This is a genomic window from Pacificispira sp., from assembly GCF_965228185.1.
In the GTDB taxonomy this organism is placed as follows: Bacteria; Pseudomonadota; Alphaproteobacteria; order UBA8366; family Aestuariispiraceae; genus Pacificispira.
Genome location: NZ_CBDDHE010000002.1, coordinates 687,631 through 742,240 on the forward strand (window position 1 = coordinate 687,631; position 54,610 = coordinate 742,240).

At 64.2% G+C, this 54,610-nt stretch carries 62 protein-coding genes (2 of these 62 running past the window's edge); 30 read left to right on the forward strand and 32 right to left on the reverse strand.

From position 1 onward, the window contains the following. The 9 genes from ACO06O_RS03170 to ACO06O_RS03210 all read left to right on the forward strand — a co-directional run. Positions 1 to 403: the 3' portion of a cyclodeaminase gene (locus tag ACO06O_RS03170; protein WP_421876194.1), read on the forward strand. Its footprint begins 590 nt before the window's first position; 403 of the gene's 993 nt are visible here — the last part of the coding sequence; its start codon lies beyond the left edge, outside the window; its stop codon occupies positions 401 to 403. Positions 404 to 554: 151 nt separating this feature from the next. Continuing rightward, positions 555 to 1,541: a precorrin-2 dehydrogenase/sirohydrochlorin ferrochelatase family protein gene (locus ACO06O_RS03175; RefSeq protein ID WP_421876196.1), complete on the forward strand. Its 987-nt coding sequence runs from the start codon at positions 555 to 557 to the stop codon at positions 1,539 to 1,541. Positions 1,542 to 1,561: 20 nt separating this feature from the next. Then, the gene (locus tag ACO06O_RS03180) at positions 1,562 to 1,882 is read left to right on the forward strand and encodes a DUF2849 domain-containing protein (protein WP_420418153.1); all 321 of its coding nucleotides are present in this window, start codon (positions 1,562 to 1,564) and stop codon (positions 1,880 to 1,882) included. A 3-nt stretch (positions 1,883 to 1,885) separates the two neighbouring features. Then, positions 1,886 to 3,556 carry a nitrite/sulfite reductase gene (locus tag ACO06O_RS03185; protein WP_421876198.1) on the forward strand — a complete coding sequence of 557 codons (1,671 nt, stop codon included), beginning with the start codon at positions 1,886 to 1,888 and terminating at the stop codon, positions 3,554 to 3,556. 19 nt (positions 3,557 to 3,575) lie between these two features. Next, complete coding sequence (locus tag ACO06O_RS03190) at positions 3,576 to 4,085, forward strand: DUF934 domain-containing protein (protein WP_421876200.1); 510 nt, start codon at positions 3,576 to 3,578, stop codon at positions 4,083 to 4,085. Between the two features lie 59 nt (positions 4,086 to 4,144). Next, positions 4,145 to 4,522, forward strand: a complete 378-nt coding sequence (locus tag ACO06O_RS03195; RefSeq protein WP_420418156.1) for a hypothetical protein — start codon at positions 4,145 to 4,147, stop codon at positions 4,520 to 4,522. Positions 4,523 to 4,591: 69 nt separating this feature from the next. Next, entirely contained in the window at positions 4,592 to 5,137 is a 546-nt protein-coding gene (locus ACO06O_RS03200; RefSeq protein WP_421876202.1) for a cupredoxin domain-containing protein, read from the forward strand. A gap of 34 nt (positions 5,138 to 5,171) precedes the next feature. Next, complete coding sequence (locus tag ACO06O_RS03205) at positions 5,172 to 6,884, forward strand: copper resistance system multicopper oxidase (protein ID WP_421876204.1); 1,713 nt, start codon at positions 5,172 to 5,174, stop codon at positions 6,882 to 6,884. 3 nt (positions 6,885 to 6,887) lie between these two features. Next, entirely contained in the window at positions 6,888 to 7,595 is a 708-nt protein-coding gene (locus ACO06O_RS03210) for a copper resistance protein B (RefSeq protein ID WP_421876206.1), read from the forward strand. Between the two features lie 55 nt (positions 7,596 to 7,650). Here ACO06O_RS03210 and ACO06O_RS03215 read toward each other — a convergent pair whose 3' ends face one another. The 7 genes from ACO06O_RS03215 to ACO06O_RS03245 all read right to left on the reverse strand — a co-directional run bounded on the left by ACO06O_RS03215 (position 7,651) and on the right by ACO06O_RS03245 (position 12,069). Next, entirely contained in the window at positions 7,651 to 8,475 is an 825-nt protein-coding gene (locus ACO06O_RS03215) for an SAM-dependent methyltransferase (RefSeq protein WP_421876209.1), read from the reverse strand. 83 nt (positions 8,476 to 8,558) lie between these two features. Beyond that, positions 8,559 to 9,350, reverse strand: a complete 792-nt coding sequence (locus ACO06O_RS03220) for a hypothetical protein (RefSeq protein WP_421876211.1) — start codon at positions 9,348 to 9,350, stop codon at positions 8,559 to 8,561. A gap of 105 nt (positions 9,351 to 9,455) precedes the next feature. After that, positions 9,456 to 9,947, reverse strand: coding sequence for a hypothetical protein (locus ACO06O_RS03225; RefSeq protein WP_421876213.1), 492 nt, complete (start codon positions 9,945 to 9,947; stop codon positions 9,456 to 9,458). Between the two features lie 90 nt (positions 9,948 to 10,037). Next, positions 10,038 to 10,862, reverse strand: a complete 825-nt coding sequence (locus tag ACO06O_RS03230) for an isocitrate lyase/PEP mutase family protein (protein ID WP_421876215.1) — start codon at positions 10,860 to 10,862, stop codon at positions 10,038 to 10,040. Next, positions 10,859 to 11,449: a GNAT family N-acetyltransferase gene (locus ACO06O_RS03235; protein WP_421876217.1), complete on the reverse strand. Its 591-nt coding sequence runs from the start codon at positions 11,447 to 11,449 to the stop codon at positions 10,859 to 10,861. The genes ACO06O_RS03230 and ACO06O_RS03235 overlap by 4 nt, the downstream gene beginning before the upstream one ends. Then, positions 11,442 to 11,894: a hypothetical protein gene (locus ACO06O_RS03240; protein ID WP_421876219.1), complete on the reverse strand. Its 453-nt coding sequence runs from the start codon at positions 11,892 to 11,894 to the stop codon at positions 11,442 to 11,444. Before ACO06O_RS03240 ends, ACO06O_RS03235 begins: the two co-directional genes overlap by 8 nt. Further along, on the reverse strand, positions 11,887 to 12,069 hold the full coding sequence (locus tag ACO06O_RS03245; RefSeq protein ID WP_421876221.1) for a hypothetical protein: 183 nt from the start codon (positions 12,067 to 12,069) through the stop codon (positions 11,887 to 11,889). The genes ACO06O_RS03240 and ACO06O_RS03245 overlap by 8 nt, the downstream gene beginning before the upstream one ends. A 117-nt stretch (positions 12,070 to 12,186) precedes the next feature. Here ACO06O_RS03245 and ACO06O_RS03250 point away from each other — a divergent pair, with 117 nt between their 5' ends. Beyond that, entirely contained in the window at positions 12,187 to 12,867 is a 681-nt protein-coding gene (locus ACO06O_RS03250) for a helix-turn-helix transcriptional regulator (RefSeq protein ID WP_421876223.1), read from the forward strand. A gap of 1,429 nt (positions 12,868 to 14,296) precedes the next feature. Here ACO06O_RS03250 and ACO06O_RS03255 read toward each other — a convergent pair. After that, positions 14,297 to 15,709 (reverse strand): malonyl-CoA decarboxylase, encoded by a 1,413-nt coding sequence (locus tag ACO06O_RS03255; protein ID WP_421876225.1) that lies wholly within the window; start codon positions 15,707 to 15,709, stop codon positions 14,297 to 14,299. Between the two features lie 171 nt (positions 15,710 to 15,880). Here ACO06O_RS03255 and ACO06O_RS03260 point away from each other — a divergent pair, with 171 nt between their 5' ends. The 4 genes from ACO06O_RS03260 to ACO06O_RS03275 all read left to right on the forward strand — a co-directional run bounded on the left by ACO06O_RS03260 (position 15,881) and on the right by ACO06O_RS03275 (position 18,390). Beyond that, on the forward strand, positions 15,881 to 17,050 hold the full coding sequence (locus ACO06O_RS03260; protein WP_421876227.1) for a CaiB/BaiF CoA transferase family protein: 1,170 nt from the start codon (positions 15,881 to 15,883) through the stop codon (positions 17,048 to 17,050). A 2-nt stretch (positions 17,051 to 17,052) separates the two neighbouring features. Next, positions 17,053 to 17,388 (forward strand): DUF1491 family protein, encoded by a 336-nt coding sequence (locus tag ACO06O_RS03265; protein ID WP_421876230.1) that lies wholly within the window; start codon positions 17,053 to 17,055, stop codon positions 17,386 to 17,388. 98 nt (positions 17,389 to 17,486) lie between these two features. Further along, positions 17,487 to 17,978, forward strand: coding sequence for a PAS domain-containing protein (locus tag ACO06O_RS03270; protein ID WP_421876232.1), 492 nt, complete (start codon positions 17,487 to 17,489; stop codon positions 17,976 to 17,978). Between the two features lie 88 nt (positions 17,979 to 18,066). After that, complete coding sequence (locus ACO06O_RS03275; protein WP_421876234.1) at positions 18,067 to 18,390, forward strand: DUF1330 domain-containing protein; 324 nt, start codon at positions 18,067 to 18,069, stop codon at positions 18,388 to 18,390. A gap of 9 nt (positions 18,391 to 18,399) precedes the next feature. On the opposite strand, the gene ACO06O_RS03280 is transcribed toward ACO06O_RS03275, so the two are convergent. Further along, on the reverse strand, positions 18,400 to 19,203 hold the full coding sequence (locus ACO06O_RS03280) for a helix-turn-helix domain-containing protein (RefSeq protein WP_421876236.1): 804 nt from the start codon (positions 19,201 to 19,203) through the stop codon (positions 18,400 to 18,402). A 130-nt stretch (positions 19,204 to 19,333) separates the two neighbouring features. On the opposite strand from ACO06O_RS03280, the gene ACO06O_RS03285 reads away from it, so the two are divergent. Then, positions 19,334 to 19,744 (forward strand): hypothetical protein, encoded by a 411-nt coding sequence (locus ACO06O_RS03285; protein WP_421876238.1) that lies wholly within the window; start codon positions 19,334 to 19,336, stop codon positions 19,742 to 19,744. Positions 19,745 to 19,763: 19 nt separating this feature from the next. Here ACO06O_RS03285 and ACO06O_RS03290 read toward each other — a convergent pair whose 3' ends face one another. The 9 genes from ACO06O_RS03290 to ACO06O_RS03330 all read right to left on the reverse strand — a co-directional run bounded on the left by ACO06O_RS03290 (position 19,764) and on the right by ACO06O_RS03330 (position 27,031). Beyond that, a complete protein-coding gene (locus tag ACO06O_RS03290) occupies positions 19,764 to 20,810 on the reverse strand; it encodes a class I SAM-dependent methyltransferase (RefSeq protein WP_421876240.1) in 1,047 nt (348 codons plus the stop codon). A gap of 26 nt (positions 20,811 to 20,836) precedes the next feature. Beyond that, the gene (asnB, locus tag ACO06O_RS03295) at positions 20,837 to 22,669 is read right to left on the reverse strand and encodes an asparagine synthase (glutamine-hydrolyzing) (RefSeq protein WP_421876242.1); all 1,833 of its coding nucleotides are present in this window, start codon (positions 22,667 to 22,669) and stop codon (positions 20,837 to 20,839) included. A 221-nt stretch (positions 22,670 to 22,890) separates the two neighbouring features. Further along, the gene (locus ACO06O_RS03300; protein WP_421876244.1) at positions 22,891 to 23,208 is read right to left on the reverse strand and encodes a hypothetical protein; all 318 of its coding nucleotides are present in this window, start codon (positions 23,206 to 23,208) and stop codon (positions 22,891 to 22,893) included. Positions 23,209 to 23,244: 36 nt separating this feature from the next. Further along, entirely contained in the window at positions 23,245 to 23,982 is a 738-nt protein-coding gene (locus ACO06O_RS03305) for a capsid assembly protein (RefSeq protein WP_421876246.1), read from the reverse strand. Positions 23,983 to 23,996: 14 nt separating this feature from the next. Further along, on the reverse strand, positions 23,997 to 24,260 hold the full coding sequence (locus ACO06O_RS03310) for a hypothetical protein (protein WP_420418178.1): 264 nt from the start codon (positions 24,258 to 24,260) through the stop codon (positions 23,997 to 23,999). Continuing rightward, the gene (locus ACO06O_RS03315; protein WP_421876249.1) at positions 24,253 to 25,884 is read right to left on the reverse strand and encodes a portal protein; all 1,632 of its coding nucleotides are present in this window, start codon (positions 25,882 to 25,884) and stop codon (positions 24,253 to 24,255) included. The genes ACO06O_RS03310 and ACO06O_RS03315 overlap by 8 nt, the downstream gene beginning before the upstream one ends. 2 nt (positions 25,885 to 25,886) lie before the next feature. Further along, a complete protein-coding gene (locus ACO06O_RS03320; RefSeq protein ID WP_421876251.1) occupies positions 25,887 to 26,096 on the reverse strand; it encodes a hypothetical protein in 210 nt (69 codons plus the stop codon). A 126-nt stretch (positions 26,097 to 26,222) separates the two neighbouring features. Continuing rightward, a complete protein-coding gene (locus tag ACO06O_RS03325; RefSeq protein ID WP_421876253.1) occupies positions 26,223 to 26,615 on the reverse strand; it encodes a hypothetical protein in 393 nt (130 codons plus the stop codon). Continuing rightward, complete coding sequence (locus ACO06O_RS03330) at positions 26,612 to 27,031, reverse strand: hypothetical protein (RefSeq protein ID WP_421876255.1); 420 nt, start codon at positions 27,029 to 27,031, stop codon at positions 26,612 to 26,614. Before ACO06O_RS03330 ends, ACO06O_RS03325 begins: the two co-directional genes overlap by 4 nt. Before the next feature lie 296 nt (positions 27,032 to 27,327). Between ACO06O_RS03330 and ACO06O_RS03335 the strand changes: the two genes are divergently transcribed. Beyond that, a complete protein-coding gene (locus tag ACO06O_RS03335) occupies positions 27,328 to 27,954 on the forward strand; it encodes a helix-turn-helix transcriptional regulator (RefSeq protein WP_420418183.1) in 627 nt (208 codons plus the stop codon). A gap of 54 nt (positions 27,955 to 28,008) precedes the next feature. Further along, a complete protein-coding gene (locus tag ACO06O_RS03340) occupies positions 28,009 to 28,854 on the forward strand; it encodes a branched-chain amino acid aminotransferase (RefSeq protein ID WP_421876257.1) in 846 nt (281 codons plus the stop codon). Positions 28,855 to 28,860: 6 nt separating this feature from the next. On the opposite strand, the gene pyrC is transcribed toward ACO06O_RS03340, so the two are convergent. From pyrC to ACO06O_RS03360, 4 genes are read right to left on the reverse strand one after another with little or no spacing between them, the layout of a single operon-like run. Beyond that, a complete protein-coding gene (pyrC, locus tag ACO06O_RS03345; protein ID WP_421876259.1) occupies positions 28,861 to 29,901 on the reverse strand; it encodes a dihydroorotase in 1,041 nt (346 codons plus the stop codon). Further along, the gene (asnB, locus tag ACO06O_RS03350) at positions 29,898 to 31,667 is read right to left on the reverse strand and encodes an asparagine synthase (glutamine-hydrolyzing) (RefSeq protein WP_421876261.1); all 1,770 of its coding nucleotides are present in this window, start codon (positions 31,665 to 31,667) and stop codon (positions 29,898 to 29,900) included. The genes pyrC and asnB (ACO06O_RS03350) overlap by 4 nt, the downstream gene beginning before the upstream one ends. A 3-nt stretch (positions 31,668 to 31,670) precedes the next feature. After that, on the reverse strand, positions 31,671 to 32,720 hold the full coding sequence (locus tag ACO06O_RS03355) for a glycosyltransferase (RefSeq protein ID WP_421876263.1): 1,050 nt from the start codon (positions 32,718 to 32,720) through the stop codon (positions 31,671 to 31,673). Further along, positions 32,721 to 34,055 (reverse strand): hypothetical protein, encoded by a 1,335-nt coding sequence (locus tag ACO06O_RS03360; RefSeq protein ID WP_421876265.1) that lies wholly within the window; start codon positions 34,053 to 34,055, stop codon positions 32,721 to 32,723. A gap of 148 nt (positions 34,056 to 34,203) precedes the next feature. On the opposite strand from ACO06O_RS03360, the gene ACO06O_RS03365 reads away from it, so the two are divergent. Together ACO06O_RS03365 and ACO06O_RS03370 are read left to right on the forward strand one after the other, a co-directional pair. Further along, entirely contained in the window at positions 34,204 to 34,992 is a 789-nt protein-coding gene (locus ACO06O_RS03365; protein ID WP_421876267.1) for a glycosyltransferase family 2 protein, read from the forward strand. A gap of 33 nt (positions 34,993 to 35,025) precedes the next feature. Continuing rightward, entirely contained in the window at positions 35,026 to 36,324 is a 1,299-nt protein-coding gene (locus tag ACO06O_RS03370; RefSeq protein ID WP_421876269.1) for an Hsp70 family protein, read from the forward strand. A 6-nt stretch (positions 36,325 to 36,330) separates the two neighbouring features. Here the strand turns inward: ACO06O_RS03370 and ACO06O_RS03375 are convergent, their stop codons facing one another. Then, positions 36,331 to 37,290, reverse strand: a complete 960-nt coding sequence (locus tag ACO06O_RS03375; RefSeq protein WP_421876271.1) for a glycosyltransferase family 9 protein — start codon at positions 37,288 to 37,290, stop codon at positions 36,331 to 36,333. A 135-nt stretch (positions 37,291 to 37,425) separates the two neighbouring features. On the opposite strand from ACO06O_RS03375, the gene ACO06O_RS03380 reads away from it, so the two are divergent. Continuing rightward, positions 37,426 to 38,307 carry a YgfZ/GcvT domain-containing protein gene (locus ACO06O_RS03380; protein WP_421876273.1) on the forward strand — a complete coding sequence of 294 codons (882 nt, stop codon included), beginning with the start codon at positions 37,426 to 37,428 and terminating at the stop codon, positions 38,305 to 38,307. A 21-nt stretch (positions 38,308 to 38,328) separates the two neighbouring features. On the opposite strand, the gene mdh is transcribed toward ACO06O_RS03380, so the two are convergent. Both mdh and ACO06O_RS03390 read right to left on the reverse strand, forming a co-directional pair. Then, the gene (mdh, locus tag ACO06O_RS03385) at positions 38,329 to 39,285 is read right to left on the reverse strand and encodes a malate dehydrogenase (protein WP_421876275.1); all 957 of its coding nucleotides are present in this window, start codon (positions 39,283 to 39,285) and stop codon (positions 38,329 to 38,331) included. 190 nt (positions 39,286 to 39,475) lie between these two features. Continuing rightward, on the reverse strand, positions 39,476 to 40,906 hold the full coding sequence (locus ACO06O_RS03390) for a hypothetical protein (RefSeq protein ID WP_421876277.1): 1,431 nt from the start codon (positions 40,904 to 40,906) through the stop codon (positions 39,476 to 39,478). Positions 40,907 to 41,283: 377 nt separating this feature from the next. Here ACO06O_RS03390 and ACO06O_RS03395 point away from each other — a divergent pair, with 377 nt between their 5' ends. The 4 genes from ACO06O_RS03395 to ACO06O_RS03410 all read left to right on the forward strand — a co-directional run bounded on the left by ACO06O_RS03395 (position 41,284) and on the right by ACO06O_RS03410 (position 43,431). After that, entirely contained in the window at positions 41,284 to 41,691 is a 408-nt protein-coding gene (locus ACO06O_RS03395) for a DUF1036 domain-containing protein (protein WP_421876279.1), read from the forward strand. 86 nt (positions 41,692 to 41,777) lie between these two features. After that, complete coding sequence (locus tag ACO06O_RS03400) at positions 41,778 to 42,365, forward strand: YqaA family protein (RefSeq protein WP_421876281.1); 588 nt, start codon at positions 41,778 to 41,780, stop codon at positions 42,363 to 42,365. After that, positions 42,362 to 42,877, forward strand: coding sequence for a disulfide bond formation protein B (locus tag ACO06O_RS03405; RefSeq protein ID WP_420418197.1), 516 nt, complete (start codon positions 42,362 to 42,364; stop codon positions 42,875 to 42,877). Before ACO06O_RS03400 ends, ACO06O_RS03405 begins: the two co-directional genes overlap by 4 nt. Then, positions 42,874 to 43,431: a demethoxyubiquinone hydroxylase family protein gene (locus tag ACO06O_RS03410; RefSeq protein WP_421876283.1), complete on the forward strand. Its 558-nt coding sequence runs from the start codon at positions 42,874 to 42,876 to the stop codon at positions 43,429 to 43,431. The genes ACO06O_RS03405 and ACO06O_RS03410 overlap by 4 nt, the downstream gene beginning before the upstream one ends. On the opposite strand, the gene ACO06O_RS03415 is transcribed toward ACO06O_RS03410, so the two are convergent. From ACO06O_RS03415 to ACO06O_RS03425, 3 genes are all read right to left on the reverse strand, one after another. Further along, positions 43,415 to 44,743 (reverse strand): NAD(P)/FAD-dependent oxidoreductase, encoded by a 1,329-nt coding sequence (locus tag ACO06O_RS03415; protein ID WP_421876285.1) that lies wholly within the window; start codon positions 44,741 to 44,743, stop codon positions 43,415 to 43,417. The genes ACO06O_RS03410 and ACO06O_RS03415 overlap by 17 nt on opposite strands. A 48-nt stretch (positions 44,744 to 44,791) precedes the next feature. Further along, positions 44,792 to 45,352: an HNH endonuclease gene (locus tag ACO06O_RS03420; protein ID WP_420418200.1), complete on the reverse strand. Its 561-nt coding sequence runs from the start codon at positions 45,350 to 45,352 to the stop codon at positions 44,792 to 44,794. A gap of 205 nt (positions 45,353 to 45,557) precedes the next feature. Beyond that, the gene (locus tag ACO06O_RS03425) at positions 45,558 to 46,253 is read right to left on the reverse strand and encodes an alpha/beta hydrolase (protein ID WP_421876287.1); all 696 of its coding nucleotides are present in this window, start codon (positions 46,251 to 46,253) and stop codon (positions 45,558 to 45,560) included. Positions 46,254 to 46,415: 162 nt separating this feature from the next. On the opposite strand from ACO06O_RS03425, the gene ACO06O_RS03430 reads away from it, so the two are divergent. Continuing rightward, complete coding sequence (locus tag ACO06O_RS03430) at positions 46,416 to 47,120, forward strand: class I SAM-dependent methyltransferase (protein WP_421876289.1); 705 nt, start codon at positions 46,416 to 46,418, stop codon at positions 47,118 to 47,120. Between the two features lie 31 nt (positions 47,121 to 47,151). On the opposite strand, the gene ACO06O_RS03435 is transcribed toward ACO06O_RS03430, so the two are convergent. After that, complete coding sequence (locus tag ACO06O_RS03435) at positions 47,152 to 47,766, reverse strand: DNA-3-methyladenine glycosylase family protein (protein ID WP_421876291.1); 615 nt, start codon at positions 47,764 to 47,766, stop codon at positions 47,152 to 47,154. Positions 47,767 to 47,806: 40 nt separating this feature from the next. Between ACO06O_RS03435 and gluQRS the strand changes: the two genes are divergently transcribed. Continuing rightward, complete coding sequence (gene gluQRS, locus ACO06O_RS03440; protein ID WP_421876294.1) at positions 47,807 to 48,661, forward strand: tRNA glutamyl-Q(34) synthetase GluQRS; 855 nt, start codon at positions 47,807 to 47,809, stop codon at positions 48,659 to 48,661. On the opposite strand, the gene ACO06O_RS03445 is transcribed toward gluQRS, so the two are convergent. From ACO06O_RS03445 to ACO06O_RS03455, 3 genes are all read right to left on the reverse strand, one after another. Beyond that, positions 48,633 to 49,499, reverse strand: a complete 867-nt coding sequence (locus ACO06O_RS03445; RefSeq protein ID WP_421876296.1) for a DUF4743 domain-containing protein — start codon at positions 49,497 to 49,499, stop codon at positions 48,633 to 48,635. The genes gluQRS and ACO06O_RS03445 overlap by 29 nt on opposite strands. A 37-nt stretch (positions 49,500 to 49,536) precedes the next feature. Further along, positions 49,537 to 49,863 (reverse strand): hypothetical protein, encoded by a 327-nt coding sequence (locus ACO06O_RS03450; RefSeq protein ID WP_421876298.1) that lies wholly within the window; start codon positions 49,861 to 49,863, stop codon positions 49,537 to 49,539. Between the two features lie 165 nt (positions 49,864 to 50,028). Further along, positions 50,029 to 50,964: an AEC family transporter gene (locus ACO06O_RS03455; RefSeq protein ID WP_421876300.1), complete on the reverse strand. Its 936-nt coding sequence runs from the start codon at positions 50,962 to 50,964 to the stop codon at positions 50,029 to 50,031. 138 nt (positions 50,965 to 51,102) lie between these two features. On the opposite strand from ACO06O_RS03455, the gene ACO06O_RS03460 reads away from it, so the two are divergent. From ACO06O_RS03460 to ACO06O_RS03475, 4 genes are all read left to right on the forward strand, one after another. Continuing rightward, a complete protein-coding gene (locus ACO06O_RS03460; protein WP_421876302.1) occupies positions 51,103 to 51,396 on the forward strand; it encodes a hypothetical protein in 294 nt (97 codons plus the stop codon). A gap of 9 nt (positions 51,397 to 51,405) precedes the next feature. Next, the gene (locus tag ACO06O_RS03465; RefSeq protein WP_421876304.1) at positions 51,406 to 53,049 is read left to right on the forward strand and encodes an acyl-CoA dehydrogenase family protein; all 1,644 of its coding nucleotides are present in this window, start codon (positions 51,406 to 51,408) and stop codon (positions 53,047 to 53,049) included. 10 nt (positions 53,050 to 53,059) lie between these two features. Further along, positions 53,060 to 53,878, forward strand: a complete 819-nt coding sequence (locus ACO06O_RS03470) for an EipB family protein (RefSeq protein WP_421876306.1) — start codon at positions 53,060 to 53,062, stop codon at positions 53,876 to 53,878. Positions 53,879 to 53,966: 88 nt separating this feature from the next. Further along, positions 53,967 to 54,610, forward strand: partial view of a leucyl aminopeptidase family protein gene (locus ACO06O_RS03475; RefSeq protein WP_421876308.1) — the start only. Its footprint extends 733 nt past the window's final position; only the first 644 of its 1,377 coding nucleotides appear in the window; its start codon is at positions 53,967 to 53,969; its stop codon lies beyond the right edge, outside the window.

Genomic DNA, 54,610 nt, shown 5'->3' on the forward strand with positions numbered 1-54,610 from the left:
CGCACAGATCGCCGTCACGACGACGCCCAGCCGGGAACCGCTGATCGATTCCACCATGCTGCATCCGGGCCTGCATATCACCGCCATGGGCTCCGACGCGGAGCACAAGAACGAACTGGCGCCCAGCGTCATCGCGGAAGCCGACCTGTTCGTTTGTGATAAGCACGAGCAATCGGCGCGGCTGGGTGAGTTGCACCACGCCGTCGGCGCCGGGCTGGTGCCCGAGGACATGCCCGTTACCGAACTGGGCCATCTGGTCGCCGGCACTCGCCCGGGCCGCCCATCCGACGAGGCCGTCACGGTCTGCGACCTGACCGGCACCGGCGCCCAGGACACCGCCATCGCGACCTATGCCCTGGCCGTCGCGCTGGAAAACGGCTTCGGCACGCGCATTACCAACTGACCTGCGATCACGCACCCCCGCTTGTGCCGCGGACGATGTGAATTTCGTCCGCCAATTCCGCATGCAAGTGTGGACATATTTATAATTCACACCTATATTACGTCTAAATAGTTTTTCACACATTTCCTTGTGTGAATTAAGCGAATGGAGCGTGAGCGATATCATGGACGTGTTCCCGTCCTTCTGGCGCCTGGAGAACAGAAGCGTGATCGTCGTCGGCGGGGCCGACGCGGCGATCCGTAAGCTGCGTCTGCTCGCCCGCACGCACGCCCGGATCGCCGTCTTCGCCGACAACCCGGCGGATGAGATTTCCACGCTGGAAGACGAAGGCCGGATCACGCTGCACCGCCGCGCCCTGACCGAAACGGACATTGTGGACGACGTGGCCTTTGCCGTTGTCGCAACCGAGCACGACAATATCGCGGAACAGTCGGTAGACCTGCTGCGCGCCGCGCGCATTCCGGTCAATGCCGTCGACCGGACCGAATTGTGCGATTTCCTGATCCCGTCCATCGTCGACCGAAATCCGGTCGTGATCGGTATTGCCACGGGTGGGGCCGCCCCGATCCTGGCGCGCAACGTCCGTGAGACCCTGGAAGCCCTCCTGCCCGCCCGTTTGGGCAATCTGGCGGCTTTTGCCCGGAAGTTCCGCGGCGCGGTTTCCGCGACCCTGTCGGACGGCAAGGCCCGGAAGGCATTCTGGGAAGGCTTCTTCACCGGCCCGGTTGCACAACAGGTCCTGAACGGCGACGAGGCCGGGGCGAATGACGCCATGCTGACGGCCCTGAACCGGCGCGCCAGCAGCCACCGTCCGCAGGGCGCGGTAACCCTGATCGAAGTCGATGCCGACGCGACCGACCTGTTGAGCCTGCGCGCGTTGCGGCACATGCAGCGGGCGGATGTGATCCTGCACCGTGCCGATGCCGCTGCGGCGCTGCTTGAACTGACCCGCCGCGACGCCGATCGTGCCGAATGGACCCGTGCCGGCCATGCCGTCGAAACCGCCGCCCGCCAAGCCGAACAAGGCCTGTCGGTGGTCGTCATCGGCCCCTCCGGCAGCCTGCCTGAAACCCGTCACGAAACCCTGCGCCACGGCGCGGTCCCGGACCGGCGTCCGGCCGCTCTGGCCGCCGTTTGAGCCATCGGAGGAATTCGGCGATGAGCCTGAAAGCCCTGAAAGCAAACCGACTGATTGATGGCGAAGCCGTTTGGCTGACCGAAGCCGGCGGCTGGTCCGACCGCGTTTCCGCCGCCCGCACCGAAGGCGATGCCGAAGGCCATGCCGCGCTGGAACAGATCGGCGTCCAGGCCACGGCCGACTCCATCGTCGTGAATGCCGAACTGATCGATGTCGAAATCCGCGACGGCGCGCCGGTCCCGACCAAATTGAAGGAGCGTATCCGCGCCCTGGGCCCGACAGTCCGCCTCGACCTCGGCAAGCAGTCCGAGCCGAAATCACGCCTGCAAGAGGTTGCGTAAGCCATGTACCGTTACGATGAATTCGATGCCCAATTGGTCCAGGAACGGGTCGCCCAGTTCCGCGGACAGGTCGCCCGCCGCGTCGCCGGGGAAATGACCGAGGACGAGTTCAAGCCGCTGCGCCTGATGAACGGCCTGTATCTGCAGATCCACGCCTATATGCTGCGCGTCGCCATCCCCTATGGCACGTTCAATGCGCCGCAGATGCGCAAGCTGGCCCATATCGCCCGTGTCTATGACAAGGGCTATGGCCATTTCACCACGCGCCAGAACATTCAGTACAACTGGATCACGCTGGAACAGACGCCGGATATCCTGGAGGAACTGGCATCGGTTGAGATGCATGCCATCCAGACCTCGGGCAACTGCATCCGCAACACGACGGCCGATCCCTATGCCGGCGCCGCCGTGGACGAGCATGAGGACCCGCGCATCTGGGCCGAAATCATCCGGCAATGGTCCAGCTTCCACCCGGAATTCAGCTTCCTGCCGCGCAAGTTCAAGATCGCCGTGACCGGCGCCGAGAACGACCGCGCCGCCGTGCGGGTGCACGATATCGGCCTGGTCATCGTGCGCAACGATGCGGGCGAAGTCGGCTTCAAGGTGATGGTCGGCGGCGGCCAGGGCCGGACCCCGATGATCGCCAAGACGATCCGCGAATTCGTGCCCAAGGACAATCTGCTATCCTATCTGGAAGCCGTGCTGCGCGTCTACAACATGCTCGGCCGCCGGGACAACAAGTACAAGGCGCGGATCAAGATCCTGGTCCATGAAGTCGGTGTCGAGGAAGTCACCCGACTGGTCGAGGCCGAATGGGAGGCGATGAAGAAGGAAACCTCCGTCGACCTGCCGGCCGAGGAGCGCGACCGTATCGCCGCCTATTTCGCGCCGCCCGCTTTCGAGACGCTGGCCGATACCGATACCGGTTTCGAAGCCCGCAAGTTCGAAGACCGCGACTTCCGCCATTGGGTCCGCACCAATGTGAAACCGCACCGTCAGGCGGGCTATGCCATCGTCGATATCTCGCTGAAACCGACCGGCGGCATTCCGGGCGACATCACCGCCGACCAGATGGACGCGGTCGCCGATATCGCCGAGGACTATGCGGTGGACAGCGAAATCCGGGCAACCTATCAGCAGAACCTGGTGCTGCCGCATGTCCGGCTGCAGGACCTGCCCGCCGTCTACGACCGTCTGGTCGAAGCGGGCCTGGCGACCGGCAATATCGGGCTGGCCGGCGATATCATCGCCTGCCCGGGCCTGGATTATTGCGACCTGGCCAATGCCCGGTCGATCCCGGTCTCCCAGGCGATTTCGGAACGCTTTGCCGACCTGAACCGGCAATACGATATCGGCCCGCTGGAAATCAAAATCTCCGGCTGCATCAACGCCTGCGGCCATCACCATGTCGGCCATATCGGCATTCTGGGCGTCGACCGGAAGGGCGAGGAGCATTACCAGCTGACGCTCGGCGGCCGTGCCGACGATGCCGCCGCCATCGGCAAGATCACCGGCCCCGGCTTCAGCGCCGACGGCATCGTCGACGCGGTGGAAACCGTGGTCGAAACCTATCTGACGCTGCGCCTCGACCCGGCGGAGCGCTTCATCGACACGCTCGAGCGCCTGGGGTTCCAGCCGTTCAAGGAGCGGCTGTACGGCGCCAAGGCCGCCTGACCGGAAGGAGACCCCAGACATGGCTCTTATCAAAAACGGCACCCAGGTTTCGGATCAGTGGATCACGGCCGATGACGACACGCCGGTCCAGGCCGACATCCCGACCATCGTCAGCTACAAGCGTTTCCTGGCGGAGCGCGAGACCCTGGTGCGCAGCCGCGCCGAACTGGGCGTGAAAGTGTCGCCGGGCGAGGATGTAACCGCCCTGGAACGCGATCTGCCGCGCCTTCAGGTTATCGCCCTGGACTTCCCGAAATTCACCGACGGCCGGTCCTACAGCGCCGCGCGCATCCTGCGTCAGCGCCTCGGCTTCGAAGGCGAAATCCGCGCCACGGGCGATGTCCTGCGCGACCAGTATCTGTTCATGCAGCGCGCCGGTTTCGACAGCTATGAGGTCAATGACGGTGTCGAGGCGCGGCAATGGCTGGATGCGGTACGGGAATTCTCGCACTACTACCAGCCCGCCCCGAACGGCACGTCGGCCGTCTGGGCCCGCCGTCACGCGCATCTGGCAGCGGCGGCGGAGTAAGGCCGGCCCCCCGTTTCAAAGAAATCGCCAAAGGTTCCAGTGGGTGGAATCTTGACGCGGTGCGCCGACAGTTCAATATTCCGCCCATGCTGAAGCGGTTCAGGCAAATTCTGTCGTCTTTTCTCGTCGCGGGGATGATCCTGCTGACGACCGGCGGACTGGGCCTTGCCACTGCTAAGGTCGATGCCCATGCCGGGCACGGCACCGCTGAAACCACACATATGGCGGCGGACCACGCCAGCGACGCGATCGACGCGCATTGCGCCGGCCATGGCTGGGATTGCCTTGTAACGGCCAATCACTGTAACTCGACCGCGTTGCAGGAACCGCAGTTTCCTGCGGAAGCCGCGTTTTCCGGCACTGCGGCGTATCATGTCACGCTGTCCGCGATGCGCGGAACCTTCCTTACGGCCGACAATCCCCCTCCAAGATCCTGATTCGCGTTCCTTTCCGCGGAAACCCGTTTCCGCTCAGTCGAACACGATTCAAATCTATGGAGTCACACGATGACCTTTTCCGTGAAGAACACCGTCGCCGCCGCTTTCGGCCTGTCCGCTCTCCTTGCCGTCTCCCCCGCCTTTGCCGCCGGGGAGCATGGCGGCGGACATGGCGCGATGATCGGTCAGCCGGGCGATCCGTCGGCGGTCAGCCGCACGATCGAAATCACCATGGGCGACAACTACTACGAGCCCGAAGAAATCGAGATCAAGGAAGGCGAAACCGTGCGTTTCGTCGTCACCAATAACGGTGAGTTCGTGCACGAGTTCAACATCGCCACGGCGGAACTGCACAAGGCGCATCAGCCCGAAATGATGATGATGATGGAACACGGCGTCCTGGAAGGTGACCGCATCAACTGGGAAGCGGCGAAGGCCATGCAGGAATCCATGGGTCACGGCATGCATGAAGAGCCGAACAGCATTCTTCTGGAACCGGGTCAGACGGCGGAAATCGTCTGGCAATTCCCGGATCACGCCGACCTGGAATTCGCCTGCAACGTGCCCGGCCATTACGGTGCGGGCATGGTCGGACCGATCAAGCTGTCTCATTGATCGGGCCTTTCGGCACTGAATCGGGAAATTCAAGATGACATTCACAACCGTGATCCGGGCGCTTGCGCTCGGATCCGGCCTGATCGCGCTGCCGTTGGGCTGCGCGACGGCCGGGGAATACGACCTGACCGTGGACCGTGTCACAATCGACACAGGGTCCTTCACTCGCCAGGGCATCGGCTACAACGGGGCATCGCCCGGACCGGTCCTGCGCTTCAAGGAGGGCGAGGAGGTCACGATCAACGTGACCAACAATCTGGATGAGCCGACCTCGATCCATTGGCACGGCCTGATCCTGCCGTTCGAACAGGATGGCGTGCCGGGCATCAGCTATGACGGGATCGCCCCGGGCGAAACCTTCACCTACCGGTTCCCCATCGTTCAGGCCGGAACCTATTGGTTCCACAGCCACACCGACTTCCAGGAGCCGGACGGCGCCTACGGCGCGATCGTCATCGAACCGAAGGGTCGCGAACCGTTTCGGTTCGACCGCGAATATGTGGTCCAATTGACCGACGCCCACCCGCATACCGGCCATCGGATCATGCGGAACCTGAAAATGATGCCGGACTATTACAACCGACAGCAACGGACCTTCCTGGATTTTCTGGCCGACAGCGAAAAGGACGGCATGCAGGCCGCACTGGCGGACCGTTCCGCCTGGGGCGACATGCGCATGATGCCGACCGACATCGAAGATCTGCAGGGATACGACCCGTTGATCAACGGCAAGAGCGCCGAGCAGAACTGGACCGGCCTGTTCACGCCGGGCGAGCGGGTCCGCCTGCGCTTCATCAATTCCTCCGCGATGACCTATTTCGACGTCCGCATTCCCGGTCTGGAAATGACCGTCGTCCAGGCGGACGGCAACAATGTGCAACCCGTGCCCGTCGACGAATTCCGGATCGCGGTGGCCGAAACCTATGACGTCATCGTGAAACCGACCGAGGATCGCGCCTATACGATCTTCGCGGAATCGATGGGGCGCACCGCCTATGGCCGCGGCACATTGGCTCCGCGCGAAGGCATGGCCGGCCCCATCCCGGACCTGCGCCAGCCGCCGTTGCTGACGATGGCGGATATGGGCATGGCGCATGAAGGCATGGATCACGCGGCCATGGGCCATGGCGCCGCTGAGGGCGGCACCCATACCATGGCGGACGGGACCGTCATGCAGGGCATGGCACACGGCGCGATGGAGGGTATGGACCACAGCGCCCATGCCGGCATGCAGGGACCTGCCGCCGATCCGTTCTATGCCCCGGGCAGCGGTCTGGCGCCACGGGCGGCCAATGACGGAAAATTCCTGTCCTATGCCGACCTGAAGGCCCAGAAGCCGCTCTACAAGGACCGCGAGGCGACCCGTGAAATCGAGATCCGTCTGACCGGCAATATGGAGCGCTATATCTGGTCGCTGAACGGTGTGAAATACGATGATGCCGATCCGATCGTCCTGCAATACGGCGAGCGGGTGCGGTTCAAATTCGTCAACGAGACGATGATGACGCATCCGATGCACCTGCACGGGATGTGGTCGATCCTCGACAATGGCAGCGGCAAATTCGATCCGGTCAAACATGTGATCAGCGTGTCGCCCGGCACCACGGTCTTCATGGAAACGGAGGTCGATGCGCCCGGCCAATGGGCCTTCCATTGCCACCTGTCCTATCACGCCGACAGCGGGATGTTCCGCAAGGTGATCGTAGAAGGCGGTCCCGTTGCCGATGCCAAGCAGGGAGAGGGCTGACCGATGAAGAAAACCATCGCATTCTTGTCGACCCTGGCCGCCTTGGGCGCCTTGCCGGCCGGTACGACACTGGCCGAACCCATCGTCTGGGGTGTTCAGGTGGAGCAATTGGAACACCGCCTGGGCGAGGCCAGCGGCAACATCTTGGCCTGGGATTTCGACGCCTTCGTCGGAAACGACGATCTGAAACTCGTTTGGCGCAGCGAGGCGGAATACGAAACGGGCCCGGGTCAGTTCGAGGCCTTGGAGAACCAGGCACGGCTGCAGTTTCCGGTCTCGGACTTTTTCGACGGCGTCATGGGAGTCCGTGTGGAAAATCCAAAAAGCTACGACAGGGTCGATTTTGTTGCCGGCCTGCATGGGCTGACCAAGCAATGGTTCGAAATCGATGCCGACCTGTTCCTGTCGCAGCACCCTTCCGCGCGGTTCGAAATCGAGTATGAGGGGTTAATCACCAACCGGATCACATTGACCCCGAGCTTCGAAGTGGACCTGCCCTTTACCGATGATTCCGAAAAGGATGTCGGTGCGTGGGGCATGAAAACGGAGATCGGCGCCCGGTTAAGCTATGATTTGGTCGATCGCTTGTTTTCCCCCTATATCGGGGTCCATTACGAGCGCAGTTTCGGCGAGACCGAGAGAATCCTCTCGGCGGAGGGAGAAGCCAGTGAATCGGTCTATCTGGTGACCGGAATGAAAATTATGTTCTGACATGGCCGGCGGGGCCGAAATCCGCTTCGGCCCCGCCGGTCCATTAAGACGTCCCTCAACCCATCCGGCAGCGGCACACGATCACCCCCACGCGCATCGCACCCGAAGACAGATTGTGCAGCAGGTTCGGCGCGATTTCCGCGAAAACCGGGCCCAGCACGAGGTGCAGGCCCAAGGGCGGCGTCCCCCCGGCCGATTGGGCCTTTTCCGCTGCCTTGGTCATGAAGGCCGCGGCCTTCTCCGTATCGTCGTCTCGGTCCACGATCTCGAACCCCGCCGAGGACAGAGCGTCTTCGACCAGGTCCCGCCGTTCCAGTTGGCTGTCCGCCGCCGTATCGGCCCAGGGCATCGGATAGCGGGGCGCGGGTCCGTCGCCCCGGAACATGTCATAGACGATGAAAGGTGCCCCCGGCTTCAGGCGCCGCCGGATGGCGCGATAGAAGCCTTCCTTGTCCTGAACATTCATCCCGACATGAATGGTCCAGGCGCCGTCATAGATGCCATCGTGATCGGCGACGTCCTGGCATTGGAAATCGGTCGTATCGGCCAGACCGACCCGGTGGCTGAGTTCGGTTGCGATCTCGCAATAGCTGGCCGAAAGGTCGAGGCCGGTGACCCGGTAGCCCTTCTGTTTCGCCAGCGCGCGCGCCGGACCGCCCAGCCCCGACCCGACATCCAGAAAGCGCGCGCCCGGCGGCAGGTCCAACCGGTCCAACAGCATCTTCGTCGCCATCGGTCCGCGAATGTGAAACTCGTCGACCGCCGCCAATGCCTCCGGCGCACCGCCCATGGCCTGCCAGCCCGCCAGGATACGCTCCAGCGCCCCCGCCTTCTCGTAATGCGCCAGCATTCGGTCGCGGTTTGCCTGATCAGTCGTCATAACCTTCTCCATCTGGATGACAAAGGCCGTCCATAATCATGGAGAATCCATGCGATCCAAACGGTCAAGACGGAGAGGCGCCGCTAGAGATAGTTGCGCCACGTCCTCGTTTCCTTGGACCGGAAGTATTTCGAGCTCGAGATGTAATTGTAGGTCTTGAGCTCCGAAACGTAGACCGGAATACCGAGTTCGATATCGTAAAGAACAACGCCTGCCCCGGACATTTCCGTTTCGACAGAGCTCGCCGTTGTCTCATTCGAGAACTGGTAGGATATCGCCAGTGCAGGCCGTGACCTATAGGTAGTCTTCCCATCCACACGGGATTCGATCCTTACACCGAGTTTGCCGATCAACCCCGTCGTCGACCTCTCGACAAAAAAGGCATCGCCGACCGAAAACTGATGGGACGCCGGCCGGAACGCGGCGATGTATTCCTGGAACAGTGAAAAGGTCTCGTCCAAATCATCCAGTCCCGGCCCACCAATGACGGGCCTTACCCGCCGCACACTGTCCACGCGACGCATCCGAACGACAATCTCGACCGGATCGGCCAGGAACTCGTCGTTATCGTACCCTTCCAGATCGGCTTCCTCGAACCGATAGTTCCAGCGAACCTCATTCGGAGTCACCGTGCCGACGACACTGCCATGGACCGTGTATTCAAAGCCCCGTCGGAAGGGAATATTGGAACCGGTCACGATCACTTTGCCGTCGATCTTTACCCGCGCTTCCGCGAACGGTGCGATGGAAACGGCAATTGGGTCGCTGAAAACAGTTACTTCCGCAGGATAGGCCAGCGACTTAGCCAGCGACGGTTTCATCCAGTAGCTTGGTTCCGGGGTCTTGCAGGCTGCGAGGAGCGCAAGCACGGCCATAAAAGATATCAATTGTTTCAAGACCGCCCCCGACAAGAATCGCCCGGAAGGACATTAACAATCGGGGGCTGACCGGGCAACCGACGCGGATTGGCAGGAAATTGCCTATCGCGGCATACGGGTAACGGCGACACGACCGAGGATGCCCAGGGCGCGTGTCGCGCGGGTGACGCCGTTCAGGTCGGACCGGCCGACGGAACGCGCCAGATGGTTCTGCCAGTCGGCGATGATGTTGCGGGCGGACCCCGCCTCGCCCACCGGATAGCCCCGTCCGCGCGGACCGCGCAGCAGCAGGGCTTGTTCGCTGCGATCGATGGCGCGGCCGGCCAGCATCAGTTCGGTCATGTCGACCAGTTCGTTCGGCGTCAGGAACCGCGGATCATAGCGGTCGCCGACCATCAGATAGGTCGCTTCCAGACTGACCGATATGCGATCGTCGCCCAGGGGCGGCGGTTCCGGCAGGCGGCTTTTTGCCGACCGGCGCGTCTTGCCCGGCGGCTGGGACCGCAGGATGCGCGCGCCGCGCGACAGGACGCTGCCCGGGCTTTCCCCCACGCCGTCATCCCGTATCGGATCCAGAAAAGAATTCAGCTTCATACCTGCAACGCCTCCGCATGGTTAATAAGCAAGAGGCGTGCCATTGCAGAGACTGCGGAAAATCGCGAAAAATCCGGGTTAATGAGGTAGTTACCGCCGGAAGAACCGTTCCAGGCTGGCGAAATCCATCGCGTCGGCGGCAAAGGTGAACAGACCCTGCTCCCGGACCTCCCGCGCCGCCCGGACCAGCCCGCCATAGACCAGGCGCGCGAAAGCGGAACCGACGCTGATCCGCGCCACCCCGGCCTCAGCCAATTGCGCCAGGGTGAAGACGGCGCCCGGCATGCCCATGACCACATTCACCGGCACCGAAACCGAGCGGCAAACCAGGTGGATCGACGCCAGATCGCGCAACCCGGGCGCATAGACCACATCGGCGCCGGCGGCTTCAAAGGCCTGCAGGCGGCGGATCACCTTGTCCAGGTCGCGGCCGCCCCATAGCAAGCTTTCGCAGCGCGCGGTCAGGATGAAATCGGGCGACACGGCATGCGCCGCCTCCACCGCCGCCGCGATGCGTTCGACCGCCAGCCCCTCATCGAAAATCGGATCGTCGGGATCGCCGGTATGGTCTTCGATGGAACAGCCGGCGAGGCCGATTCCGCCCGCTAGGCGCACCGTCTCCGCGACGCCATCGGGCGTATCGGCAAAGCCTTTCTCCAGATCGGCGGAAACCGGCAGCGGGGTCGCGCCGACCAGCATCCGGCAATGATCCAGCGCCGCATCCCGGCTGATCGCGCCCTCGCATTCGCCCATCGTGAAGGCCATCCCCGCGCTGGTCGAAGCCAGCGCCTCGAAGCCGAGGCCCTGCAGGATGCGGGAGGAGCCCACATCCCACGGATTGGGGATCAGCAGCGGTATTCCCCGCCGGTGCAGCGCCCGGAACCGTGCGCGTTTTTCTGCCACTGGGTCGCTCATGCCAGCATCCTTCGCATGATGGGGCGGGTCTCGGAGGGCCGCGCCACTTCTTCATATCCGGCGCGGCGGAATGATTCCGCCAGGCCGGTCCAGGCATAGACGGCGGGATAGTTCGGCACGGCGGGGTCGACGGGATAACCCTCGACCGCCGGACCGCCGCGCCGGCGCACGAAATCCGCCGCGCCTTCCAACAGGGTCACCGACAGGCCTTGCCGCCGGTGCGACTTGGCGACGGTCAGACAGGACACCGACCAGACCGCCAGATCGTCCAGCGGTTTGAACAGGCGCGACCGGTCCAGATAGGGATAGGCGGGCCGAGGCGCGATGGCGCACCAACCGACCGCCCGATCCCCATCGAAGGCCAGAATGCCTGGCGGATCCCCGTCGAACAGCGCCCTCATCGCATCCCGGTTGGCATCGCCCTTCCCGGCATCGAAGGCCTTGCGGTCCAGGCGCCATAACATGCACCAACAGCCGCCGGACCCGCCCTTTTTCGGCCCCATCAGTTCGACGAAGGCCTCCCAATGCGCCGGACCCGCATCGCGCAGGTCCAGGGATGATTGATCGGGCCCGGATTTTTCAGGCATCGGATTTCTTCCAATCGCCGGTCGTGTTCCACCACCGGTGCGGATTGTCGCTGTCGTCCAGACCCTTGGAGCGGCTGACGAGGCTTTCCTGAACCTTGATCACCGGTTCCTGATAGCTGTGCACCTGAAACACCGTTTCCACCACCTGCTCCAGCATGCCCGGATCGGGCGCCATTTCGAAACTGATCTCGACCACGCCCGGTCGTTCCCGCACCGCGCTCTCGGCCCCCGCCGCCGCCCCGGGCAACGGACGATAACGTTCCGTGCCGGTTGCAGTGACGAAAACATTATTATCATAAGGACCCTGGGTCAGGGGCGTGACGGACGTCACATGCTCCATGATTCTTGCGATATCCTCTGACGGGGCCTGAATGGTGACGGTCCAGAACCGCCGCATTTCGACCGAGCGCGTTTCGAATGTCCGGAGCGCCGCAGCTTCAATCATAGCGAACCCCCAGCTGCAGCAGTTCGAACCCGGTGATCTCAAACTCATACAGGCCGCTGCCATCCGGCTTCTGGGCGCGGGCGGTCAAGGTGCCGTCCTCGGCATAGAAGACCGCATGGGCGGTGTGCAGGGCGCGGTAGCAATGGGTTCCGTCCGGATACAGGTATTTGATCATCGTCTCTCTCCTCGATCCCGTCGGCGGCATGCCGAAAGCGCGCCGACAGTAACCGCCCACTGCTGACAACAGGCTGTCAGCAGTGGTGCTATAGTCTGGCAAAGAAAGGAGAGCCGGATGAGCAAGTCAGGACGCCTGTTCGAAATCATCCAGATTCTGCGCGCCGCCGACCGGCCGATGACGGCGCAAGCCATCGCCGACGCGCTGGAAGTCGCCAAGCGCACGGTCTATCGCGATATCGCGGCGCTTCAGGCCATGCGCGTTCCGATCGAGGGCGAGGCCGGGATCGGCTACATCATGCGGCCCGGTTATGACCTGCCGCCGCTGATGTTCGATGCCGAGGAGATCGAGGCCATTGTCGTCGGTCTTGCCATGCTGGGCCGGACGCGGGACAGCGGGTTGCTGAACGCCGCCGACCGGGCCGGGCGCAAGATCGCATCCGCCGTGCCGGGTCACGCGGGCCCGCTGGCCGACCGAACGCTGTACGCGTCCAGCTGGAACACGATCCCGGAATCGGAAACCGACACGCGGTTCTTCCGCGAGGCCCTGCGCGACGAGGACCGGTTGCGCATCGACTACAAGGACGCGGAGGGCAAGGCGAGCCAGAGGACGATCCTGCCGCTGGGCATGATCTACTACATCGACGCGGTGGTCCTGGCCGCGTGGTGCGAGTTGCGCGCCGATTTCCGGCATTTCCGGATCGACCGGATCGCCAAGGCCGACCGCCTCGACACCCCCTTCCACGACCGCGCCGTCGCCCTGCGCCGGCAATGGCGCGAAACCGCGAACCTACCGTGATCCGGCCCCCGTGAGCAGGAGCCTTCTTGGATCACGTGCGGTGCCGGAGCAGCGAAGGTTCCTGCTTTCGCAGGAACACAAATGTTGTCGAGCGTCGTCATTCCGGCGAAAGCCGGAATCCAGGGCCACCGGCAGGGTCGTTGCCCTTCCCCCTGGACCCCGGCTTTCGCCGGGGTGACGGATGGGTAAAGGTATCTCTTCGCGCCGACTTTCCCTCGCGCTCCTGCGAAAGCAGGAGCCTTCTTGGATCACGTGCGGTGCCGGGGCAGCGAAGGTTCCTGCTTTCGCAGGAACTCGGGTGTTGTCGGGCGCCGTCATTCCGGCGAAAGCCGGAATCCAGGGCCACCGGCAGGGTCGTGCCCTTCCCCCTGGACCCCGGCTTTCGCCGGGGTGACGGATGGGTAAGGGCATCTCTTCGCGCCGACTTTCCCTCGCGCTCCTGCGAAAGCAGGAGCCTTCTTGGATCACGTGCGGTGCCGGGGCAGCGAAGGTTCCTGCTTTCGCAGGAACTCGGGTGTTGTCGGGCGCCGTCATTCCGGCGAAAGCCGGAATCCAGGGCCACCGGCAGGGTCGTGCCCTTCCCCCTGGACCCCGGCTTTCGCCGGGGTGACGGATGGGTAAGGGCATCTCTTGCCGCCGACTTTCCCTCGCGCTCCTGCGAAAGCAGGAGCCTTCTTCGATCACGCACGGTGCCGGGGCAGCGAAGGTTCCTGCTTTGGCAGGAACACAAATGTTGTCGAGCGCCGTCATTCCGGCGAAAGCCGGAATCCAGGGCCACCGGCAGGGTCGTTGCCCTTCTCCCTGGACCCCGGCTTTCGCCGGGGTGACGGATGGCCAAAGGTATCTCTTCGCGCCGACTTTCCCTCGCGCTCCTGCGAAAGCAGGAGCCTTCTTGGATCACGTGCGGTGCCGGGGCAGCGAAGGTTCCTGCTTTCGCAGGAACTCGGGTGTTGTCGGGCGCCGTCATTCCGGCGAAAGCCGGAATCCAGGGCCACCGGCAGGGTCGTGCCCTTCCCCCTGGACCCCGGCTTTCGCCGGGGTGACGGATGGGTAAGGGCATCTCTTGCCGCCGACTTTCCCTCGCGCTCCTGCGAAAGCAGGAGCCTTCTTCGATCACGCACGGTGCCGGGGCAGCGAAGGTTCCTGCTTTGGCAGGAACACAAATGTTGTCGAGCGCCGTCATTCCGGCGAAAGCCGGAATCCAGGGCCACCGGCAGGGTCGTTGCCCTTCTCCCTGGACCCCGGCTTTCGCCGGGGTGACGGATGGCCAAAGGTATCTCTTCGCGCCGACTTTCCCTCGCGCTCCTGCGAAAGCAGGAGCCTTCTTGGATCACGCGCAGTGCCGGGGCAGCGAAGGTTCCTGCTTTCGCAGGAACGCTTGTGTTGTAGAGCCCGTCTTTCCGGCTATCTCATGGTGTCGCCCGGCCGGTCAGAGCAGCGACTTGACCGCGCTGGAATAGACCACGGTGCCGTCCGCGGCGAAGGCCTCGTGGTTCTTTTCGATGTCGGGCAGGCGGTAGAGATAGTTGACCATCATGCCGCAGGATTGCTCGAACCCTTTCGGGGACGTGTCGCCCAGCCAGTTAATCCGCTCCACCTGCGCGCCATTGTGCAGGTGGAACCGCGCCACCGGGTCCAGCGGCGACGTGCCCTTTTTCTCGCGCACAAGATAACGGGCGCATAGGCGCGTCAGCGGTTCCTTCAACGCGGCGGACAGTGCGGGATCGCTGCTCCAATCCGACGCGACCAGCTTCGGCAATTGCCCTTTGGACACGGTCGTGCCGACCGCCTCCTTCAGCTTCTTCCGGTCGTCGGCGGTCAGGATATTGGGCTTGCCCTCGGCGATGGCGCTGTCCAGCCAGGCGCGGAATCCGGGGATCGGCGACAAGGTCGAGAAGGTCTTCAGATTCGGCAGATCGCGGCGCAGATCCTCGACCACGCGCTTGATCAGGAAATTGCCGAAACTGATGCCGCGCAGCCCTTTCTGGGTGTTCGAGATCGAGTAGAAGATCGCGGTGTTGGCCGCGGCCGGATCGCCGGTCGGCGCGGATTCGTCCAGCAAGCTTTGCACATTGCCGGCGATGCCGTTGACCAGTGCGACCTCGACGAAAATCAACGGTTCTTCCGGCATGCGGGGATGGAAGAAGGCATAGAGGCGCCGGTCGGATTCCAACCGGTTGCGCAGATCGTGCCAGGACCGGATTTCATGCACGGCCTCGTATTCGATCAGCTTTTCCAGAAGCGAGGCCGGCGATTTCCAGGAAATCGCGCGCATCTCCAGAAAACCGATGTCGAACCAACTGACCAGCAGGGCCTGCAAATCGGCATCCAGAGGTTTCAGCGACGGCTCTTCGCGCAGGAAGGACAGGATGTCGGCGCGCATATCGACCAGGAATTTCACCCCCTGCGGCAGGGCGTTGAATTGGGTCAGCAGCGCCATTCGGGGCGCGGTCAGCGCGGTGCGCAATTTCTGTTCCGCCTTGTGGCGCGCGCCCTCGTCGCCCGCGTCCTGCCATTGGCGCATCGCCTCGGCGACCTGTTCGGATTTGGTCCCGAACTCCTCCGCCAACAGCAGCAGGAACCGGCGGCGACCGTCGCGGCTGAGCGACAGATAGGCCTGGCCCAGCGCGGCTGCGCGTTGACGGGCGGAAACTTCACCGCCCTTGCCTTCCAGACAGGCCGCCATCTGCTTGCGGACCGTCGACAAATCGCGGTCGTTCAAATCGGGTTTCAGCGCGCTGACCCGCTCCGTTCCGGCAAGGTCGTCCCAGACCTCGCGCAGGCTGGCCAGCGTCCGGGCGAAGAAGCCGCTCTCTTCCTTCACGGCGATTGTTGTGGTCATGATTTTCGCTCCGTTATCCGTCCGCATCACATGCCATATTGATATGGCCTGGAAATGCCGGGTCACAACCGGCATGTTGCGGTGCAGTTCAGTTTGCCGCAGGTCAGTGTGCAGCAGCCATCCCGGTTCGTGAAGGCCATCCCGGTTCGTGAAGGTTCGAATAACCCCGCCATGAAGGAAGTTTCCGAAACACAAGGCCCGCTTTCGGGTCTGACAGTGATCGACATGACCCGCGTCCTGGCCGGTCCCTATTGTACCATGCTGCTGCGCGATATGGGCGCACGCGTGATCAAGGTGGAGGTACCGGAGACCGGCGACGATTCGCGCAGTTTCGGCCCGTTCCTGGACGGCGTTTCCGCCTATTTCCTGAGCCTGAACCGGGGCAAGGAATCGATCGCGCTGGATCTGAAACAGCCGGAGGATCGCCGGGTCTTCGATGCGCTGATCCGCAAATCGGACATTCTGGTCGAAAATTACCGCGCCGGGGCAATGGACCGGCTGGGTTATGGCTGGGACGCGCTGCACGCCGCCAATCCGCGCCTGATCTATGCCGCGATCTCGGGCTTCGGTCAGACCGGGCCGTACAACACGCGCCCGGCCTATGACATGGTCGTCCAGGGCATGGGCGGCATCATGTCGGTGACCGGGCATCCGGGCGGCCCACCGACCCGCGTCGGGACATCGGTCGGCGATCTGACCGCCGGCCTGTTCGCCTTGTCCGCCATCAATGCGGCATTGTTCGAACGGGAACGCACCGGCCAGGGCCGGATGATCGATATCTCGATGCTGGATTGTCAGATCGCGATCCTGGAGAACGCCATTGCGCGCTATGCCGTGACCGGAAAGGCACCGGGCCCGCTGGGCGCGCGGCACCCGTCGATCACCCCGTTCGAAGCCTATGCGACGCAGGACGGCCACGTCATCATTGCGGCGGGGAACGACAAGCTGTTCCAGACACTGGCGGCGGCGCTGGGTCGGCCGGACCTGGCGGACGACCCACGCTTTGTGGACAATAACGGCCGCGCGGCCCATGTCGAAGCCTTGAAGGCCGAACTGGAAGAAACCCTGACCGGCGCGCCGACGGCCCATTGGTTGTCTGTCCTGGACGCGGCCGGCGTGCCGAACGGGCCGATCAACGACGTCGCCCAGGCGTTGAACGATCCGCAGGTCCGGGCCCGCAACATGGTGGTCGAAATGCGCGATCCGGACGGGCCGTCCCTGACCATGGCGGGCAATCCGATCAAGATGTCGGGCGTCGCCGATCCGGCCGACCGTCCGCCCGCACCCAAACTGGATGCCGATCGCGCCCGCATCCTGGCCGAACTGGGAATAGAAGGTTAGCCATGTACGATCCGCGACTGCCGACCAATCTGTGGGTCCAGGCCGGGTTGGCCTTGTGCTCCGGACGCGGCGTACCGGCGGTCGTGTCGCATCGTGGCGACCCGCATACCGGAGTCGTGCTGGTCCGAATCTCCACACTGAACGGACGGGCGCGTCTGCTGACACAGCAGCGCGATCTTGACGGCGCCCTGAAATGGGTCGATGCCCTGCCCGCCGACCCGGCCCCGGAAGAGGCAGCGGCCGACGACTATATCCGACGCGCCCGGTCCCGCGATCCGGACCTTTGGGTCGTGGAAATCGAAGACCGGACCGGTACCAACCCGTTCGATTCCGATTAACCGGTTGAGATCCGTTTATTACGATTTCGTGATTTTCCCGCCTCTACGTGTTACCTTCCGCACCGGGAGGGGCACCTAGGGCGAGGTGCTTGAACGGAATGGATATCTCCGGCTTCAGAAGCGGGGACGAAGGCACGTTGATTTCGGACAACGCTTCGGCGTTGATCCGGGAAGGCGCGGCCTATTGGACCGAGAAGTGCGACGGCCGACGCATGCCGCACCGGCGGGATATCGACCCATTGGATATCCGGCGGCTGTTGGGCAACGTCGTGTTGCTGGACGTGTTGCGTGACCCCTTGGATTTCGTCGAGAGGATCACCGGCGAGACCGTTCAGTACCACAATCACCGCAATTATATGGGTACACCGTGGCGAGAACTGTCGGAACGCGGACCGGAAAGTAAGATATTCCAATTCTTTCAGTCCATCGTCGACAGCCGAATGCCGCGCTACGATTCCGTCCCCTATGTCGGCCCCCACAAACATTTCCTGCGGGTCGAGGTTCTGGCCTGTCCCCTGTCCGACGACCAGGACGAAGTCTATAAGATCCTGTCCTATGTCGACTACCGGCCTCGTACGGATTTGATCTGACCACGATTACCTGATGCGTAATCGACCTGCCGCGCAGAACCGCCGATAACCGCCTCCTCGTTACACACCGACCCAGGAGGCTTGTCCCATGTCCACCCTCGCCATCGCCACGCTGACCGATGTCACTTTCGGGGACGATCTGGTCCGCTATCTGACGGAAATCGACGCGACCATGGCGCCCTTCGGCGGCATTTACCTGGTCCATGGCAACCCGAAGACGGTGCTGGAAGGCGACTGGCCCGGCGATGTGGTGGTCCTGCAATTCCCCGACCGGGCCAGTGCCGAGGGCTGGTACGCATCCGATGCCTATCGGGCGATCCTGCCGCTGCGCACGAAGAACGCACATTCCGACATCATCCTGATCGACACTGTCGCCCCGGATCACAAGGGCACGGACATCTTGGCCAACTGATGGGGCGGTCTAGGCGCGGGCGTGGAGACGGTTTCGCGTTTCCTCGTCCGCCGGATAGAACGCCTCGAGGATCAGTTCCGACAGGGTGACTTCGACTGCCGTGCCGAAGACGGTGGTGGTGCTGAAAAAGGACAGAAGCCCCTGGTCGGTCTGCAGCACCATGGGCACCAGCACGACATTCGTCTCAGGGTCGACCGGCACGGCACGGTCCGACGATCCGGCTTCCACCCGGTAACCCTCGATCTCCTCGATCAACCCGGCGATGCCTTCATCGCCCGACAGCGCATGCTGGCGGCGCAGCCGTTCCAGGATATGCGCCGTCCAAACGGGCAGATTCGCGATCCGCGGCGCCAGCCCTTCCGGATGCAGGCTGAGCCGCAGGACATTGACCGGCGGTTCCAGAAGATGGGCCGCGACGCCCGCCAGCAGACCGCCAACCGCATCATTCGCGGCGACCATGGTCCAGCACCGGTCGACCGCCAGGGCCGGATAGGGCATATGCCCCTTCAGGATCAGGTCGATGGCCGCGCGCGCCGGCGCCAAGTCCGGATCGTCCAGCGACCGTTCGGCAAAGGCGGGTGCATAGCCCGCCGCCAGAAGCAGCGCATTCTGATCGCGCAGCGGCACATCAAGATAGTCGCAGAGCCGCAGAACCATGTCCCGCGACGGCTGCGATCGTCCGCTTTCGACGAAACTGAGATGGCGCTGGGAGATTTCCGCCTCGACCGCCAGTTTGAGCTGGCTCATCCGGCGCCGCTCGCGCCAGACCTTCAACAGATCGCCGAATTTCGGCGCGGGATTTCGTGTCGTCATGGCCGTAACCTACTCTGCAAAAAAATGACGTCCAATGACCTGTGAGGTAATCGACCTGGTTACGTCAATCGATCAGTGTCCGCATCGGGCCGCCATTCCGGCGGTCCCTTGGCAAGAAGAGGAGATCGATATGTCCTTCACGAACCATCCCGAATTCCTGCGCCGGGTGCTGCTGACCGACGCGGCGTCCTGCGCCGTCCTGGGTGTGGTCTTGGCCGGCGCGTCCAGCCTGATAACGACCCTGACCGGATTGCCTTCCGAGCTTCTGGTCTGGGCCGGGACGGCGTTGCTGCCCGTCGCCGCCTACATCGCGCTGATCGCGCTGCGCTCCGACATCCCGACATGGGGCGTCTGGGTTTTGATTCTGGGCAATGCCGGCTGGATCCTGGGCAGCGTCGTGGTTCTGATCGCGGTCGACGGGCTGAACGCAATGGGCATGGTCTTCGTCGTGGGCCAGGCGTTGGCGGTCCTGGTCCTGACCGAACTCGAATTTATCGGCCTGCGCCGGCAGTCGCGGCGCGGCGGCGTCGCGGCGGCGTGATCCGCCCCGCCTTGCCTGCTTACCCCGTCTTCCGCGCCAGCAGTCGAATGTCGCCTTCGCCGAATTTCTCGGCCGCGTAGGGATCGTCCCCGGTGACGTCCAGATCGGTGTCGAACCCGCCGATCAGACGGCGATAGTCGCCGAAGCCGATGGCATCCAGACGCGCTTTCAGGGCGGCGACCGATGTGGCGCGGTAGACGGCCTTCAGCCCATCCCCCAGGTGATAGCGCTTGTTGATCGAGAAACCGAGATGCGCCAGATGCGCCTGAACCAGCGCCGCCGGCACATCGGCCAGGATCTGCACCGAGACATGGAACAGGTCCCGCGCAATCGACCCTTCGCCCTCAGTATACACCCAGGCGATGCCGCCCGGTTTCAGCAGGCGGTACATTTCGGTATAGGCGCGGTCCTCGTCATCCAGGTGGTGGAAGACGCCGTTCTGAACCGCGGCGTCGAAACTCCCGGATTTCTCCGGCACGTCATAGACGGTCGCATGGATGAAGCGTAGTTTCGATTCCGGCACGTTCAGGCGGTCGCGTGCGGCCTCGGCATATCGGATGCTTTCCTCGCCGTAATCGACGCCGACGACTTCGGCCGCCCCGGCATTCAGGATCGCATGATCGAAATTGCCGTGGCCGCAGCCCATGTCGACTACCCGCATCCCGTCGAAGACGCCCTTATGCAGATCGTTGAAGCGCAGCCGGTCGTCGTAACGCGCGATCCGCTCGCGGTATTGATCGGCATCGAACTGGACCCAGAGCGATTGGAACAGGTCGTGGTGTTCCTCCTCCATTGTCTGATCGCGCGGGTCGACATCCAGCGGCAGGCCGCCGTCGCAGAAGGCGATGGACCGCGCCGATTCCAAGCTGGCGATCGCCCGGTCGACCAGATCGTGCGTCAGCTTGAACGGATGATCCGGCAGATTGAGGTCCAACTGCAACGCCTCCCACCCCATATTCATGCGGATCAGGGCCTCGATCCGGGCCAGCGCCATGAACCGCGTACGCGGCAGGTCGGCGGCCAGGCGCTTCAGCGCATCCAGGCGCGCCAGATAGGTCTTTTCCATCGGATCGGTCCTTTCTCGTCCAATCGTCAATCCACGAATTCTTCGTAGAACAGCCGGGCCGAAACCAGGCAGAACAGAAAATTGTCGCGGCCCCGGCTTTCCGTTTCCGGATCCAGGAGCTGCCGCACCTTATCGCGATCCACCAGGTCCCAGAAGGGGCTGTCGGCCAGCAGACGGTCGCGCAGGGCATCGTCCCCCCGATCCAACAGCGAGGCAATCGGGGCGTTGAAGCCAAGCTTCTGCGTCTTGTGCAGGATTTCCGGCGGCACGACACCCTCGCCCGCGCGGCGCAGCAAGGCCTTGCTGAACCCGCCCTGGATCAGGTGGCGGGATGGGACCGTCGCCATGAAATCGACCAGCCCCCGGTCCAGATAGGCGGCCCGGTTTTCGATGGAATGATGCATGTAATGGCAGTCATGGGCCCAGGTCAGGACCGGCACGGATTCGGACATCAGCTCATTCAGCATCCGCATCCGCAAAAGGTCGCCGCAATAGGCGGTTTCCGCGAAGTGCGCTGCGACCGGATGACCGATCAAATAGTCGCCGACATCCGGCGCATTCAGATGCAGGTGTCCACGCTCAGTCGGCGCATCGAGGAAGGCCCGCGGATTCTGCAGCAGCGGGTTTCGCACATGCCGTCCGAAACTGTCCCGCCATTCCGCGACCAGGGCGTCGAAATCCGCCCCCGCCTCGCCTGTCCGTCCGGCCAGCCAGAAGAGATAATGGTCGTAATACCCGGCGAAGATTTCGTCCGCGCCATTGCCGTTGATCAGGACCTTGTAGCCTTCGTCGGCCACGGCTTCGGACAGGAACCCGTCCAGATACATGCCCAGGGACGGGACCGGCCCGTCATAGGCGCGGCTCATCACCGCCAGCCGGTCCAGGAAGCCGTCATGGCTGACCCGCGTTTCATGCGCCGGGACACCCAGCGCGCGCTGGGCTAGGCGGATCGCGGCACTTTCGTCGTAATCGCTGTCCTGTTCCAGCATCGAGAATGTGTGCAGCGGCTGGCCATGCCGATGCACCGCGATCCCCGCCAGGACATTGCTGTCGATGCCGCCGCTGAGGCTGATCGCAATGGGTACGTCGGCGCGCAGGCGAATGCGGATCGCGCGGTCGATCTCCGCCATGGCACCTTCCGCCGCCTCCTCCGCCGACATGTCGACCGGCGCGAAACGCGGCCGCCAGTAGGGCGTCGGCTGGGACAGGCCGTCGCCCGTCATGCGCGCGGCATGGCCGGACGGGAAACGCACGACGCCTTCGAAGAAGGCCTCGGGCGAAGAGAATATGCGCCGGTAGCCATGCGCCAGGAAATCGCCGATCGCGGCAGTCCGTACCGGAAAATCATGGCCGGTCAACGCGACCAGCTGTTTCACCTCGGATGCGAAGTAGAGACCGTGATCGGTGCGATGGGTCAGCAGCGGCTTCTCGCCGAACCGGTCGCGCGACAACAGGACCGACCCTGTTTCCGGATCGGCGATGGCGAAGGCCCACATGCCTTCCAGCCGGTCCAGTGCGCCCTCGCCCCATTCCAGGTAGGCCCGCAGCAGAACTTCGGTATCGCTGTCGGTCCGGAAGACATGGCCCAGCCCGATCAGCGTCTCGCGCAGTTCCAGATAATTGTAGATCTCGCCGTTATAGATCAGCACCCGCCCGTCGATTTCAAAGGGTTGGGCGGAGCGCGGGTCGGGATCGATGATGGCAAGCCGGGTATGCAGAAGGACGCAGCGCCACGGACCGACCGACACTTCGCATTGCCCGGAATCGTCGGGTCCGCGCCGCGCCATTGTGGCAAGCGTGCGCCGACGCGCTTCGGCGCCGGGCGGCATCCGTCCGATATAACCGGCGATCCCGCACATCAGCGGCGACCCGGATTATGGTTTGCGAACTCGGTCACGATCCTCAGCCTTCTGGCGTTCGAAACGGTCCTGGGATGGTCCATTCTGGCCCCTCTGCCCTGAGCTTATACGCCGAAACGCGCTGATCGCAAAGGACTACGCATTGTTTCCTGTCCCCGGATGCGGCGGGAAACGGGGCCTGCCCGGGGACGAAGCCCGGCCCATTCCCGCCGCACCTTCCGTCAGGCGGTCGCGCCGCCTTCCGGATAGAGTTGCCGAAAGCCCTGGCTGACCGCGTTGACGACCTGCGGATCGCGGTCGCGCCAGTAGCGCGGGTCACGCATCAGGGCAAGCAGTTCCGCCTCCGCCGCCGCGCGTTCCTTCGGGTCGTCATTCTCGGTCAACGGGCCCAGAAGCTCGGCCATCTCCGGTCCGAACGCCTTGGTCAGCAGCACCGCCGCGCGCGGCGTAATGATGTCGTCCAGTTCCTGCAATTCCGACGGGTCCAAACCGCGCAGTCCGTCCGCAATGGTCTGGACCGATTGATTGTCGTTATACATGCCGTGTCACTCCTTGATTTTATGAATACCGCCGGATCAGCCGGCGCTGGGATAAAGATGGCGGAAACCGCTTTCGATCCGCCGCGTCAGAGCCGGATCGTGATCCCGCCAATAGCGCGGGTCGCTCATCAGGCGCTTCAACTCCGCCTCGGATAGGTTGCCGTCCGTCGGTTCGCCCGCCGTCAGGCCGGGTTCTTCCCCCGCCGACATCATCCGGTGGATGGCCAGAACCCCGTCATAGGAACAGCACAGCGCGTCGAAAGCGTCGCCGGGCAGATGGCGCGAGCCCCATTTCTTGATCTGACGCCGCGTTTCCGCCCAACGCTGCCGGCCGCCGAAATGCGCCTCCAGCCGCGCCGAATCCGTGGCGCCACGCGCCGCCTGGGCGACATCGGCCATCAGCGGGGCCAGTTTCTCGGCGGCGAGGTCATAGACCAGCTGCACTTGTTCCCCGGTGAAACCCGCCTGGTGCAGCACCGCCTCCAGTTCCGGATCGCGTTCCAGGAATTCGTCCAGGATTTCGACGCGGTATTGTTCCGGCGTGTCGGGCACGCCCAGCGCCTTCAAAGCCGCCTGCCGATCGAAGGGCGCGTTGACGTCCGGTGCCGTGTTCGGGGCAGAATCCGGCGCCGAATCCGGGGAGGAAGCCCCACCCAACTTTCGTTCCAACGCGCGGTAGGATTTCAGCAGGCTGTCGACATTCAGTTTCCCCGTTTCCGGATCGACGAACTTTTCCGGATAGGGTGCCGCTTCCGGCGGGCCAATATCGGACATGGCGGTTTCCTTTCTCAAGGCGCGGCGCGGCCGCGCGCGATCAGTGTTTCGATTTGCCGGACCAGACATCGCTGGCCCTCAAGATGACGGATTTCGGCCGCGCTCGCCGCCGGGCCCAGGGCCCGGTCCAGGGTCAGCGACCGGAGGTGCCCCAGGATCCGCTCGCCATCCGGGCCGGTGAAGCCCCGGGCGAAAGCTTTCAGCGTTTCCGGCTCCAACGGGACCGGCAATGCCACGCCATAGTCCAATGCCGCCCATCCCCCGCTTTCGTCAGCCATGGTCCGCCCCCGTCGTCACTGGGGCGCCCATCTGGGCAGGGGCGCCGGTACCGGCCAACGCAGCCAGCGCCGCCATCGGATCGGCAACAGCCGGTGCGCCATCCGGGGTCAGGGCGGCCGGGTCGGGTTGTGTCATCTCTTCGATCTCCTGTTCCGTGCGCAGCAAGGATTCCGGTACGCGGAACGCCTTGGCGAGCCAACGGGCGGCCTGTTGCGGCTTGACGATCTGGGCGGCGTCGGGGCCAAGCAGCCCCAAGGTCTGAAACCATTGCAGCGCGCCCTGAGCTTCGGCGTGACGGCGGTGCATGGCGATGGGCGAGACGATCTGCAGATCGACGTCATGGCCGTCGACGGCGATATCGGGGATTTCACCCCTGCGCCGCAGAATGGCGACGGCCCGCCGGGCCAAGGGAAACAACAGTTCCGCCTGCAGCCGGCCGTAGGTGGCGCCCAATTGCCGTTCCATCTCCGCCGAGCGTTCCAGGATTTCCGTCGCGGTCATGCGCGGCGCATTGACCTGACCCAGGCGGTCGGCCAGCAGACTGGCCCGGATGCGCGACCGCAAATCTTCCAGGATCAGGCCGGAGACGTCGAAACTGCCCGGCGCGGCCAGCGGTGTCAGGCCGCTGGACCCGACCGCTTTGGGAATGATCGTGCCGGGCAGAAGCTTGACGGTCGCTGGATTCAGCACCCCGTCATCGTCGGCCTGCCAGATCCCGGTGACGGCGATGGTCGCGTTCTTCAGGACCAGTTCGACCACCTTGTTCGCGGTCTTGATATCCGGCAGGGCCTTCATCACCGGGGACCGGCCATAGACCTCTCCCGGCGCCTTGGACCAGCGGAAATTGATGAAGGGCGAGACATCGAACCGGCCCTCCGCCAGGCCGTCCGCCGCCTGCACGGCCGGGCCGTCGCCCGGTTGCGCCACGGCGCGATAGGCGAAGCCGGCAGTATCGGGCGTCACCGCCTCGACCACCGTTATCCGTCTGTCGTCTTCGGCGACATGTCCCGATCCGGCGTCCAGAAGGTGTGCCGCCTTCGGGAACCGCGCCAGCAAGGCCTCACGCGAATAGTCATGCCGCCGGAAGGTCACATCCAGCATGCCGGACGGCCCCTCCTCCAGCACCGCCTCTCCCAAGGGAACGGCGGTGAACCGAAACGCCGCAGCCTCGCCCAGAGGGGCCTCCTCGAACATCAGACAGGCGGTCCCGGCGGTTACGAGATCCAGATAGCATTGATGAATTTCGACCGCGAAGTTGGACCGGTCGAAATGGCTTTGGACCGTGGCGCCCACCTCCTCCAGCGGCGCGGCGAGGCGCTGGGAATCCTGCTCGGAAACGTCCGTTCCGGGGGTGAAGTTGAACCAGCGCGACCAAGGCGGCGTCAGTTCGGCCATCAGGCTCGCCGCCAATTGATCCACCGCTTCCGGCGCGGTTCCGTCGAACAATCGGTCCGCCTTGCGTTCGCCCGGCATGCCGGGCGACAGCGCGCCGTCCCGCTGCGGCATGGCGAATTCATAGCAATCGCGCCAGTGATCTTCCCATACCGAGCGCCGGTTTCGCGCCCTGTCATAGCGGCGCAGGATCGCGTCGGGTGCATCCGCCGGCGCCTGGGATGTCGCCATCGTCACTCGCCCAACCGCGCTTTGCTGCCGATGTCGGCGGCACCGGGGCCGGACAGGACACCGCGAAATCCGGTTTCGATCGTACCGGCCCGACCGCGCCGTCGGCGGTCCAACGCCTCGATCCGGTTGTCGCGCTTGCTGTCCTCTGGCGCCTTCACCGGCGGCAAGGGCGGGGGCGGCGGTGGAGAGGGGGAACCGAACATGCCTGACATTGTTTTCTCCTTTTGTTCCAATTTGGTCCGTCACAACGGGATGGACCGGGGCCTGGCTCGCCCGCGCGTCGTCGCACCGGCAATTATGGTAGGATGATGTCTTATATAGGATTGGGTTATTTGTTGTCAATTTGTTCTTTTTATTCGACGGAACAATTGATACGGCGTCCAGACGCCAAGATCGTCCATTCCAAGGGTCCGCTTAACCACTTCGACGCATGTCAGGGGCATGGGGCGCCACCGCCGCACGGTCACAGGCCGCGTCCGCGCCACCTGGCAACGATAGCCCAGCCCGTGAAGCGCGATCAGGTACTCGCCAACCCCCTGGAGGTCCAGAACGGCGTAGGATATCCGACCGATCACACTGTCAACGGCGATCCAGTAGGGCGGAACCTGTACCAGGATCAGGCAATGCCGATACCGACGGCGCAAAAGCCTCAGCGGCGCGAAGGCGGCCGTCCCGGTATAGGCGATGATCGCCAAACGCCGTCCGGTCAGGGCCGATTCATTTTTATTCATCTTTTGTTCTTTTTTAAATCAAGCGGCAATTCCCGCATCTCCGGCCGGCGGGGCAGCACGATCCCCTTTCGGACCAGCGGACCGGTCAGCCTGTCCAACCCGCTCTGCCAGAACCTTTCGTGGCGCGCCTCCTCTGGATCACGGGGATCGGGCGGGCGGTCCATCGCACCGAAGGCGCAGAGCGCATGCATCTCATACCCGTTTAATACGCGCTGGCGCCGCAGCCGGCAGACCAGGGTAATCAGATCTCGCGGCTCACAGGGGCGTTGCACAACGGCGCGGTCCGCCGCCGTTTGCGCCCCTTCGGCCGCAATCCGCACCGACCGGGCGGCCCAAAGCCAAGCCTCCTCCGGCGTATCGAAAGCCGTCCCGAAGACGGCATGGGTCGGCCTCGGAAAGTAACGCTTTCGCGCCATCCGTATCCTCCTTGCGGTAGTCGTCTCGATGGTTGTCGGGCAGGCAAATCCAACGTATGCGGTAATTTGTTTAACGTCAACCCTGATACCGTGTCCAACGGCACATTTATACTGTTTTTGTTCTCTTTGATTCATGCTGCGATACATATCAGATCGTACAAGTCTCTATCAAATCGAGCCGCAGCGGAAATCGACCTTTGTTTGTTCCGGAATTCCCTATAGTCTGGCCGCCATACCGGACCTGTACCGTGTTTGTTTTGGCCACATCGCCGCGTGAATCATCTGGAATACCTGCCATGAAGCCTGAAGACATCTGGCGCGGCATCGACCGCCTCGCCGACGATCAGGGGATTACCCCGGCCCGTCTGGCGAGATATGCCGGGTTGGACCAGGCCGTGTTCAGCGCCGGGCGCCGACGGAACAACCGGGGCGACCTGCGCTGGCCCGCGCTGGAAAGCCTGGCCCGTGTTCTGGCGGTCACGAATACCTCCATTGCGGATTTTGTCGGCTTCATGCATGCCGACCCGGCCAGCCGCGCGGCGTTCCGCATTCCGGTCATGGCCTTCGATAAGGCGGCTCAGGCGCGTTACTACGACGAGGACGGCTTTCCCGCCGGCCCGGCCTGGGACCGCATGGACTTTCCCGATTTGCAGGACCGGCGTTGCTTCGGCCTTGTGGTCGATTCCGACGATCATCTGCCCGTCTACCGCCCGGGCGACATCCTGATCTGCGCCCCGGGGATGAGCCTGAGGCGCGGCGACCGGATCGTCTACAAGCGGGGCGAGTTGGGTCTTTCCATCGCCGCCCTGGTCCGCCAAACTCCCTTCCGGGTCGATCTGGCATCGCTGGACGGGACACAGTCCGAATCTTATCCGGCACGGGATATCTCCTGGATTTCGCGTATCGCCTGGGCCCGGCAGTAACCACCGAAATTCGCCCATCCGCGCGGGCCTTCGCAAACAGACAGGAAACTGGAAATGAGCAGCGCAATTACTTTTGTCGACGGCCAATGGGTCGACGCCAACGCCCCGCTATGGAGCTCCGTCTCCCACGGTGTCTGGCTTTCTTCCATGGTATTCGACGGCGCCCGCGCGTTTGAAGGCGTGACCCCCGATCTGGACCTGCATTGCCAGCGCGCGATCCATTCGGCCAACGCGCTCGGCCTGCGGGCCACCAAGACCGCCGCGGAGATTGAGGAAATCGCCCGGGACGGCATGCAGAAGTTCGCGTCGGACGAGGCCCTGTACATCCGGCCGCTGTTCTGGGCCGATGACGGCTTCGTCGCACCGAACCCGGATTCGACCCGTTTCGCGCTGACCCTGTCGCCGATGGCGATGCCGGGGACCGGCGGCTTCTCCGCCTGCCTGTCGACCCGCCGCCGTCCGATGCCGGATTCCGCGCCGACCGACGCCAAGGCGTCCTGCCTCTATCCCAATGCCGGACGGGCGCTGATCGAGGCGCGTGGGCGCGGCTTCGACAATTGCGTGATGTTGGACCCGATGGGCAATGTCGCCGAATTCGCCACCGCCAACCTGTTCATTGCCAAGGACGGCGTGGTGAAGACCCCGGCGATCAACGGCAGCTTCCTGAACGGGATCACCCGCCAGCGCATCCTGAAGCTGCTGCGCGACCGGGGGGAGACTGTCGTGGAATGCCGCCTGACGGCGGACGACGTCTATCACGCGGACGAAATCTTCAATACCGGCAATTACGGCAAGGTGATGCCGGTCATCCGCTATGAGGATCGCGATCTTCAGCCCGGCCCGAAATACAATCTGGCCCGCGACCTGTACTGGGAATTCGCCCACGGCAAAGCAGGCTGAACCCGGTCAGTCGGACAATGTCCAGTCCAGGGTTTCCCCGGCATGGTAGGGGCGGATCGTCTCCGTCCCCGCCGTCAGGCCGTCCGCGATGTTCACGCCCGACTTCGTCAGCGTGACCGTGTCCGCATTCACCGGCAGACCATAGAATCGCGGCCCGTTCAGGCTGGCGAACGCCTCCAACCGGTCCAGCACGCCTTCCGCCTCAAAGACGGACGCATAGACCGACAGGGCGGAAGCGACATTATAGATCCCGGCACAGCCACAGGCGGATTCCTTTGCATGGACCGGGTGCGGCGCCGAATCCGTGCCCAGGAAGAACCGGTTGCAAGTGCCCACCGCCGCCGCCCGCACGGCTAGCCGGTGTTCCTCCCGCTTGGCGATGGGCAGGCAATAGAGATGCGGACGGATACCGCCCCGGAACAGGTCCGTGCGGTTGATTTCCAGGTGATGCGGCGTGATCGTCGCGGCCAGGTTGGCCCCGCCCTCCGGTACGAACTCCGCCGCCTGGCGCGTGGTGATATGTTCCAGGACGATCTTCAGATCGGGCTGCCGATCCATCAGCGGTTTCAAGATCCGCTCGATGAACACCGCCTCGCGGTCGAAAATGTCGATCTCGGGATCGGTCACCTCGCCATGGACCAGAAGCGGCATGCCGATTTCCGCCATCCGCGTCAGGACCGCATCCACCTTTCGGATGTCGCGGACACCGGCGTCTGAATTGGTCGTCGCCCCGGCCGGGTAGAGCTTCACCGCCGTCAGAATGCCCGCCGCATGGCCCGCCGCCAGATTGTCCGGGTCCGTCGTCTCCGTCAGATAGGCGGTCATCAGCGGCTGGAAGGACGATCCGTCCGGCAGGGCCGCCAGAATCCGGTCGCGATAGGCGGCGGCCTGATCGGCGCGTGTTACGGGCGGTACCAGATTGGGCATGACGATCGCACGGCCATAGACGGCGGCGGTCTCCGGCACTACGGCGCGCATCACCTCACCATCGCGGAAATGGATGTGCCAGTCGTCCGGGCGGGTAAGGGTCAGACTCGTCTCGCTCATGCCGCCTCCAGCGCCTCGTGAATGCTCGCGTCCCGAATGGCCGCACCACCGATCAGGGCCTTATGCCACAGGGCATAAAAAAGCAGAACCCAGGCGGCCTGTCCCTCGCGCTTCTTTGACGCGGCGGCGAACAGGGTTTCGACCCGGTCCGGGCGGGCGATGTCCTGAATGCAGGCCTGACGGGCGACAAGGTTGCCCAGCCGGGCCGCGTCGCCCGCGATCCAGGCCCCGACCGGGACGGTAAATCCGCGCTTCGGGGCAAAGGGGTCCGCTTCGGGCAGGCGCTTGTTCAACCATTGACGCAGCAACCATTTGCCCTTGCCGTCGCGGATCTTCAGATCGTCCGGCAGTCGGAACGCCGCTTCCGCCACGGCCGGGTCCAGGAAGGGCGTACGCCCTTCAAGCCCATGCGCCATCAGGCAGCGGTCCAGCTTGACCAGAAGATCGTTCGGCAGCCAATCCTCGCAATCCGTTGCCTGGGCACTCTGCAGCCGGTTGCGCCCGGCCTGACGGTCCAACGCCTCGCGCCCGGCGATGCTGTCGCGCCAGCCGGTCGGCGTATCGTGAAGCACGCCCAACCGGTCGAACACGCCCCGGCTGCGGATCGCCTTGCCGCCCAGCCACCAGGGCCTCTGCACCGATCGGTAGCGGCCATACCCGGCGAAAAGCTCATCCCCGCCCTCGCCGCACAGCACGACTTTCAGATCCTGGGCGGCGCGTTCCGCCAGGGTCCAGCTGGGCAAGACCGCATAGTCCGCCGTGGGATCGTCGACCGCGGCGGCGATGCGCGGCAGCAGCCGGAAAAAATCCTCGCGCCCGAAGGTCACTTCCTCATGTTGGGCACCGACCCGCGCGGCCAGCATACGCGCATGGGCGCGCTCGTCCTGCACGCTGCCATCGTCGAATCCGGCGGTAAAGGCGATGACGGGGGATTCATTCAGTTCCGCCATCATGCTCAGGATCGCGCTGGAATCGATCCCGCCGGACAGAAACAGGCCGTAAGGCACGTCCGACCGCTGATGCACCCGCACACTGTTGCGGATGGCGGCGTCCAGCCGGTCCAGCGCGTCCTGTTCGGAAATTTTCTCCGGCCCGCCGGTCGGCAGGGCCTGGCGCTGTCGGCGCGCGACGATCCGACCCTGGCGCGCAACCAGGGTCTCGCCCGGCAGAACCCGGCGGATACCGGCAATGGGCAGGAAACGGCCGCAGGAAAACTGAAGCTGCAGAAAGATGTCCCGCGCCGCCTGATCCAGTGCCACATCCAGCAGTCCCGACCGCAGGATGACCCCCGGTTCGGACGCGAAAACCAAGCCGGTCGCGGTTTCGGCATAATAGAGCGGTTTGATCCCGAACGGGTCGCGCGCCAGGATCAGGCTGCCGCCTTCCGTCGGGTCATGAATGGCGATCGCATACATGCCGCGCAATTCGTCCGCGAAGGCATCGCCGCTCTGACGGTACAAGAACAGGGCCGGTTCGCAATCCGACGCGGTCTGGAACGGCGTGCCGTCCATCCGGGCGCGCAGTTCGATGTAATTGTAGATCTCGCCATTCGCCACCAGGGCCGCGCCGCCCGGTTCATAGAGCGGCTGGTCGCCCGTGGTCAGGTCGATGATCGCCAGCCGGGTCTGCAGCAGCGCCGTGTCGCCGCCATAATGCCGGCCGCTGCCGTCCGGCCCGCGATGGCTGAGCGCGTCCATCATCGCGTTCAGCGCCGCCTCCGGCGGGGCCGAACCGTCCCGCGTCATGATGCCGGCAATTCCGCACATGGCTCAGCCGCCGTTCCGCCGGATCGTGTCGAAGAATTCCTGATAGGCGGCGACGACCGGGCCTTCGGAAAAGCGCTCGGCGAAAATCGCGTGGCCATTGCCGGCCAGATCGACGCCCAGCGCCTTGTCTTCGATCAACCGGTCCACCGCCTTGGCCAGCGCGTCGGCGTCGTCGATCGGCGCCAACAGCCCGGATTTGCCGTCTTCGATTAGCTGGGTCGGCCCCTGCGATGCGGCGGCAACGATCGGCACACCCTGCGCCCAGGCTTCCAGAACGATGTTGCCCAACGGTTCATGCCGGGACGAGCACAGGAAGATATCGGCGGCGGCCAGCAGTGCGGGCGCATCGTCGCGCCAGCCCAGGAAGCGCACGCGCTGGGCAACGCCCAACCGCAGCGCCTGATCCTTCAGGGCCGCTTCGTCCTTGCCGTCGCCCGCGATCCACAGATAGGCCTTCGGGACCCGCGCCAGCACTTCCAGCGCCGTGTCGAAACCCTTGTTCGTATGCAGCCGCCCGAGGCAGAGCATCAGCGGCGCGCCGTCCGGCGTCTCCAAGGCCTTGCGGTCGACCGGCGGCATGCGCCGGTCGTCGACGAAGTTCGGCAGATACCAGCTTCGGTCCGCGGGCCAGCCTTCGTTCAGCAGGTATTGCCGGATGTCTTCCGTATTGGCGATCAGATGGTCGCAGCGCTTGTAATTCTTCAGTTTGTAATAGCCGCCCAAACGCCCGACGACGGTCCAGTCGCCTTTCGGTGCAACCCGCGCGGCGCGGTTCATCCAGACAAGGACGATGTCGGGGTTGAAGTCGCGCGCCAGGTTCTTCAGCGACTTCTTGGTCGTCAGATCGAACTTGCCGGAGAAGGGCAGCTCGGTGACCGGCACACCGGCCTCTGTCAGCGCAGCCTTGCGTGCGGCGTGATGCCGGATTGCCGCCTGCTGCGGCGTCCCCGCGCGCTGCAGGGCGCAGACCAGCCGGACGAAGAACGCTTCCGCGCCGCCAGTCTGGGCGCCGGCCATGACCTGTAGAACCGATTGACCCGCCGTATCGTTCATCTATCCACGCTTTTCCTCGGCATCCTGGCGCGGCCCGGTGTCACCGCGATCGACCTGACTGTCGTCGATGTCCCATTCGCCGTTTTCGTCTTCGTCGTCGTCATAATCATCGTCGTAATCGTCATCATCGTCGAAGTGGTAGAGGCCATCGTCCTCCTCTTCCTCCTCCTCGGCCGCGCGGGCGTGGTCGAAGATCGACCCCAGCGACGCGCCACCGGCGGCGACCGGCGCCGCGCCGGCGATCCCGATCGCGGCGGCCGCCAAGGCGGCAATCCACCAGGGCTGCCAAATCCCGGGGCCGGACAGTGCCATGGCAAGCCCTGCCCCGATCAGACCCGCGGCGCAGGCGCCGCGCCAGGCCGAACTCTCCCGCGTCACGGCGCGCAGGATCACCGCAATGACCGCGACGATTCCCAGGATCAGTCCGATCCCGCCGACGCCGATCAACAACTGCAAGGCGACGCTCTGTCCCGGCAGGGCCAGCATTTCCGGCACCGCCGTGCCCGCCCCGGTCCCCTGGATCGGCGTACTGGCCCAAACCGACAGGGCCGCCGGCCAGGCCGACAGATGCGGCTCGATCTGGGCCGGAAGTTCGAACGCGCCCGACCCGACGAATGTCGCCAGGACCGCCGGTCCGAAACCAACGGCCAGGACGCAGAAAATCAGGACGATTCGTGCCAGGACCGAGGAAGCCATCGCGATGCCGAAAGCCACCAAGCCCGACAGCGCCGCCCACAGGAAGGACGGATGGTCGGACAGGACGATGGCGATCAGACCGCCGGCGATCCAGACCAGCGCCTCGCGCCAGGAATACCGGACCTGCAGCATGGCCGCCATCGGCCAGATCATGACGGTCAGAAAAGCGACCAGCAGCGCGAACAGGCCCGCGCCGCCGGGGATCATCCGGCGCAACAGACCGCCGGTCGCCGCTTCGAAGACAATCAAACCTGCGACCACCGCGACCGTCAGCAGCGCCGGCCAACTTGCCTCTATCCCCGGCCCGCGCTGGGCCAGCAGGATGACGCAGGGTAGGCCGATCAGGACCGCAAGCAACAGCGGCAATGCCGACATGAGCGAAAAGGCCGGGTCGACCGACCAGGCAGCGCTGGCCGCGACATAGACGCCGAAGACCAGCAGGGTCCATCCCGCCATCCCCATCCCGCGGGGCAGCAGCGCGGCCGACCGGATCCGCAGCGCCCCTATCGTCAGCGCGCAAACCAAGGCGGCCACCGCGATTGCCAGTGGATGGATCAACGCCGCCAAGGACACCGCCGCAAGCAGGAGCGCCGCGTCGACGAGACTGTCGGTCAGTTTGGGATTCGCGGGGTCGGTCATGCCGGTGGCGGCTCGGGAATCCGTTTCGGAAAGTCGATCGTGTATGGATCTTTGTTCGATTGTGCTTACACCAGACTCCGTCGCCGGGCAAATCGTACGGGCATTCGCGGCTTTCCGCGTTGCGGAATCTTCGATATACGCAGCAGCCATGAGCGAAACCCCGAAAAGCCGCGAAAAGACGCTGTCCTGCCTGGTCGTTGCCCGCAACGAAGAAGCCATGCTGCCGGACTGTCTGGCGTCGCTGGATTTCGCGGATCAACTGGTCGTCGTTCTGGACCGGACGACAGACGGATCGAAGGTCATCGCCGAGAAGGCCGGCGCCCTGGTCATCGAAGGTGCCTGGGAATCCGAGGGCGCGCGCCGCAATACCGGGATCGACGCCTGCACCGGCGACTGGATTCTGGAGGTCGACGCCGACGAGCGCGCGACGGCGGAGGTCGCAAGCGAAGTCCGGTCCCATATCCGCAGCGCCAAGAACGGCCTCTATCTGATCCCGATCCGCAACGTGATCGACGGGCGGGAAGTCCGTCACGGCTGGGGCGCTTACAATGGGGCGGCCAGCGCGCCGCGCCTGTTTTCCAAAGGCGATAAGATCTGGGGACCGGAACGGGTTCACCCCTCCCTGACGACCGGACCGAAACACGGATCGCTGAAACATGGGCTGATCCATCTGGTCGACCGGGACATTTCGGACATGATCGACCGGATGAACCGCTATACCGATCTCATGGCCCGCGATGCGGTGGAAAAGGGCACGGTGCCCAGCCTCGGCGCGGCGCTGCGCCGAATCGTATCCCGGGGTTGGAAGTCCTACGTCGCCCGCAAGGGCTACAAGGAAGGCTATTACGGCGTCGCGTTGGCCTTCTTCGCAGCGTCCTACAGCCTGCTGATCCATCTGAAGGCCCGGGAAATCCAGGACCGCGAAAACCGGTCCTGACAGCCAGCAACACCGACTGATTGGATGACCCCGATGAGCATCACCGCTTTCGGCATCGATTTGGGCACGACGAATACCGTCGTGGTGAAATCCACTTCCGACGGGGCGTTGGACGCCTTGCCGCTGGGCGATGGCGAGGACGCGCGCCGGACGCATCCCTCCGTCATCGCCTTCGAGCCGACGTATGACCGCGGCCGGATGGAACTGGCGATGGAGACCGGTGCCAAGGCGATTTCCCTGGCGGCGGCCTATCCGGAAGACTTCCGATATGTTCAATCCTTCAAGAGCCATGTCGCCAGCGCCGCCTTCGCCGGCACGACGATCTTTGGGAAGCGGTTCGACCTGGCCGGCATTTTCGGCTGTTTCCTGCGTCGGTCGGGAATCGCGGATACAATCAACGCCACCGACGGACCGAAACGCATCGTGGTCGGCCGGCCCGTCGTATTCTATGGCGACAAGCCGGACGAGGATCTGGCCCTGTCGCGCTATCGCGATGGGTTCAAGGCGGCGGGTATCGAAGATTTCGACTTCGTGCTGGAGCCCATCGGCGGCGCGTTCTCCTTCTTTCGGACGGTGCGCAGCAATGTCACGGTCCTGATCGCGGATTTCGGCGGCGGCACGTCGGACTTCGTCGTCGTGCGGTTCCGCCTGACCGGATCGCGGGTCAAGACCGAGGTTCTGTCACATGCCGGGATCGGCATTGCGGGCGATACGTTCGACGCGCGTATCATCGAAAATGCCCTGGTCCGGCATTTCGGCGCGGACAGCCATTACCGCGAGAACGGCAAACGCCTGCCGGTCCCGCGTTCCTATTATTCGGCGCTGGCCCGCTGGCACCAGATGACCCTGCTGCGCGCCCCGAAGTTTCTGCGGGAGCTGGAAATCATCCAACGTGCGTCGGAAGCGCCGGAGCAGATCGCCCGTCTGATCTATGCCATCGATCATAACCAGGGGCTTGCGATCTCCCGGGCCGTTTCGGGTGCCAAGGCGGAACTGTCCGACCGGGACAGCGCCGACCTGACCCTGGATCTTGGCGAACTTCAGGTTCGCGAGACGATCACCCGCGCCGATTTTGAGAGCTGGATTGCCGACGACGTGGCCCGCATCGCCGAGCGCGTGGACGAGACGCTAATCCGGTCCGGGCTGTCCGACGGCGCTATCGACAAGGTCTTCCTGACCGGCGGAACGTCCTTCGTACCCGCGATCAACGCCTTGTTCACCGACCGGTTCGGCGCGGGCAAGGTCAGTGCCGGGGAACGGTTCAGCTCCGTCGCCGAAGGGCTGTCCCTGGTCGGACATGAGGATGACATCGCCTATTGGGCGACGGCCTGAATCCGGTCAGCGGGGCGTCCAACCCATCAGCGATTCGACGCCGGTCAGAACGGAATCGACCGTCAGGCTGGTCATCAGCGACCCGACCGTATGCCGGTCATAGCCAGGGAAGCCGATCAGTTCCGCCATGCTTTCGGGCGTGCGCACGGCAATGGCATTACGGCCGCGCGGGGCATAAAGCGCATCTTCGGACGGACCGAACAATCCGACCGTCGGCACACCGACGGCGGCGGCCATATGCATCAGTCCCGAATCGTTTCCGACATACAGCGATGCCCGATGCAGAACGGCTGCAGCGGTCAGCAGATCGGCCTTGCCGACCAGATCGACGCGCCGGACTTGCGGAATGGCGCGCAGGACGGGGTTGGCCTGCGGGCGTTCATTCGGTCCACCGAAAACGGCGACCCGCGCATCCTGCATGGGGCCGCCCGGCCCGGTCAGCGTCTCGATCAGTTCGACAAACCGCTCGGCCGGCCAGATCTTGCCTTGCCAGTTGGCCGTCGGGCCGATGGCCAACAGGGGACCTGCGGTATCGCCCAACAGTTTGACGGCATTCGCGTCATGCGGGGCGTTCCACCAAAGTTTCGGCAGCGGTGGATTCGCACTGCGCCCGATCATCTGCCCCAGAAGGTCGACCCGATGCACCGCACCGGTCGCTTTCGGCACAGTCATCTTCTCGCCCGCGCGGATTAGGCCCAGAATCGCGGACCGGCGCAGGTCGACCGCGACGTCCCAGCGGTTCAGCCCGACCGAACGCCACAACCGCCACCAATGCGCCTTGAACCGGTCTTTGCGGAGGACAATCACCCGCTCCAGGCCCGGTACCGCACCGAACAGAGGGGCGGAGGCAGGGCCGGCCGCGACGGTGACGCGGATCCCCGGATCCCGGTCGATCAGATGCGACAGCAGGCCGGTGGACAGGACGGCGTCGCCGATCCGATTGGACGTGATGAAAAGCAGGCGCATCGTGTGCTGAAATCTTTCGGTACATCTGCCGGGGCGTCGCGGTATACCCTCAGCCCCCCGTCTTGCCAACCGGCCTGCCGCCCCCTACGTGAGGAGACACGGCCCGGAATCACCAAGCCCAAGGATCAGCCCTCGATGTCCCGTTTCGTCCAGTTCTCAGACCGTGGGGTGATCAGCCTGTCCGGCAACGACCGCGTGTCCTTCCTGCAAGGCCTCGTCAGCAACGATGTGACACTGGCCGAATCGGGGCGCGCCGTCTGGTCGGCGCTGCTGTCGCCACAGGGGAAATACCGGCACGATTTCTTCATCGTGAAAGACGGCGACCGGTTGCTTCTGGACTGCGAGGGCGGCGACCGGATGATGGATCTGGGCCAGACCCTGCGCCGTTATGTCCTGCGCGCCGACGCGAAACTGGATATCGAGCGCGCCTGGTCCGTTTTCGCGGTCTGGGACATGGACCCTGCCGCCATCGGCCTATCCGAATCAGAAGCCATGGCTCCCTTCGCGGGCGGGCTGGCCTATATCGATCCGCGCCTGCCGGCAATGGGGGTGCGTGTGCTCGCCCCGGCGGAGACGGCGCGCGCCGCGCTGACGGCACTCGGCGCGGTGGAGGCCGCCCCGTCCGAGTGGGACGCCCATCGCATTCCGCTGGGCGTGCCGGACGGTGCACGCGACATGCAGCCGGACAAGGCATTGCTGCTGGAAAACGGGTTCGCCGAATTGCACGGCGTCGATTGGAAGAAGGGCTGCTACATGGGCCAGGAACTGACCGCCCGCACGAAGTACCGCGGCCTGGTCAAAAAACGCCTGATGCCGGTCCGGATCGATGGCACCGCGCCGGAGGAAGGGACGCAGGTCCTGGCGGACGGCAAGGATGCCGGAACCCTCTACAGCGTTGCAGGCTCGATCGGGCTTGCCCTTCTGCGGGTCGATCCGGTCAAAAGAAAGGCGCCGCTGATGGCCAGCGGCGCCCGTCTCGAACCGGTAATGCCGGACTGGCTCACCCTTGCGGAGTGAACCAATCCGAAACCGGATGCCTTAGCCTGCCAGCACGCCTTCCAGCGCGGTGTTCAGTTCTTTCACCGCGTCGACGGAATGGTTGAACATGGCCTTCTCGTCGTCGCTCATGTTGATCTCGACGATCCGTTCCACGCCGTTCTCGCCGATCACGACCGGCACACCGACATAGAGGCCGTTCAGACCGTACTGGCCGTCGCAATAGGCGGCGCAGGGCAGCACGCGCTTCTTGTCCAGCAGGTAGCTTTCGGCCATCGCGATGGCGGAAGACGCCGGCGCATAGAAGGCCGAACCGGTCTTCAGCAGCGCGACGATCTCACCGCCGCCGCCGCGGGTCCGCTTGACGATCTCGTCGATCTTCTCCTGCGTCGACCAGCCCATTTCGATCAGATCCGGAACCGGGATACCGGCGACGGTAGAGTAACGGACCAGCGGCACCATCGTGTCGCCATGACCGCCCAGAACGAAGGCCGTGACGTCTTCGACCGACACGTCGAATTCTTCGGCCAAGAAGCAACGGAAGCGCGCGCTGTCCAGCACGCCGGCCATGCCGACAACCTTCTGCGGCGGCAGGCCGCTTTCCTTCTGCAGCAGGCCGACCATGACATCCAGCGGGTTGGTGATGCAGATGACGAAGGCGTTCGGGCAATGGGTCTTGATGCCCTCGCCGACCGACTTCATGACCTTGGCATTGATGCCGATCAGGTCGTCGCGGCTCATTCCCGGCTTGCGGGCGACACCGGCGGTGACGATGACGACATCGGACCCGGCCAGATCGGCATAATCGTTCGTACCCGACATCTTGGCGTCGAAGCCTTCGACCGGCGCGGCTTCGGCGATGTCCAGCGCCTTGCCCTGGGGCATGCCGTCGACGATGTCGAAGACGACAACGTCGCCCAGCTGTTTCAGACCGGCCAGAAGCGCCAGCGTTCCGCCGATATTCCCCGCGCCGACCAGCGCGATCTTGTTGCGTGCCATGATGAAGGAAACTCCTTTCGATTGGGGCTTAGGATCCGATCCCGTTTTGGGACCGGGCCCTTACTGACCCGCCGCCGCCGACGGGCGGGGCGGGCGCCGAAATGCTTCCGAAAAATCTCGTGAGGTTCTGTAGCGGATGGCTTTTCGCAGTGCAAGAAGCCTGCGGGGCTACGTCGCGCCCCGCATGCCGTTACATTTCCGATGCGCAGGCCGAGTAATAGGCGTTCTGGGCGCTCTCCATCTCGTCGATCATGTTGCATCCCGCCGTCCGGGCATAGCGCTCCATGGCACTGCGGCACGCCTGGCTCTGGGCCGCGATCGGAACACTGTGCGTCTTACCTGTTTCCGGACAGGTGAAGGAATATTGGCTCGTGCTCGCCTGTCCACCGCCGGCGGAGGCGGATTGCTGGCCTCCGGATGTCATCTGCTGAGATTTCTGAAGCGCCTCCAGATTCATCCGCGCCAGATTGTCCGGCGTCCCGTCGATGACATCGGTCATGCCGTTGACAAACAGTTCCGCCGCCAGCTCTTCGCCGCCTTCCCCGGCCAGAAACGCCGATCCGGCGAGGATCGACGCACCCGCCATCAACTGGCCGATATCGAACCCGCCGTCGGACGCGTTTGCGCCTGGATGCTGGCCACCGTTCCGGGCATAGGCCAGCGCCGTATTGCCGTAATTGTCTGTCAGATTGGGATTTCCCCCGGCCACCACGAAGGCCTGCAACTTGCCCGCCGGAAGGTAGTACCATTCCATCTGCTGGATCGGATCGCGCATCGTCGAATTCCGGGCCGCCAGGTGAACCGGGCTGACCGACGGGCAGACGATAGCCGGTTCGCCGTCCCGCATCATGCAATAGGGCAGGCGTTCATTTATATCGCCGCCGAAATTGGCCCTAATGAACTGAACGTTCTTGATTGCCCGGCGCAGCAAATCCTCCTCATAAGCCGCAGCCAGATCCTCCCGGTCCGTGTAGTTGACGATCGTCGCGGGGCTGCCCAAGCGGGCCATCAACGCCTCGTCGACGGGACCATGCTGGCGGATCGTGTCGAAATCCCAGCCCGGCCGCTGGGTGGCGGCGAACCGGAACAGCAATCCGCGCCCGGCGGGTTGGGTATAGGTGCCTTTGGGTTGGGCATTTATTCGGTTCATGGACGCCATGTCATGAAAGAAATCCGACCACATGCTGTCATCGGCCGACAGGGTCTGGAAATGGCCATAGCTCCTGTTCGCGCTCTGCTCTGCCATCGCCAGGACACTGGGAATTTGGCCAAGCGGCACCCCTTCCCGGTAATCACCCGCCTGTTTCGCAAAGTGGACGGCCAGCCGCTCGGCGAGGTCGGGCCGCGACGCGGCTACGGCAAGCTGAAAGGCATTGGCATACACATAGGGCGTATTGAAGAGATAGTCGTGGTAGAGCCGCTGATATCGGTCGAAGTAAAGCTTGTCCGGCCCCTGGAAGTCCGCCAGCGCCATCAGGATGTCAGGATGCGCGCCTCGATAGGTCAACGACGCGAAATTGATGGCGGGCGAGCCGGGCTGCTTCAGCCACGCGATATCTTCACGCACGCCAGGTGCGTCGATCCCGGACGCGTTCAACAGATTGTCGTATGCCTGCTGCACACGGCTATCCTCTGGTGTCGGCGTGTCCGTCGTTTGACACGCTGCAACCAAAACCACCAACGCGACGGCAGCTACTCTCTTTACACAAAAAAACATAAACCCGTTTCCCCTTTGTCGGTCACTATCTCCAAATGGCATGGAAAGATCAGACGCCGATTTCCGGCGCGTCCGTTCGGTCAAGTTCTCCAGATTTCCAATGTCCCAATCAGCGCGCTCAGGAACAAGGTTCGAACCGGCACAACTTCTGGGCCGAACCGGACACGTATCCGTCGAATTATCGGAAGAAGGCGCGTCGCATATTGGCACTGCCCCCAAAGAGAAATCCGTCCTAAACTGCCCATTACCGATCCATAGATCAGAACTGCGGGGGAACAGCGATGAAACGGTACATCCTTGCCGCCTCTGTCGGCTTGCTTGCGGCGTCCGGAGCAGGAAGCGATGCCCGGGCGGATTTCACCATCTGCAACAAGACCTACGGCACCGTGTCGGTCGCCATTGGCTATCGCGACGGCGACCAATGGGTTTCGGAAGGCTGGTGGAATCTGAGTTATGAGGATTGCGCCCAGGTCATTCAGGGCGATCTGCGCCAGACCTATTACTATGTCCGCGGTGAAAGCGACGACGGCGAGACCTATTGGACCGACGATTACACGTTCTGCTATGTCGACGAGGTCTTCACCATCCGGGGCGACGAGAACTGTTCCGGCCGGGGCTATAAATCCGGTGGGTTCATGGAGATCGATACCGGCAACAAGCTCGATTACACGCTCGACCTGACCCACTAGAGAGGCTGGGGGCATACGGGCTCGACGTTCGGGCCGGTTTCGGCTAGGGGATGCGGCGGTCACCGCCTCCCGAGCTGGATTTCCGAATGTTCCTGATCAGACACCTGTACGACTGGACCCTGTCGCTGGCCGCACACCGGCATGCGATCTGGTGGCTGGCCGCCGTCTCCTTCATTGAAAGCTCAGTCTTTCCGATACCGCCGGATGCGCTGCTCATTCCGATGATCCTGGCCGCGCGGGAGAAAGCCTTCCGCTATGCCTTCGTCTGCACGGTTGCGTCCGTACTGGGCGGATTGGCCGGTTATGGCATCGGCTATTTCCTGTTCGATACGGTGGGCCAGCCGCTGGTCGCGCTCTATGGCGCGCAGGATGCGCTGGCCGGCGTTCAGGCGGATTTCGCGGATAATGGCTGGTGGATCGTGCTGGGCGGCGGGATGACGCCTTTCCCCTACAAGGTCGTGACCATTGCATCGGGCGCCCTGTCGCTGGATCCGATGGCCTTCACGGCGGCGTCGGTGGTCGGGCGCGGCCTGCGGTTCTTCCTGGTTGCGGCCCTTCTGTGGAAATTCGGCGCACCGATCCGCGACTTCATCGAAAAGCGCCTGGGCCTTGTCGTCGCAGCGGGATTCATTCTCTTGATCGGCGGGTTCCTACTGATCAAAGTTCTGCTATGAACGCGCTGCTCGCAAAATATCTGCCGCCGAAGCGGCTGCCGACGGTTATCGCGGGTGCAAGTGCCGCCATGCTTGCCGCCGCCAATACCTTCGAACATGTCTTTGGCTATGTGCCGTGTCAGCTGTGCCTGTATCAGCGCCTGCCCTGGTGGGTCGCGCTGGGCCTCGGCTGCCTCGCGGCCTTGGTGATCAAGACCCGGCCGACCCTGGCGCTGTTGATTTCGATCACCGCCCTGATCGCCATCGCGGTCGGCGCTGGGATCGCCGGTTATCATGCCGGGGTCGAATACCAGTTCTGGGCCGGGCCGTCGGGCTGCAGCGGCACGGCGTCCTTGAGCGGCGATCTATCCGCCGCCCTTTCCAATGTCTCGGACGGACCGACCGGACCATCCTGCGACGAAGCGCCCTGGACCCTGTTCGGTATCTCCATGGCCGGCTATAATTTCCTGATATCGCTGGGATTGGCCGCACTGGGCGCACTTGCGATCCGGGCGGCGATGAGGAAGGCATGAACCGAACGCGCAAAGGGCCGAAATATCTGCCGGGCGACAATCCCGGAACGCGCGATCTGGAATCGATGATCCGCGTCGACCATGCCGGCGAATTCGGCGCCAAGCGCATCTATCAGGGCCAGATCGCCGTATTGGGCAAGGGACCGAAAGGCGACATCCTGCGTCATATGGCGGAGCAGGAAGAGCGCCATCTGGCGAAATTCGAAGAACTGGTCGCCGAGCGCCGGGTGCGCCCCACCGCGCTGCAGCCGATCTGGCACGTCGCCGGCTTCGCCCTGGGCGCGGGCACGGCCCTGCTGGGCGAGAAGGCCGCCATGGCCTGTACCGTCGCGGTCGAGGAAGTCATCGACGAACACTACCGGGAACAGCAGGCCGCGCTGGACGACAGCGAGGCGGAACTGCGCGACACGATCGAGGAATTCCGCCTGGAAGAGCTGGAACACCGCGATATCGGTCTGGACCACGGTGCGGAACAGGCCCCCGCCTATCCGGTGCTGAGCGCCGCCATCAAGCGGGCATCGAAACTGGCGATCTGGCTCAGCGAGCGGGTGTAGCCCGGCCGCGTTCGCTGCGGTCCTGAAAATTCTTCCACATCACCGCCAGACCGGAAATCGGCCGCATCGCGCCATGGAACGGGATCGGCCGCGGCGCGCTTACCGGCACAGGCAGATCCTTCGCCGGGGTGCCGGTCAGCCAATCCGCCAGCACCGGACCCATGACGCCGGTCAGGGCGACGCCCCGACCGTTCCAGCCCATTGCCGCATGCAGCCCCGGTGCCGCTTCCAGGAAACGCGGCAGGTGATCAGGCGTGATCGCGACCCGGCCGTTCCAGGCATATTCCAGCGGCTCTTCCGTCAGATGCGGGAACAACTGGCGCAACCGTTCACGCGACAGATCGAACGCCGGATCGGCCAGCGACCCGTTCAGCGCCCCGCGCGCACCCAGAACGAAACGCCCCGCCCGGTCGATCCGGTAATAGCTGAGGATCCGACGGGTTTCGGATACGCCCAGCCCATGGGCGGGAAGCGATTTCAGGACATTGTCCGACAAGGGCTTTGTGGCGATCTGATAGCTGTAGAAGGGCACCACGGACTTGACGATGGTGGGCAGATAGCCGGTCAGATCGGAATATCCATTGGTGCATAACAGGACCTTCGACGCGGTCACGCTGGCGCCGCCCTCCGTTTCGACCCGCCAGCCGCCGGCGGTTTCGCGCAATGCCGTGACGGGACTGTGGCCGTGCAGCGCCGCCCCGGCCTTGATCGCGGCATGGGCGAGGCCGCGCGCATAGCTGAGCGGCTGAACCGTGCCTGCCCGCCGGTCCAGATAGCCGCCGCGATACCAATCCGTGCCGGTCAGCGCCGCCATTTCCGGCGCGCTCAGGAAGGCGACATCGGCGCCGCGTGCGGAAAGTCGCTCCGCCTTGGCCTTCAGCCCGTCCAGGGCGCCGTCGCTATGCGCCCCCTGGACCCAGCCGCCGCGGGCCGCGTCGCAATCGATGCCCAGCCTTTCGATCAGAGCGAAGGCCCGGTCCGCGGCCTGATCCGTGAAGGCGATCAGCTTTTCCGCCGCGTCGCGCCCTATCAGGCGAGTCAGTTCGTCCAGTTCATGTTTGATGCCGGCGATAACCTGACCGCCATTGCGGCCCGACGCGCCGAATCCCGGTTCCTGCGCTTCCAGAAGACAGACCTCGACACCGCGTTCGGCCAGATGCAGCGCGGCCGAAAGCCCGGCGAAGCCACCGCCCACCACGGCGACATCGGCACGCCGATCTTCTGTCAGCGGCGGGCAATCGGGCGCGGCAATTGCCGTCGCCGCCCAGAGCGATTGGGAAAGGCCTTTTTTATCCGTCTCGGAAATACGCATGGGGTCCTGCCTGTTCAGTTGTGCCAGACAGGATAGACACGGCGCGCGTCAGGTTTCCAGTTCCGTATCCCAGTAAAGATAATCCCGCCAGCTTTCGTGCAGGAAGTTGGGCGGGAAGGCGCGGCCGTTCTCCTGCAATTCCCAGGTCGACGGTTCCATCGGTTCGCGATGCAGGGGCATATGTGCCTGGCGCGGGGTCCGGCCGCCCTTGGCCAGATTGCACGGGCCGCACGCCGCCACGACATTCTCCCAGGAGGTGACGCCGCCCTGGCTGCGCGGCACGACATGATCGAAGGTCAGGTCATGCGCAGGGAAGGCGTCGCCGCAATACTGACAGACCAGCCGGTCGCGCAGGAAGACGTTGAAACGCGTAAAGGCGGGCCGGCGGGCCGGGGCGATGTATTCCTTCAGGGAAATGACACTGGGCAGACGCAAAGAGCAGGTCGGCGAGTGAACCTCTATCTCATATTCCGAGATCACGTTCACGCGCTCCGCGACGACGGCCTTGATGGCGTCCTGCCAGTTCCACACTGACAGCGGGAAGTAACTGAGCGGGCGGAAATCCGCGTTCAGTACCAGGGCCGGGCTATTGTCAAAGGCGGTCAACATGGCCGCTCTCCAAATCTCCCATAACCGAAACGGTTATCCAGTCACCGTTTAAGGCAATCTATCCATATTCTGTGATCGCCACAACATTTTGTGGCCCCCCCCAAACACTTATCATTTTGTTGTAACATCGGGGCGGCCAGTGGTTTCCATCTAACCGGTTTCGATGACAGGATTATAACAGCGCTTTGGTCTTTTGCGATCTGTCCTAATTCGCGTCGTTTGCGGCCTCGTCCTCGACCGGCTTGTCACCGAAGGCGCGCAGCAGGAATTCCACCCCTAGGCGCAAACCCGGCTCATCGATCGAATGCCCCAGTCCCTTGCAGAAGGCGACCTCGACATCGAAACCGGCAATCTTCAAGGCCTCGCCTGACATGCGGCTCATTTCCGGCGGAACGACCTCGTCCTCTTCGCCATGGATCAGCAGGGTCGGCGGCCGACAGGCCAGATCGTCCGCCAAGGCGCCCGGCGCGATCAGCATGCCGGAATAGCCCAGAATGGCCGCGATCGGCTGTTCGCGCCGGATCAGGGTGTGCAGCGCCAGCATTGTTCCCTGGCTGAACCCGACGACGGCAACCCGGTCGGGCGTAAGGCCAAACCGATCCATCTGCTGATCCAGAAACGCATCCAGAGAGGGTGCGGCGGCCTTGACCCCTTCAAACAGGGTTTCGGTCTTCAGATCCTGCATAGAAAACCACTGGCGTCCCATCGGCGACAGGTCGCAGGGATCGGGCGCATCCGGCGCGACGAAATGCGCCCGGGGGAAGACCTGCGCCAGGATCGGCGCCAAAGAAATCAGATCGTTCCCATTCGCGCCGAGACCGTGCAGAAAGACGATCAACCGGTCCGGCGCCTCACCCGTTGCGGGGGCGTGTTCCGGTCCGGTCAGCGCAGCGTCGGTCATTATCGGTCTCCTTATCGGCTTGGTCTTATCGGCATTGTCTGTTTGGCGGGATAAGCTTGGACGATCACGACCCCGGGTGCAAACGCCCAAGCCGCGCTTGCGAAGCGTTCCCTCTCAACCCACCTGATGCCGACGACGCCGCCGCCAAGGAATGTTGACGCCATGCCCGACCAGATCATCGTCGATTTGCCCGTCCGGGAAGCCTATGACCGCTGGGCGCCGTATTATGACGGTTACGACAATCCCATGGTTTTCGCTGCGCAGCGCATATTGGACCGCCAACACGGAACGGTCGAAGGCCTCGACATTGTGGAGTTCGGTTGCGGAACGGGACGCAATCTAGCCCATTTCGCGGCACGCGGAGCCGCCGGCCTGACCGGGCTGGACCTGTCGGAAGGCATGCTGGCGCAAGCCGCCGATCGCGTCCCTGGGGCGAACCTGATCGCGTCGGATATGGCGCGGCCGGTGCCCCTGCCCGACGCGATGGCCGACCTGGCGGTCTTCTGTCTGGTACTGGAGCATATCGCGGAACCGGTAACGCCCCTGATCGAGGCGCGGCGTCTGGTAAGACGCGGCGGCCGGATCGTCGTGATCGAAATTCATCCCTTCCTGTCCGGAGACGGGGTCGCGGCGCATTTTCGCGATGGTGGGGAGGAGGTCCATATGCCCACCTACCCCCATCAATTCGCCGACCATCTGAACGCATTCGCCAACGCCGGGCTGGCCGTCGAAGCATGCCGCGAATGGCGCCCACGCGATTTGCTGCAGGATGGCGATGCCGGACCTTTCCCGGACAAACTGACCAAGCGCGGCATGGACCGTCACCTGGCGGTCGAATTCGTTCTGACGGCCAAGCCAACCGGTTAAACTGGCCAGCCGATTAAACCGGCATGAAGGCTCAGCTTTGCGGCGCGCCGCGGTAATAGTGCCAGAGGAAGACGGACATCGCGGTACGCCAGGGCGACCAGGCCTCCGCGAGGGCCCGGGCATCCTTGGCGCTGGGCCGGGCCTCCAACCCTTTGAGCCGCCGCATGGCCTCCTGCAGCGCGATATCCTCGCCCGGGAACATGTCTTCCCGGCGCAGCGCGAACATGCAGTAGATCTCGGCACTCCACCGGCCGAACCCCTTCAGCGCGACAATCGCCGCGACGGCATCGGCATCGGGCATGTCGGCGACTTTGGACAAATCCAACGTCCCGTTCGCGATCGCCTGCGCCAGGCCTCTGGCATAGGCGATCTTGGGACGCGATAGACCCGCCCCCTTCAAATCGTCGTCCGACAGGGCGAGAAAGGATTCGGCGGCACCGTCGGGATACAGCGCATCGACCCGCAGGCGGATGGCCGTCGCGGCATCGCGCGAAATTTGCTGCGAGATGATGATGTTCATCAGCGTCGCGAAACCGTGTTCGGTCAGGCGCGGTTCGGGATAGCCGACCAGCGCCAGCCCGTCGGCGACCTGTGGGTCCCGTTCGGCGACGGCGTCGAGATGGCGGATCAGGGTCGGCTTGTCCATCCGCTTGACTTACCCCGCGCCGCCAAACTACGCCAGACGCATGCAACCGGAAATCCGACCCGCGACCCGTTTCGCACCAAGCCCCAGCGGACGCCTTCATCTGGGCCACGCCCATTCCGCCCTGTTCGCCGCCCGGGAGGCAGCGGCGATCGGCGGCGTGTTCCTGCTGCGTATCGAAGATATCGATACAGGTCGCTGCCGGCCGGAATTCGAAGACGGGATTCTGGAAGACCTGGCCTGGCTCGGTCTGGATTGGGCGCAGCCGGTTCTGCGCCAGTCCGACCGGTTCCCGCTCTATGACAAATTCCTGCATGTGCTGGAAGAAGGCGGCCTGACCTATCCGTGCTTCTGCACGCGCAAGGAAATCCAGGCCGAGATCGATGCTGCCCCCCGCGCGCCGCATGGGCCGGACGGGCCGCTCTATCCCGGAATTTGCAAACATCTGGATCCGGTCGAGGCACGCGATCGCGTCGCCGCGGGCGAGGCTCATGCCATCCGTATCCATATGGACCGCGCGGCGCGGATGACCGGACCGTTGAGCTTCATCGACACGGATCGCGGTCGGATCGCGGTGCATCCCGAAAGCTGCGGCGACGTCGTCCTGGGGCGCAAGGATGTGCCGACCAGCTATCACCTGGCCGTCACCGTCGACGACGCCTTGCAGCATGTTTCGCGGGTGACGCGCGGCGAGGATTTGCTGCACGCAACGCATGTTCACCGCGTGCTGCAGACGCTGCTGGGCTTCCCGGAGCCGGAATACCGCCATCACGGGCTGCTGACGGACGAACAGGGGCGTCGCTTCGCCAAGCGGGACAGATCCCTGACCCTGGAGGCGATGCGTCAGTCCGGACTGTCCGCCGCGGAGGTCAGGGCCCGAGCAGGGTTCCCTGATTGAGCCCGGCGCACAAGGCCGCGTAGTCTGGCTCCGCGTCCGGGTCCAGCAGGCCGTGGCGGATGAAGAAATGGATCAGCACGGCCGCGCAGTTGAACTTGAAGCGGTCCGTATCGCGGACGATCTCCATGACCTGCGCCGCCGGCATCAGGTGAAAGGCCTCGACCTCGCCGTCGTCCGGCACCGGAGTGAAGTCCGCCGGCAGTTCCAGATCATAGAGAAACATCTCGTCCGGTTTCAGGCCGTCGGCCGCCTCATGGCGATAGCAGACCGCCCCGACCGGCACGGCGCGGCGGGCCAGGTCCGGGCCGATCGATGCTTCCTCCGCACATTCCTTCACCAGATTGTCGAACAGCCCCATGCCTTCCGGCTGGCCGCCCGCGACGGTGTTGTCCAACTGTCCGGGATAGGTCGGCTTGTCATGGGCGCGTTCGGCGATCCACAGGTGCAGCCCGTCCTCGCGGCGGACATAGCCGTTCACATGAATGCCCCAGGACCGGATGCCCAAAAGCGCGCAGGCCGCCCGTTCGATTCCCATCAAGGGTTCCGCCCCGAAACGCGCGGCGACGGCATAGCGTTCACCGCGCCAGGCGCGAATATGGCCGTCTGCCGCCAACTGCCTCAACGCGCCGTCCAGGGCGGCGGTGGCCGTGTCGTAGTCGTATAGGGTCAGGCTGAGGTCGACCCGCCGTTCCGCGACCGAAAAGACATCGGGAAAACGCGACAGCAGATCCAGGTTCTCCTCATGAACCCAGCCGATACGGGCGCCGCGCCCATAGAGCGGCTTGTAGCGGGTCATGTCGGCATTGTTGCAGGCCGCCAGCCTGTCGAGATACGCCACTTTCCGAACGTCCTCTCCCGTGCGCACCGCCGGTCCGTCAGGCCGCGCGGCCGGCATGTTTATCGCAAACCAGAACGGACCGCACGCCGACCGTCTGGGACAGAACCGCCGCGACGATGTCCCGTCCCTGATCGTCCAGGCCACTGACCTGCATGTCGATCAGCAGCACCGGATCGGCCCCGTCCTCGCGCAACGCGTTGACCCGGTCGATGACCAGACCACGCTTGGCGACGGGTCCCAGGACCCGGGAAAGCATGCCCGGATCGGCATCGGCGGTCACGGAAAAACAGGCGGTTTGAACGGCGGGTAAAGCGCGGGTCGCCGATTGGGGCACTCGGCCCTCGGCGCGCAGCATCGTCAGCATGGGAAGCCTCTTCTCGAATACGGGTAGCGGCAAACGCCCGGCACCCCCAGCCGCGTCAATCGCGGGGGGCCGGGTCCGTAATTCGCCCGATCACAATCGGACGCCCGTATGAGAAGAACGTGTTCATATCGCGGTTATACGCCCGACCCGCGCGCCGCGCAACGACTACAGGCTGAACAGCCAGAGGATCGCCCAGGAGGTGAAAGCCGATCCGACCGTGGCGAGGAAGATCGAGGTCGTGGCTAGCGCCTGAGCGGTCCCATAGCGCTGCGCGAACAGATAGACCATGACGCCGCTGGGCTGGGCGGCGGTGATGACGGCGATCTGAACCCAGACCGGATCCAGGTCGAAGATATAGGTGCCGGCCAGATAGACCAGCGCCGGGAAGACCAGCAGCTTCAGCGACACCTGCGCCAGGGACTGCACCACCCGGCCGGCAACGCCATAGCGCTTCAGCGACGCGCCCAGCACGAATAGCGCGCAAGGCAGGACCGCGCCTTGGAAGGTTTCCGCGATCCGCGCGACGGGCACCGGCAGTTCCAGCCCGGCCAGATTGGCCGTCAGACCGGCGGCGAGGCCGATCAGGATCGGATTGCGGATCAGCCCTAGCACGACCTGGGCTGGGACGCCCGCCAGACTGCCCCCCGCGCTGCGGGCCAGTTCCAGCATGATCGTCGTGCCGGTGAACAACAGCAGCCCATGCACCGACAGGATCAGGAAGAACGGCAGCGCCGCCGCCTCGCCATAGGCCAAAAGGATCAGCGGCAGGCCCAATAGGACCGTATTCGAAAAGGCGCTGCCCATCCCCGTCAGGATCGCGCCCATCGCATCGCGCCCGAACACGAAACGGCCCAGCGCCATGCCGATGCCGAAAACCGTGAAAGCCGGCAGGTAATAGCTGCCGAACAGGTCCCAGGGCATCCGGTCCGGCAGATCGGTGGTCGCGATCGTCCGGAACAGCATGAAGGGAACGGCATAGTTGAAGACGAAGTTAGAGACGCCGGATTCCGCCGATTCGGCAAACCACCGCATCCGCGCCGCCGCATAACCGATCGCGGCAATGCCGAAAACCGGCAGCAGGATGTTGATGACGATATCCAAAGGACGGCTTTCCTCTAGGGGGTAAGGCTTCTGATACTCTTGGCGATGGGGGCGGGCAAGCCCCAGCCCTTGCGGTCCGGACCGGCGCGTGCCATCTATCGGTCGTAGGTGCTTGGCCTGACGAAGGAACGATCCGGCATGGCGGACCTCTGGATTTTTGGGCGGAAACCCGCCGCCCTCGTGCGCCACCGGCATGGCGGTTTCAATGCCACTTTTCCCATGAACGGCGATACGGTTGTGGAACAGGCAGGCCTGACCCTCGCCCGGGACGCCGCGCGGGAAAAGGCGGAACGTGCCGAGGCCGACAGACCGCCCCGCGTCGAAGGCCGGGATGCCCAGAACGTCCTGTCCTTTCAGCCGCGCGCCAATCGCGGCGCCCGCAATGCGCATAGTCCGCGCCATGGCGGCCGGCCCGCCCCGTTCCGGGACTGATCCCAGGCCGTGATTACCCAAGAGACCCGACAGACCGTCCTCGCCGGGCTGGAAGCCCTCGGCACCGGCGCCATTGAGGCATTGCGCGCCCAATGCACCAACCCGGACAGCGGCAAGACCGACGCCCTGCGGTTCGAACATGCCCAGCACCGGGCGCATGGGACCGCCTGGCTGGTTGCCCATATCGCCGGATTAACCGCCCTGGACGCCTGGGCCGCGCGTCTGGAGGCCAGCGATCGGATGGGGCCGGTGGAGGCCGGCATTCTGCGCATCGGCTTCGCGGAATATCTGGCGCGCATCCTCTACGGCCTGCCGATGAGCCAGACCGAAATCGCCCGGCCCGCCGCTCTGGGCCTTGCAGACGCAGCGGCTGAGATCGCCGCAGACCCGGTTGTGCGCGCCTTGATCGAGGATCGGGATTTGCCGGAAATCCGCGCGGCCACGGCTTTCGCCATGGCCCGGCATGGATTCAGCGATCCGGCGGACGAGGATGACGACATCGCCATGATGCGCGATCAGTACCGGCGCTTCGCCGAGGCGGAAATCGCGCCCCATTGCCATGGCTGGCACCTGAAGGACGCGCTGATCCCCGACGAGACGGTGGCCAGTGTCGCGGCGCTGGGTACCTTCGCAATCACGATACCAGAAGCCTATGGCGGGCTGGGCCTGTCGAAGCGCGCCATGGTCGCGGTGACGGAGGAACTATCCGCCTATCACCTGCCGACCGGATCGCTGGCGACGCGCCCTGAAATCGCCGGCGAGTTGATCGGCCAGTCGGGCACCGAAGAACAGAAGCAGCGCTTCCTGCCCGGCATCGCGTCGGGGGAGATCCTGCCGACGGCCGTGTTCACAGAACCGGATATCGGCTCCGATCTGGCCCATCTGTCCACCCGCGCCGTCCGACGGGGGCCTGTCTATCAGGTGTCGGGCGCGAAGACCTGGATCACCCATGGCGGGCGCAGTGATCTCATGACCCTGCTGGTCCGGACCGAGGCCGGCAGCAAGGATCACCGCGGCGTGTCGATGCTGCTGGCGGAAAAACCGCGCGGGACGGAAAGCAATCCCTTCCCGGCCGAGGGCATGCGCGGCGGCGAAATCCGCACCCTGGGCTATCGGGGCATGAAGGAATACGACATCGCCTTCGATCGGTTCGAGGTCCCGGCGGCGAACCTGTTGGGCGGCAACGAGGGCGATGGTTTCCGGCAATTGATGGCGACCTTCGAATCCGCGCGCATCCAGACGGCGGCGCGGGCCGTCGGCGTGGCGCGCAACGCGCTGCGGCTGGCGCTGGACTATGCGACGACGCGCAAACAGTTCGGCAAGCCGTTGATCTCCTTCCCGCGGATTTCCGACAAGATCGCGCTGATGGCGGCGGAAACCGAAATCGTCCGGCAATTGACGCGTTTCGCGGCCGTATCGAAGGATACCGGGCGGCGCTGCGACGTCGAGGCCGGGATGGCGAAACTGCTGGCCGCGCGGACCGCCTGGGCGGCCGCCGACGACGCATTGCAAATTCACGGCGGGATCGGCTATGCCGAAGAGACGGAGATTTCCAGGGTCCTTGTCGACGCGCGAATACTGAACATATTCGAAGGGACCGGGGAAATTCAGGCTCAGGTTATCGCCCGCGGTCTGTTGAGCCGCCGCAACTGACGGGAGCATCATGTTTCGCATTCCAGGATCGTCGCTGTTCGCCGCCGCCGCAATCGCCGGAACAGCGCTGTTTTCCAGCCCGTCCGTGGCGGAAGATCCGGTCACGCTGGTCCCCTATACCGCGCGCTATTCGCTTCATCTCCTGGAAACGCGGGTCGGGGATATCGCCTCGGTGAATGGCGGGATGGACATCTCCGTCATCCGTGGTTGCGAGGCCTGGACCTCCCAGAACCACCTTACGATGACCGGCGGCGCGGCCGAAAACCCGTCCATCGAGGTCGATGCCGAAAGCATGATCCGCGAAGACATCGAGGGCCGGTGGATGGAGTTCGAATCCACCGTCCGCGTCGGTGGCGAGCTGACGGAAACGATCCGGGGCCGCGCCGAACTGGATGCGGACGGCCAGGGCACGGCGACCTTCAAGAAGCCGCGCGAGGTAAGCTTCCCTCTGCCCAAGGGGACGTCCTTTCCGATTTCGGCGACCCGCGAGTCGATCCGGCAAATCTGGCAGGACGGCGCGAAGCTGGTGACCTATCTGATGTTCGACGGGGAATCGCCCTCGCCCATGCGCGGCACCGATATCCTGGCGGGACAGCCGGAACCGATCCAGGGCGGGATCGACGATCCGGATAACCTGGTTCAGGGCGATCTGCGCCGCGTCGTCACAACCCTGTTCGAATTCGCGGAAACGGATTCCGAGCCGGAGACGACCTATATCGTCGACATGCTGCCGAACGGTGTCGCCACACGGCTGACCGTCGATATGGGTTTCATGGTCGTCGAATCGCGCCTGATCGATATCACGGCGGTTCCCGCCCCGAAATGCTGATCCCCCGGCAGGAATGACATTGGGCCACGGCTTGGACTCGCGGGCCGGACGGGCTACAACCAATCCGCCTCAAACGAAGGGATGAACCATGCAGTGTTTCGTCGCGCGCACCGACGATGCGACGCGCCGCCTCAGCGCCGTCGCAAAGGATGAATTCGACGCCTGGATGAAGGGCCAACCGGACCGCGTCCGCACCTGGCTGGACGGGCTGGGGTTCAAGGCCAAGGCCGGGTCCGTCACCGCCCTGCCGGACGCCGAAGGCGCGCCGAACGACTTCCTGCTGATCCTGGAGGCTGCCGACGATATCTGGTCCTGGGGTGCCGCATCGGCCCGGCTGCCGGCCGGGCGCTATACGCTCGACCCCGCCCCGTCGGACAAGGACGCGGCCTATCGCGCCTGTCTGGGTTGGGCGCTCGGCAGCTATGTCTTCGACCGTTACAAAAAGCGGGAGGAACCGCCCCGGGAACTGGTCTGGCCGGACAATGCCGATAGAGGCGCGGTCATGGCCTCCGCCGCGGCGATCTATCTGACCCGCGATCTGGTCAACACGCCGGCATCGGATATGGGACCGGGCGAACTGGCATCTGCCGCCAGTGCCCTGGCGCGGGATTTCGGCGGCGCCTGCGAAACCGTCGTCGGCGACGATCTGCTGCGCGAGAATTTCCCGATGATCCATGCCGTCGGCCGCGCCTCGTCGCGCCCGCCCCGGCTGATCGATCTGCGCTGGGGCAA

Coding starts and splice junctions, on each gene's coding strand:
- gluQRS (WP_421876294.1), top strand. CDS start 47,807: ATGCAACCGGAAATCCGACCCGCGACCCGTTTCGCACCAAGCCCCAGC.
- ACO06O_RS03400 (WP_421876281.1), top strand. CDS start 41,778: ATGTTCCTGATCAGACACCTGTACGACTGGACCCTGTCGCTGGCCGCA.
- ACO06O_RS03180 (WP_420418153.1), top strand. CDS start 1,562: ATGAGCCTGAAAGCCCTGAAAGCAAACCGACTGATTGATGGCGAAGCC.
- ACO06O_RS03430 (WP_421876289.1), top strand. CDS start 46,416: ATGCCCGACCAGATCATCGTCGATTTGCCCGTCCGGGAAGCCTATGAC.
- ACO06O_RS03365 (WP_421876267.1), top strand. CDS start 34,204: ATGAGCGAAACCCCGAAAAGCCGCGAAAAGACGCTGTCCTGCCTGGTC.
- ACO06O_RS03235 (WP_421876217.1), bottom strand. CDS start 11,449: ATGCCTGAAAAATCCGGGCCCGATCAATCATCCCTGGACCTGCGCGAT.
- ACO06O_RS03240 (WP_421876219.1), bottom strand. CDS start 11,894: ATGATTGAAGCTGCGGCGCTCCGGACATTCGAAACGCGCTCGGTCGAA.
- ACO06O_RS03340 (WP_421876257.1), top strand. CDS start 28,009: ATGAGCAGCGCAATTACTTTTGTCGACGGCCAATGGGTCGACGCCAAC.
- ACO06O_RS03395 (WP_421876279.1), top strand. CDS start 41,284: ATGAAACGGTACATCCTTGCCGCCTCTGTCGGCTTGCTTGCGGCGTCC.
- ACO06O_RS03260 (WP_421876227.1), top strand. CDS start 15,881: ATGAAGGAAGTTTCCGAAACACAAGGCCCGCTTTCGGGTCTGACAGTG.
- ACO06O_RS03305 (WP_421876246.1), bottom strand. CDS start 23,982: ATGTCCGATATTGGCCCGCCGGAAGCGGCACCCTATCCGGAAAAGTTC.
- ACO06O_RS03410 (WP_421876283.1), top strand. CDS start 42,874: ATGAACCGAACGCGCAAAGGGCCGAAATATCTGCCGGGCGACAATCCC.
- ACO06O_RS03370 (WP_421876269.1), top strand. CDS start 35,026: ATGAGCATCACCGCTTTCGGCATCGATTTGGGCACGACGAATACCGTC.
- ACO06O_RS03265 (WP_421876230.1), top strand. CDS start 17,053: ATGTACGATCCGCGACTGCCGACCAATCTGTGGGTCCAGGCCGGGTTG.
- ACO06O_RS03315 (WP_421876249.1), bottom strand. CDS start 25,884: ATGGCGACATCCCAGGCGCCGGCGGATGCACCCGACGCGATCCTGCGC.
- pyrC (WP_421876259.1), bottom strand. CDS start 29,901: ATGAGCGAGACGAGTCTGACCCTTACCCGCCCGGACGACTGGCACATC.
- ACO06O_RS03220 (WP_421876211.1), bottom strand. CDS start 9,350: ATGGCCGTGCTTGCGCTCCTCGCAGCCTGCAAGACCCCGGAACCAAGC.
- ACO06O_RS03280 (WP_421876236.1), bottom strand. CDS start 19,203: ATGACGACACGAAATCCCGCGCCGAAATTCGGCGATCTGTTGAAGGTC.
- ACO06O_RS03250 (WP_421876223.1), top strand. CDS start 12,187: ATGAGCAAGTCAGGACGCCTGTTCGAAATCATCCAGATTCTGCGCGCC.
- ACO06O_RS03245 (WP_421876221.1), bottom strand. CDS start 12,069: ATGATCAAATACCTGTATCCGGACGGAACCCATTGCTACCGCGCCCTG.
- ACO06O_RS03380 (WP_421876273.1), top strand. CDS start 37,426: ATGTCCCGTTTCGTCCAGTTCTCAGACCGTGGGGTGATCAGCCTGTCC.
- ACO06O_RS03185 (WP_421876198.1), top strand. CDS start 1,886: ATGTACCGTTACGATGAATTCGATGCCCAATTGGTCCAGGAACGGGTC.
- ACO06O_RS03360 (WP_421876265.1), bottom strand. CDS start 34,055: ATGACCGACCCCGCGAATCCCAAACTGACCGACAGTCTCGTCGACGCG.
- ACO06O_RS03270 (WP_421876232.1), top strand. CDS start 17,487: ATGGATATCTCCGGCTTCAGAAGCGGGGACGAAGGCACGTTGATTTCG.
- ACO06O_RS03255 (WP_421876225.1), bottom strand. CDS start 15,709: ATGACCACAACAATCGCCGTGAAGGAAGAGAGCGGCTTCTTCGCCCGG.
- ACO06O_RS03335 (WP_420418183.1), top strand. CDS start 27,328: ATGAAGCCTGAAGACATCTGGCGCGGCATCGACCGCCTCGCCGACGAT.
- ACO06O_RS03200 (WP_421876202.1), top strand. CDS start 4,592: ATGACCTTTTCCGTGAAGAACACCGTCGCCGCCGCTTTCGGCCTGTCC.
- ACO06O_RS03320 (WP_421876251.1), bottom strand. CDS start 26,096: ATGTCAGGCATGTTCGGTTCCCCCTCTCCACCGCCGCCCCCGCCCTTG.
- ACO06O_RS03355 (WP_421876263.1), bottom strand. CDS start 32,720: ATGAACGATACGGCGGGTCAATCGGTTCTACAGGTCATGGCCGGCGCC.
- ACO06O_RS03210 (WP_421876206.1), top strand. CDS start 6,888: ATGAAGAAAACCATCGCATTCTTGTCGACCCTGGCCGCCTTGGGCGCC.
- ACO06O_RS03405 (WP_420418197.1), top strand. CDS start 42,362: ATGAACGCGCTGCTCGCAAAATATCTGCCGCCGAAGCGGCTGCCGACG.
- ACO06O_RS03285 (WP_421876238.1), top strand. CDS start 19,334: ATGTCCTTCACGAACCATCCCGAATTCCTGCGCCGGGTGCTGCTGACC.
- ACO06O_RS03290 (WP_421876240.1), bottom strand. CDS start 20,810: ATGGAAAAGACCTATCTGGCGCGCCTGGATGCGCTGAAGCGCCTGGCC.
- ACO06O_RS03460 (WP_421876302.1), top strand. CDS start 51,103: ATGGCGGACCTCTGGATTTTTGGGCGGAAACCCGCCGCCCTCGTGCGC.
- ACO06O_RS03310 (WP_420418178.1), bottom strand. CDS start 24,260: ATGGCTGACGAAAGCGGGGGATGGGCGGCATTGGACTATGGCGTGGCA.
- ACO06O_RS03215 (WP_421876209.1), bottom strand. CDS start 8,475: ATGACGACTGATCAGGCAAACCGCGACCGAATGCTGGCGCATTACGAG.
- ACO06O_RS03325 (WP_421876253.1), bottom strand. CDS start 26,615: ATGAATAAAAATGAATCGGCCCTGACCGGACGGCGTTTGGCGATCATC.
- mdh (WP_421876275.1), bottom strand. CDS start 39,285: ATGGCACGCAACAAGATCGCGCTGGTCGGCGCGGGGAATATCGGCGGA.
- ACO06O_RS03470 (WP_421876306.1), top strand. CDS start 53,060: ATGTTTCGCATTCCAGGATCGTCGCTGTTCGCCGCCGCCGCAATCGCC.
- ACO06O_RS03190 (WP_421876200.1), top strand. CDS start 3,576: ATGGCTCTTATCAAAAACGGCACCCAGGTTTCGGATCAGTGGATCACG.
- ACO06O_RS03425 (WP_421876287.1), bottom strand. CDS start 46,253: ATGACCGACGCTGCGCTGACCGGACCGGAACACGCCCCCGCAACGGGT.
- ACO06O_RS03205 (WP_421876204.1), top strand. CDS start 5,172: ATGACATTCACAACCGTGATCCGGGCGCTTGCGCTCGGATCCGGCCTG.
- ACO06O_RS03300 (WP_421876244.1), bottom strand. CDS start 23,208: ATGTATAACGACAATCAATCGGTCCAGACCATTGCGGACGGACTGCGC.
- ACO06O_RS03415 (WP_421876285.1), bottom strand. CDS start 44,743: ATGCGTATTTCCGAGACGGATAAAAAAGGCCTTTCCCAATCGCTCTGG.
- ACO06O_RS03435 (WP_421876291.1), bottom strand. CDS start 47,766: ATGGACAAGCCGACCCTGATCCGCCATCTCGACGCCGTCGCCGAACGG.
- ACO06O_RS03375 (WP_421876271.1), bottom strand. CDS start 37,290: ATGCGCCTGCTTTTCATCACGTCCAATCGGATCGGCGACGCCGTCCTG.
- ACO06O_RS03230 (WP_421876215.1), bottom strand. CDS start 10,862: ATGAGCGACCCAGTGGCAGAAAAACGCGCACGGTTCCGGGCGCTGCAC.
- asnB (WP_421876242.1), bottom strand. CDS start 22,669: ATGTGCGGGATCGCCGGTTATATCGGACGGATGCCGCCCGGCGCCGAA.
- ACO06O_RS03450 (WP_421876298.1), bottom strand. CDS start 49,863: ATGCTGACGATGCTGCGCGCCGAGGGCCGAGTGCCCCAATCGGCGACC.
- asnB (WP_421876261.1), bottom strand. CDS start 31,667: ATGTGCGGAATTGCCGGCATCATGACGCGGGACGGTTCGGCCCCGCCG.
- ACO06O_RS03225 (WP_421876213.1), bottom strand. CDS start 9,947: ATGAAGCTGAATTCTTTTCTGGATCCGATACGGGATGACGGCGTGGGG.
- ACO06O_RS03420 (WP_420418200.1), bottom strand. CDS start 45,352: ATGTTGACCGCCTTTGACAATAGCCCGGCCCTGGTACTGAACGCGGAT.
- ACO06O_RS03330 (WP_421876255.1), bottom strand. CDS start 27,031: ATGGCGCGAAAGCGTTACTTTCCGAGGCCGACCCATGCCGTCTTCGGG.
- ACO06O_RS03275 (WP_421876234.1), top strand. CDS start 18,067: ATGTCCACCCTCGCCATCGCCACGCTGACCGATGTCACTTTCGGGGAC.